Genomic DNA, 55739 nt, shown 5'->3' with positions numbered 1-55739 from the left:
GACATCGCTGTGTTTGAGCGCACTTTTGCTCTGGAGGACGAACGATGACTCGAAAGTTAAGCCTTTTGATTATTTTGATCGCGGCGGTGGGGTTGCAAGCCTGCGCTCCGGCCGATGTAGCCGGACTGGTGGCGACCGGCATTGCCGGCACACAACAGGCCGGCAGTCTGCTCACCGAGGCCGCGGTGGCCAACCAGCCGGCGGCGACCAACACGCCGGAAGCGGCTGCACCCACGCCTGAGCCGACCGCAGAAGCCACCCAGGTGGTGAACGTGCCACCGGCCGCCAGCAGCTCTGGAGCGATGGTGACGGTTTCGCGCGATACCAATTGCCGCTCAGGCCCAGGCAGCCAGTACACTTGGCGCGGCGTGTTCCGCGCCGGGCAGCAGACCGAAGTGCTCAAGGTCTACAGCGCCGGCCACTATGTCGTCGTGGTGGATCCTTCGGGCGAGGGCGAGTGCTGGCTGTGGCTTGGCTACGCCAGCCCCACCAGCTTTGAAGCGTACAACCTGCCTGAGGCTGTCAAGCCCCCGCTGCCGGTGGTCATTCAGCCTGGCCCCACCGCCACGCCAATCTACACCTGGGTGGGTGAGTGGAACGTGCGCGTGGTGGATATGGGCTCGGGCATGATCCGCAATGGCGTGATCTCGTTCCATCGTTCGGGCGAGGTCATCACCGGCACGGTCATCCTTGCGCCCGACAACATCACCTACGAGCTGGCCGGCTCCATGATGCCGGGCCACGTCAAGGTGGCTGGCGATTTTATCCAAGCGACCAATACAGGCGGCTGGGCGGCTACGATGAACAACAGCCTGGTGCAGTTCTCCGGCAATATCAATGGCGTCTTTGAGTTGTGCGGCTGGCGCAACAGCAGCCAGATGCCCAACACCTGCTACGCTCCATAAACGTACCCGATCCATTCGAGAGCAAAGCGGGCGGCCCATGGCCGCCCGCTTTTTTTGTGCGCTTGCAAATCAGGGCACGCCTGGCATGAATCTTGTATAGTTTTTCAGCAACTCTATGGATAAATGGAACGTGCTATGAAAAACTCACGCAATTACGCTTTGCTTTTGCTCGCCGCTGTCGTTTTGATGGCGGTGGCCGTGGCCTGTGTGCGCTCTGCGCCGCTGGCTTCGGATGAAGACCCCGGCCAGGCCACTGAGAAAGTGGCCCAGACGGCAGATGCCCAGATCCAGCAGACGCTGGATGCGCTGCTAGGCCAGGCCACGGTAGACAGCGCGCCGACCTCAACGCCGACCCCGTTGCCGACCGCCACCGAGCCGGCGGTGGAGCCGACCGCCACGCTGGAGGCTGCCCAGCTGACCGCCCTGGCGGCGGCGCTGACGCCGACTGCCACGCTGGCCGAGACGACCGAAGCCACGCCGACCGCCACCGGCACGGTAGCCAGCGCCACCGCGCCGTGCTATGCGGCACGCTACGTGTACGACGAGACCTATCCTGACGGCACGCGCGTCAACCCCGGCCAGGCGATGGCCAAGACCTGGCGCCTGCAGAACGTAGGCACCTGTGACTGGCGCGCCGGCCAATACGAGCTGTTCTTTGTAGGCGGCAACCGCATGAACGGCAGCTCGCCGCTCACCATTACGTACGGTGTTCCGGCAGGCGGCTATGCCAACTTCACCATCAACCTGGTGGCCCCGCCCACGCCGGGCACGCACCGCGGCGAATGGGTGTTGCGCTTTGACGGCACCCAGCAGGTGGGCGTTGGCCCTGACTACAACCTGCCGATCTGGATCGAAGTGATCGTGCGTGGCGAATAGGTCATTGCCCTAACCGTGATCAGCCTAACGAGGGCAGTACAAGCGTACTGCCCTCGTTTTTTTGGCCTTGCTTGCTCTAGGCTTGTTTTTACAGTAGAGTACGCCCATGCGTGGGCTTGTGTCTCTTGTGTTGCTGGCTGTGCTGCTTTCCGCGTGCACGTTCCCCATTGCGCCGCAATCCGTGGCGCAACCGGGCGGCCTGCCGGATGCGCCTGCCGAGCAGGCCCAGCCTACACCTGTACCCAGTTTTGATGAACTGCTGCGCATGGCACAGGATGCGGCCAACGCCGCCGATTGGGGCGCAGCGATCGCTTATTTAGATGCAGCGTTGGCGGTGCAGCCAGACAATGTTCAGGCCTATTGGCAGCGCGGCATGGCGCAGCATGCCGCCGGCAACCTGGACGCGGCCCTGGCCGACCTTGACCAGGCGCTAGCGCTGGACGCCAACCTGGCTTCCGGCTACCAGAGCCGCGGCCTGCTGCATGCCCAGCGCGGCGACGGGAGCGCGGCTTTGGCCGACTTGACGCATGCCATCGAGCTGCTGCCCACGTTTGCGCAGGCCTATCGCAACCGGGCCGAGCTGCAGCGTACGCTGGGCAACTACACCGCGGCCAGCTTTGACCTCCAGGTCTACCTGGGCCTGGTGCCCAACACGCCGGAGGCCGCCGCGCTGCAAGCCGAGATCGACGCCCTGCAGCAGCAGGCGGTGGCCCAGGCGGGCGAGCAGGGCCTGTTGTTCGTAGATGATTTCTCGAACCCGGCCAGCGGCTGGTACAGCAACGGCGGGCCGGACAGCTCGGGCAGTTATTGGGAGGGTGGCTACCTGCTAACGCAAACCCCGCCCAACTCCGTGGTGTGGGCGGTGCCCGGGCGCATCGTCACCGATACGCTAGTGCAGGTCACGGCCACCAAGCTGGGTGGGAACGACAACAACATTTTTGGCCTGTTGTGCCGGGTGCAGGGTACCGGGCAAACTGGCGACTTTTACGCGTTCCTCATCAGCAGTGACGGTTATTTCGGTATTGCTAAAAAGAGTGGAGAGACACTGGGCTTGATCGGGCAGGAGATGATGCTGCGGCATTCTGCCATTCGATTGGGAGGCGAGCCGAATGTGATCACGGCGGTGTGCTCCGGCAGTCGGCTGGCGTTGTATGTGAACGGGGAGTTCGTGGTGGAAGCTGCAGATGACCAGTACAGGAGCGGGCAGGTGGGCTTGCTGGCGGGCAGCCTGGACGAGGGTAGTACCCAGATCCTCTTCGATGACTTCACTGTGAGGGCTGAGCCGTAGGAATAAAAAAGCCCCGCCAGAGCGGGGCTTTTGCGTTGCTACTTAGTCTATGACTGCAACGTCTTGTGCCTGCGGGCCTTTGTCGCTGTCGCCAACCACAAACTCCACCCGCTGGCCCTCCTTCAGGGTACGGAAGCCTTCAGCCACAATGGCGCTGAAGTGGACGAAGATGTCTCCGCCCGAGTCGCGCTCCAGAAATCCGTACCCTTTCGCGCTGTTAAACCACTTGACCGTCCCCTTTTCCTTCTCTGCCATGCTAAAAAATCTCCTCTCCGATGTTGAAGCGGGGCCAGGCTCTCTCCCAGCCGTACAGGCCCAGGACAATTTCATGCTTGCGAAATTGTTTGGCTGGATTGTACTTATGCGTAGAATCATGTCAAGCATAGTTGTACACACAAAACAAACAGCTTAAAATCCTGCTGGGCTCAGTTTTAGCCCAAGAAAGCGTAGTACATGTCATTCCTGCGTAGGTTCTATGTACCTCTGTTGGTGCAGATCACGGTGCCATATCTGCTGCTGGCGCTTGCCGTTTCTGCTGGGGCAACCTATATCGCTTCCAATCTCATTTTGGAATCGGTTGAGGAGCGCTTTGCCAACCAGTTGATCGCCACGGGGGTGCAAGTGCAGGAGAGCCTGGTGCGAAAAGAGGCTGAAGTGTTGGTAAACCTGCGCTTGCTCAGCAACATTCAGGGAGTAGGCGAAGCTGTCCAGGCGCGCAGCGCAGGGGATCTGGAAGTTCAATTATTGCCAGTAGCGCTAAACAATGGAGTGGAGTATCTGGCTGTGTTGTCTTCCAGTGGGCAGGTGCTGCTTAGCATGGAAATGATCATGGGCGGCTATAACGCAGTTGAGCCGCCGGCGGGACTGGCGAACCAGTTATTAGTAAGGAATGTGCTGGCAGGGGTAGTGGATGACAGCGGCGATAAGTTCACTGCCGTTCTGGACTTCCCGGAGGGCCCCATATTGACTCTCAGCGGCCCTATAAACCAGCAGGGCGAGGTAGTTGGCGTGCTCTTAGTGGGAAGGCGCGTGGATAGCCTGGCAAATGCTCTGCGCGAGGAAAGCCTGGCGCAAGTGAGCTTTTACCGGACAGACGGCCAGGTACTGACAAGTACTCTGGCTGAGGCGCGCCCGCTGACCAACGTGCAGGCTGAAGTTGTGCTGAGCAACCAAGACAGCGGCAGCCTGATCCTGCCACTGGAAGACGCCAGCATCAGTTACAGCGAAATTCACACTGTGTGGGCAGTGCGAGGCCAGGCTGAAGGTATTGTTGGTGTTTCATTGGCGACCAACTTTCTGGTGCAGGCCACCCAGCTTACGCGCAATAACGCATTGTTGCTTACCACAGGCTCAGCCGTGCTGGTGATGTTGGTGGGTTTGTGGACCGCCGGGCGCATCACAGAGCCGATCAGCCGCCTAAAGGCCGCTGCCCAGCAGGCGGCTGCTGGTAATCTGCACGTCAGCGTGCCGGCCCAGGGCCGGGATGAGATCGGCGTGCTGGCAGAGTCCTTCAATCATATGCTGGGAAGCCTCAACGAATCCAAGCAGGAATTGCTTGAGGCTTACGAAAAGACGATCGAAGGCTGGGCGCGGGCGACCGACCTGCGCGACCACGAAACCGAAGGTCACAGCCGCCGCGTGGCCGAGCTGACCGTGGCGCTGGCTCGCAGCATGGGCATTGGTGAAGAGGCACTGGTGGATATCCGCCGCGGGGCGTTGCTGCATGATATTGGCAAGATCGCCGTGCCGGATTCAATCCTATTGAAGGCCGGCAGATTGACAAATGAACAATTGGCAGTCATGCGCAGGCACCCTGAACGTGCGCGTGAGTTTATTGAGCAAATTGGCTTCCTAAAGCCCGCGCTAACTATTCCATACTGCCATCACGAGCGCTGGGATGGTACCGGTTACCCAAGAGGGTTGAAAGGCACCCAGATACCGCTCGAGGCGCGTATCTTTGCAGTTGTTGATGTATGGGATGCGCTTATTTCAGACAGACCATATCGCAATGCCATGGCGCCGGAAAATGCAATGGCTTACATTGTTGAGCAATCAGGCCGCCACTTTGATCCAAGCGTGGTGGAGGCATTTCGTAAATTGATGAGCCGTTAGGGCGAGTTGCCCTGGCCCTTGCCTTGTCCGTTGCCCTGGCCTTGGCCATTGCCCTGCCCTTGGCCATTGCCCTGGCCTTGGCCGTTGCCCTGGCCGTTGCCCTGCCCTTGGCCATTGCCCTGGCCAGGAGATTCTGGCTCAACCATTGGCGGTACGTTTATCTCGGTAGGCACTGGCGTTGGCGCTGTTTTTGTAGCCGTGGGGGTAGCCTGCACAATTGGTTGAGCGGGTAAAGTGTCAACCTCCGGCTCGCTGGCATTGCTCAAATTGCCCAATGCGCCAGAGTTATTCGTATCCGCAGTGACGCCGCTATCGCGTAAAACTTCTTCAAGTAGTTCAGGGTCCACAGCGGGAAAGGCCATGTTGGCCTGATCCTGACCATAATCCGCCAGCGATGCGGAGCGCAGGACCACGGGGGCAAACTGGTCTATATCAAAAGACCCGGCGTTGGCAATGCTGTAATTGAGCCATAGCGAAAAGAGCACTACGATTGGCACCAACCAACGGATGCGCAGTTCAAGCAGCGGTGAAACCTTGACTTGCTTCATGGTGTTTATTTGTCCAAGCTAAGAATTCCGCGTGCGGTGTCAATCACATTCTGAAGCTGCTCAATAATACTATCCTTGCCAGTTTCTGACGAAGGGTTTTCACCAATTGAACCGGCTGGCGCCTCAGGTTTGCTTGGCGATACTGAGGGTATCGCTGGCACGACCAGTTGAATCTGCTCAACCGGCGTGGAAAGCGGAACCTGCACAGGGTTGGCGGTGATGAGCACATCCAGCGTGGGCAGGATGGTGAAGACTTCGTCCACCGTGGTGCCGGCCGCCTCAAGGGCGGATTGCACCAGGTCACGCTGGCCGTGCAAGGCCTGTTGGGCCGAAAGGGCACGGTCTGGCAGAGCTTCCAGGTCGTTGCGCAGCACGTCCAGTGCGCTGGCGTAGGCGCTCAGCGCGGCAGGCACGCGGGTTGGATCACCCTCCACGGCCAGCAGCTCTTCAAGGCGGCGCTGGGCGATCTGCAGGTCAGCCTGCACCGGGTTGCTGTGCAAGCTTCGCCACACCTGCTCACTATAAAGCTTCCAGGCGTGCAGGGTCTCGCCCGGCAGGGCGCTTTGCGCCATGACGGTGGTGGCGGTTGCCAGGGTCAGCACCACGGCCGCTAGGCTGCCAGCCAGCTTAAAAAGCAGGCTGCGGCCGCGGTTATGCGGCCGGGTAGCCATCTGGCCTTCCAGCTGGGCGCGACCGCGCGTTTTGAAGGCAGCCGGGGGCAAAGTTCCGCCAGCCTGGCTAATCTGCAGCGTTACCTTTAACAGGGGTTCCAGCTGTGTCCGGTGTTCCGGGTACAGCGCCAGGGCCTCTGTAAGGCTCTTGCCCTGCTGCACCAGTTCAATGGCGCCATCCAGGGCGCGTTCAAGATCGGTCACTAGTTCTCCATCAGTTTGGCCAGGGTTTGCAACCCCCGCATTTGCAAAGCCCGTACGGCCCCCTGACGCTTGCCTAAAATTTTTGCCACTTCTTCTGTATCAAGACCATGAACGAGCTTGAGGGTCAAGACGTTACGCTGGTCCTCGGTGAGATGGTGCATTAAGTTAAGAATATTCTCAGCTTCCAGTTTGAGCGCCACCCCGTCCGAAACGGAGTGGGCATTCTTATCGGTGACATTGATCGCCGCTTCCAGCGGGGCGACTTCCTTACGAGTGCGGTAATGGTCGATCACCGCATTGCGCGCAATGCGGAACAACCAGGCCCGGAAGGGTAGGCCGCGCTGCTGGTACTTGCCCAGTTTCTCCCATGCACGCAGAAAGACCCCGGAGGTGATGTCTTCCGCGGTCTGTTGGTCTTCGACGCGGATGTAGATAAAACGAAAGATGCTATCGACATAAGCGTCGTATAGCACCGCGAAGGCTTGCTGCCCACCGTTGATGGCTTCGCGAACGATTTGTTCTTCGCGAACCAGTTGCTTGCTATTTGCCAAAGACGAAACGTCCGTTCTGCCTTCGAGTATATCTCACGGGTGGATAAAACACGAAGGCGTAATACCCAGGCTGCGCGCTCGTTCTCCGAATAGTTCTGGAGGCAAACATGAAAACACCTGCAATGCGTTGGTTAAGCGTGTGCATGTTAATTCTGGTAGTGGCCAGCTTGCTGCTGGCGGGTTGCCAAGGTCAATTGGGGATTGACCTCTCGCTGGGCGAAGGGGAGGGCGGCAGTGGCGGCGACGCGGGGCAAGCCCTCAGCAATCCTGTTGTGTTGCTGGTACTGCTCGTAGTCGTGCTGGCGCTGGCGTTGGGCCGACGGTGATGATGAGCGAACTGCCACAGATGGTCTTGTTCCTGCTGGTGCTGGCGATTGCCGTGGGGGCGGGGGTTGCCATCTTAACGCGGCCACGTGCGTAGTCAGGCCAGCTGGGCGTCTACTGCTTCCATAAAGCTGCTGACGCGGTATGGCTTGTGCAGCAGGCCGCTGAAGCCGTTCTCGCCCAGGCTGGGCTGCAGCGCGGCGGCCGGGGTGGCCGTGCAGGCCAGCACCGGCGTGCGTTCCAGCCCGGCTACGGTGCGCAGACGGGTTAGAAAAGTCTGGGCGTTTATATCCGGCAGCCAGTAGTCATAGACGATCAGATCAGGTTTGTGCTCGATGGCCAGTTTGAGCCCTTCTTCGCCAGTGGGCGCGATATACACATCATGGCCATAGCGGCGCAATATCTGAGCGGCCAGCTCGGCGCTATCTGGCATATCCTCGATTACTAGGATTTTTGGCATCGCGATTGATTATTATCCGACCTAATAAAGCTGATAACTACTGCTATCGTAGCATGGGCTGCTTACTATGCCCCTAACAGTTTTGTCAGAGCTCGTGTGTTTTATGCCCTGTTTTGTGGGCTTTTGCCCCAAATGTCAGATGATTGACAGGCCAGATTTGCCCATGCTAGAATCCCGGCTAGTGCTAGCAGTTGTCAAACAGTTGGGCGTTCCACTGATAGACGAGCCATCGTCAGACCTCTAGCAACTTTGAGAAAGGAGGCTCCGGATCATGGCTGAACGCGTAACTGGCGAAGTCAAGTGGTTTAACGCCACCAAGGGTTTTGGCTTCATCAAACGTGATGATGGCGAAGATGTGTTTGTACACTTCAGCGCCATTGTCGGTGAGGGCTATCGCTCCTTGGAGGAAGGCCAGCGAGTTGAGTTCGTTGTTGTCCAGGGCCAAAAAGGCCCCCAGGCGCAAGACGTTACTCCTGTACTTTCCTAAGTTAGCACTGAGTTCTCGCAAGAATAAAGCGGCGCCGCAAGGCGCCGCTTTCAGTTTAAGGCGGGTTACGAATGCATCAAGCGTATCTGGCCGTCGTGCACCAGCTGCAGCCAGACGGTCACCAGCTGCGGGTCGAACTGGGTGCCGCTGTTCTGCTGCATGTAGCTGAGGGCCTCGTCCACTGACCAGGCGTGCCGGTAGGCCCGGCTGGAGGTGAGCGCGTCGAACACATCGCTGACCGCCATGATGCGGGCCAGCAGCGGGATCTGCTCACCGGGTAGCCGATCCGGGTAGCCAGTGCCATCCATGCGTTCGTGGTGCCAGCGCACGATGGCCAGCTCATCACCCATCAGGCCCAGGCCGGCGCACATCTCGTAGCCGGCCGTGGTGTGGGCCTCGATGGCCTTGCGCTCCTCGGGGGTCAGCGGGCCGGTCTTGTTGAGGATCTCGCGGGAAACTTGCAGCTTGCCCACGTCGTGCATCTCGCCGCCCTGCACCAGCGCGCGCAGTTGCTCCGGCCGCAGCGCCAGCGCCTGGCCCAGGCGCAATGCGCCGTGGGCCACGCGGTGCTGGTGGCCGGCGGTGTACGGGTCACGGATCTCGGTGGCGCGCACCAGGTTGCGCACCGGCTCGCCGATGCCAGCCTGGATCTGCTCTTCAGGATTGGCGCTGAACAGGCCTTGCAGTGCCAGCATGGGCGTACCCGGGCGGCGGTATTGGCGCGCCAGGCCAATGATGCACACCAGGACGCAGCCCAGCAGCAGGAAGTGATAGATCCACCAGCTCAGATAGAAAGTCTGCCCGGTGATGACGATGAGCTGCGAAACGGCGATCCAGCCGGCCGTGTATGTGACGGCCAGCTGGAAGGGGAAGCTTGTGTAACGGTATGAGCGCCAATAACGCCAGAAGGCTATGCTGGCCATGAATAAGGTCACTGCCGTGGCGAAGTAGCGCAAAGGGTTCTGGTTGACCGGGATCCAATTCACAATGTCTGGCTGGCGCAGGGCGTACAGGCCGAAAGCAAGCAAGGCAAGTACGTAAGCTGTAAGCAACAAACTTGGCCTGCGGCCAAGCAAGCTATTGATCCGGTGAGTGGTGGGCAAGGCTGAGATCAACAGCCAGAAGCTGGTTGTAAGTAGAGCCAGCTGCACGGCCACGCCAACCAGGGCGTTGGGGCCAAGCAGAAAGCCCGGCGTGGCGAGCCCATGGACACTGAACAGCCCTGCAAGCGAAATGAAGGCCAGCGAGACATAAAGCACCTGCAGGTTGCGCTGGCGGATGCCGATCACGCCAACTACGATGGCGATGAGTAGCGAGAACAGCGAGGTAGCGCTGACGATCTGAAAATGCTCTGCGGGGTGCTGCAGATGCAGATCGTGTTGCGGGATCAGATAACGGAGAATGATGTACAGCAGAAGAGGGAGGAAGATCCCTAGAAACGGATTGCGATAGGTCAGCAAACCCGAGAAGCGCCGCGATAAATTGCCCATGCGCTACCAGCACGGGATTATAGCAGTGTACTGCTGGCGTTTATACTGCATGAATGCATAGGCGCACCGCTCTTTTGCTGGCGCTGGTAGCCGGCCTGCTGGTGACGTGCCGGGCTATAACGCCAGAGCCGCCCGGCGCCACGCCTACCAGTACGCTGATGCTGGAGGCTTTTGTGCCATCGCTGGAGGAGGCGCCAGCCGAGACGGCGGCGCCCACCAGCCAGCCGCTGGCGACTGCGCCAGCGGTGGGCTTGCCCGCCGAACGCGATACCGACCAGCCGTACTCCACCCATGACCAGCCCGATGATGTAGACGGCTACCAGGTGCACTTTGTGTACGCGCTGCCCAGCGATGGGAAGGATGGCTTTTTGGATGTTAGCGGCGAGATCGAGCTGTCTGCCAGCGCCATGAACTATTGGCTGCACAACAAGACTGGCCAGCGTCTGCGCTACGACACGGCCAACGGCAAGCTGGATATTACGTTCATCCGCCTGCCGTATACGGCTGACGAGATCAGCCAGGAATATCGCAGCATCAACGGTCTGCTGGAGCACTGGCTCAAGATCACCGGCCGCGCCAAGGAGAACAAGCTGTACATTGTGTACTACGACGGTTTTGTGGTCACCAACGAAGGCTACTGTGGGCTGGCCCCGGTGCCGCCCAACGGCATCGGCCAGACGGCGGTATTGCTGCTGCGCGGCTACAACCCCACCCGGGATCTGACCTGCCCGCGCAATTTCACCCGCTCGGCGGATTACACCGGCTTCTTTGAAGCCACCATCCTGCACGAGCTGCTGCACATGCTGGGCATGGTGGGCGAGTGCGCCCCCAACTACAACGGGAACCACGTCAGCGACCACCCGCAGGACCTGATGTATCACCAGTACGACGGCACCTATTCGCCGCTGTTCATGTACCTGGACTACGGCAACGACGACTACTACAACCACGGTCGGGCAGACTGCCCCGACCTGGCGCGCTCCATCTTTTTGGAGCCGCTGCCGGATGGTGCCGAGCTGCCGCCGCGCTGGAGCGACACCATCCGCAATATTCCGCCTGACCCCATTGGGGGCATGCAGTGAAGCGTCCATCCACCACCTGGCTGCTGGTGCTTCCCGGCGTGCTGCTGAGCGTGTTCCTGGGCCTGCCGGTGGCGGCCATGCTGCTGGAAGGCCTGACGCCCGACCTGCTGACGCGGCTGAGCCAGGCGCAGGCCGTCTCGGCCCTGCGCCTGAGCCTGAGCACCAGCCTGGCCAGCACGCTGCTAGCGATCGTGCTGGGCGCGCCGCTGGCGTTCGCCCTGGCGCGCTGGCGCTTCCGCGGCAAGGCGCTGATCGAGCTCATCGTAGACCTGCCCATCGTGCTGCCGCCCTCGGTGGCAGGCTTGGCGCTGCTACTGGCGTTTGGCCGCCGCGGCCTGCTGGGCGGCAGCCTGGTGGCTTGGGGCGTCAGCCTGCCGTTCACCACGCTGGCGGTGGTGCTGGCCCAGCTGTTCGTAGCCGCTCCGCTGTTCGTGCGGGCGGCACGCCTGGGCTTTATTAATGTAGACAAGGAGCTCGAGGAATCAGCCGTTACCGAGGGCGCCAGCAACTGGCAGCTCTTTCGCTATGTCATGGTGCCCACCGCTGGCACCAGCCTGATCAGCGGTGGGCTGCTGTGTCTGGCGCGGGCGCTGGGCGAGTTCGGCGCCACCCTGCTGTTCGCCGGCAATCTCATGGGGCGCACGCAGACTATGCCGCTGGCTATTTACATCGGCCTGGAGAGCGACCGCGGCGTCGCCATCGCCCTCTCGCTGATCCTGCTGGGCGTATCGGCCGTGCTGTTGGCCTTGCTGCGCAGCCTGGAGCAGAACTGGAGGCCCGGCTAATGGCCCGTGGCCGCTACCTGGGGCGGATCGAGCTGCGCAAGCTGCCCGCCGAGCTGGCCAAGCGCTATTTGCTGGAGTGGCACCCGCGCCGCCTGGCGCTGGAATCGGGCAGCTTCCCCCCGCTGACCTCGCAGGCTCTTTTCGGCAACGAGCTGCCGCTGGAGGTCGAGATTGGGGCCGGTACGGGCGAATTCGCCCTGAGCCTGGCCGCCGCCGACCCGGCTGCCAATGTGCTCGCTATCGAAATTTCCAACCGTTCGGCCCACTGGGCGGCCTGGCTGGCCGCCGAGGCGGGGCTGCCCAACCTGAAGGTGCTGCGGGCCGATTTCAAACTGCTGGGGCCAATGCTGCCGCCAGGGGGCTGGCGGAGGGCCTACTTGCACTTCCCTGACCCGCAACACAAGCCTGCCGATGCCAAGCGCATCATTTTCAACGAGGTTTTTTTGGACGCCATGGCCCGCACCCTGGAGCCGGGCGGCCAGTTGAGCGTAGTGAGCGATGCGCCGGCTTTCTTTACGCAAATGCTGGAGCTGGCCGAAGGGGATGCCCACTTTGCCAAGGCTCATCCTGAGCGCTACCTGGAAGGCTTTGAGCCGCGGGTCAAATCACGCTTTCAGCTGATATGGGAGCGCAAAGCCCGCACACCCCGCCAATTCGTACTTACCCGCCTGTGAGCGGGAAAACAAAAAACGGCCCGCAGGCCGTTTTTTGTTGTTACAGAGTACCGGGCGCTAGGCGGCCGGTTGGGTCTTCTTGAGTACCGGCAGGCCGGTCTTCATCTCGGCTACTTCGTAGCCGGAGGGCAGCATGTCCACCGAACCCTCTTTGACTTCCTTCGAGAAGAAGTACAGGGTGGTGGTGCCTCCGCTCTTGTTGGGCCTGGAGCGAGAGTGCAGGTAGTAGGTGGTGCCTTTGGAATTGGTGAAAGAATATGCCATAGTCCTCTCCTTTATGAGGTCTCGAATTTGCTGCCGGTTGGATTTATCCGAAGCTACTTAAGTTTAACATTCGGGCTCTAGAGGTGCAATGGAAAAAAGCCCCTAAAAATTAGCACAAATGTTTGACTTTTGAAGGCTTGTGTGGTCGCCTTCGGCGTGGCCTTTAGGTAGCTTGGCCTTACTCCTCAACCTCTTCAGGCGTCAGCAGCTCCTCCAGCTTGGCGACGAAGGGATCGTGCTGGCCGCTTTCCAGCCCTTCACGGGGGACATACAGCATCTGGTCGCTGAAGGTAAGCAGCCAGGTGCTATCGCCCCGGTACTGGATGGACTGGATGTGCTCCACCGGCACCACGACCTTCTCGTCGTTCTGCTCGATGTGCAGCTTTTTGCCCCTGATCTGCAGGGTAGTGAGCGGAGCATCCGGCCCGAAGAGCTTCTCCTTGCGCAGCGAGACCAGGTAGACGTTGAACAGCGGCCCTACGGTGTAGGCCAGGCCGCGCCAGAAGACGTACAGGCCCAGCAGCACGGCGGGCAGGCGCAGCCACCAGGCCTCGGTGCGGTCAAAGGTGAGCACAATAATGAGAGAGCCGAGCAGCATGACCAGCGGCCCGCCGGCTACCCGGCGCAGGGTCTGCACCCCGCCGCTGTAGTAGGTGGCCAGGTAATTGTCTGAGAACTGCTCAAAGGTGGGGCGGTAGCTTACTTTCATGGCTGCTCCGGGGGCTCAGGGATGCGCACGCCCAACACCTCGCCGCGGGCGGTCTCCACGCCGCCGGCCAGCAGGCTGCAGCGCACGAAGGTTTTGCGGCCTTCCACGCGCTCCACCCGGGCGCGCAGCTCCAGCGGCTGGCCGTTGAGCGGGGTGGGCTTCAGGTAATCCACCTTGAGGGAACCAGTGACGTAGGTGATGAGCGGCTGGGTACCGATCACGCGCCCTTCAGTGCGGTGGGCGTGGGCCATGCACAGGCCGATGCAGTGGCAATCCACCAGGGTGGCGATGATGCCGCCGTTGAGCACACCCTTGTGCCCGCTGAAGTGCTCGGCGGGGGTGTAGTGGGCTACGGCTTCCTCGCCGTCCCAGTAGCTTTTGATGTGCAGCCCGTGGTGGTTGTTGCGTCCGCAGCCCCAGCAGTCGGCGCGGGCGTCAAGGTATTGGTCCTGAAAGGCAATCGACATGCCCCAAGTTTAACCGCTGGGAGCGATAGTTTCCGCAGGCTTGTTTTAAAACTCACTCAGCAATTGCCCTTCGCTGCGCTCAGGGCGACACGAATTTGCCTAGCGGAAGATGACTTCGCTGGCCTGTACGGGCTGGTTGCGTTCTTTGATATGCACTTCGCCCAGGTCTTGGAGTTTGTATTGGCCGCGAATGGCCTCGGCGGTCTCGGGGCCAACCACGATGCCGTTGGGCTGGGCCAGTTTCTGCAGCCCGGCGGCAATGTTGACCGCATCGCCCAGCACGGTCAGCTCCACGCGCTCCTTGGTGCTGACGTAGCCGGCCACGGCGTTGCCGGTGTTGATGCCAGCCCGCACCTGGATGGGGCGCTCAGCGCTCTGGTAGCGTACGGTGGCCAGGTGCAGCACCTCCAGCGCGGCGGCAACCGCGTCTGCTTCAGGGTTGCCCTTGCCGCTCATGCCGAACACGGCCATTACGCCATCGCCCAAGTACTTATCCAGCAGGCCGCCGTGCTGGAAGACGATGTCGGTCACGTCTTGATAATAGCGTTCGAGCAGCTCCCCGAATTTCTTGGCGCCCATCTGCTCAGCCAGGCCGTTGGAGCCGGCAATATCCACGAACAGCACGGTCAGGCGCTGCTCGGTGAGCTGCGGCAGGTTGCCGCTGCTCAGGTAGTTGCGCAGCAGCAACTCGGCCTCCACCGGGGCCACGAAGCGCTGCAACAGCTGGCGGATGCGCTGCTCCTCGCGCACGCGCTCCATCAGAGTGACGCGCTCGATGGTGAGGGCGGCCAGGTGGCCGACCGCCACGGCCAGCTGCATGTCGCGCTGGCCGAAGTAGCGCGTGTCTTTGCGGTTCTTGACGATGTAAATGAGGGCAATGGTCTTGTCGTTGCTGATGACCGGCACGCACAGCACGGTATGGATGTTGAGCTGGCGGGCGGTGTTCTCCATCAGGCTGCGGGTCTGCGGCTCCTTGCTGGGCAGCAACACCGCGCTGCGCTGCTGGATGGCGGTCTGGGCGATGGTGCGCGGGAAGCCCAACTCCTCCAGGCGTGGGAAGTCTTTGGCGACAATGACCTGGCACTGGTCGGCGCCCAGGGTCACCTGCAGCAGGCGGCTGACCTCTTTCAGGGCTACCTCAACATCAAGGATGTTGTTGAGCTGCTGGATGACCTCGTACAGCAGCACGGCGTGATTGTCGAAGGATTCGAGCAGCAGCTCGCGGCTGAAGGGTTGCAGGCCGCGGGCGGCCAGCTCCTCTTCTGCGCTGAGGGCTTGCTGGGTGACGAGGATCTCGTACAGGCCGATGCGCACCACATCATTGGCGCTGAGCTTGAAGTCAAAATTCTCAGTGATGCGGCGGCGGTTGATGTAAGTGCCGTTGCGGCTGCCCTGGTCACGGATGGTGATGGTGTTGGTTTCGCTGTCCAGGTGGATCTGGGCGTGCTGGCGCGAGGCGGCCTCGTCGCCGATCAGGATGTCGTTATCCTGGCGGCGACCGATGGTGTTCGAGCCTGGCTTGAGGATGTATTCGGTGGGTTTGCTGTCCGGCGAGCGGACGGTGAGAGTCCACATAGGCGAATGTAACGTCATTCTAAGACGTTCAACCACACTGTGCAAGCTACGTATGCAGCAAAGCTGCGTACGTAGCTTGCACAGTGTGTGCGCATATAATCACTTTTTATGCATAGCGTACCCGCTTCATTGTTAAGCCTTGCGGTCTTTGCGCTCGCCGCCTGCAGCCTGGCGCCCAGCCCGCCGACGGTTACGCCCACACTGACCGCCAGCGCCACCCCGCGGCCGAGCGCCACGCCCACGCCAACCCGCACGCTGCTGCCCAGCCCCACGTCGCCCTCGGCCGAGATGTGCAAGCGGCCCTCGTTCGTGCATTTGGGGTTTGGCTTCCCGCGCTCGGAGCACCGCCTGCCCTCGCTGGGCAAGGTCAACGCCATCGTGCTGTTCGCCGATTTCAGCGATGCGCCGGCCACCAGCAGCCCGCAAGACGTGTTTGCGATGATCTCGCCCATGGCCGAAGAGTTCTTCGTTCAGCAATCCTACGGGCGCTTTGAACTGGAGCTGGAGCCCTACTTCACCTGGCTGCGCCTCAGCCAGCTCTCGGCCCATTATGGCGATAGCCTTACCGAATACTACAGGCATCTGGCCTTTTTGCAGGAGGCGGTGGACCTGGCGGACCCGCAGGTGGATTTCTCGCAGACCGATATGGTGGTGCTGGTCAACAACCCGGACGCGTATGAAATTGTGTATGGGCCAACCTACACCGGCTTTCTGGATTCAGGCCTGACCGCGGACGGCAACATCATCCCCAACGGCATGACCTCCGGCCGCGACCTGCTGCATTGGGGCTACCTGTGGCTCAACCATGAGACGGGCCACAGCCTGGGCCTGCCTGACCTGTACGCCTATGGCTTGGTGGAGGACATCTTTCCGTATACCGGCGGCTACAGCGTAATGGGCAACATCTACGGCCACACGCCGGAGTTGACCGCCATTGAGCGCTGGGTGCTGGGCTGGCTGGATGACGAACAGGTATATTGCCTGCCGGCGGGCCAGGAAGTGGAGCTGGAGCTCAGCGCCATTGAGCAGCCTGGCGGGCTCAAGGCGCTGGTCACGCCGCTGGATGCCAGCCGCCTGCTGGTGGTCGAGTCACGTCGGGCGCTGGGCTATGACCAATACATGCCCGAGCCCGGCGCACTGGTGTACATCATTGATCCCAACGTGCCCAGCGGCTACGGCCCCATGCTGGTGGTGCCTGAGCTGGAAGATGACTACGCCTTCGCCAAGTCCACACTGCGCCTGGGCGAAGCAGTGACGGTGGAAGGTATCACCATCCGTGTGCTAGGCAGTGGGCCAGATTACGACCGCATCGAACTGCGCATCACCCCTTAGCCGGCTGCGCGGTTGCGCTGAGTTGGTACTCCATGATCGTCTCGACCTTTACCAGGCGCCCCTGATGGCCGCCGCAGGCCAGCAGCCATTTGCGCTCCAGCTGGCTGGTCTCGATGCGGGTGGTGGTGCAGCCGCAGGCGTAGTGCTCCACGCGCGTGACCTCAACGTCCACGCGTCCCTTGGATGTGTGCGCTTTCTTTTTGGCCCCCATAGTGTCCCCCTGTGAGTCTGATCTCGTCGCTGCGGCCAAGCGCCCACCGGCCTATCTCGGTGAGCGGCTCGTAATCCTGCGGGTGCATGGCCGCCAGAATGTCAGCCGCAAACTCGCCGCGCCAATCGTGTTTGGATGCCTGGGCCAGGCGCATCATCATCAGCGTATCGGGCAGGTACATGCGGTCCTGCCAGTTCTTGATGCTCTGGTAGCTGATGCGGCGGCCGATGGGCAGCAGCGCCTCGCTGAGCGCGTTGGCAAACTCGCGCAGGGTGGCGGGCTTGCGCTGGCTGCCCGCCAGCATGCGGTACTGCTGCACGATGAGGGCAACGGCGGTCTTGCTGCGATGGGCGGTTTTGAGTATGGCGGCTGACATAGAACTATTGTTCTAATATCATAATTAGTCCGCACCGTTTTTTCAAGAGATTGGGGGTAGTGTCAAGCCACTGGACAAGCGGAGCGCAATCTGGCGCACAGCTATAATGCGCCTTGCTATGCAATGGCTGACGCGTTATCAAAAGTGGTTCTTGCTGGGCATCCTAACCCTGGTGTTTGTGGCAGTGCGCCTGCCGGGGCTGGGGCGCTTCGTCACTACTGACGAGGCACTGTGGTTCCTGCGCTCGGCCAATTTTTACCTGGCGGTGGAGCGCGGCGAGTGGGCCGACACCTTCCAGTCAGAACACCCAGGCGTCGTTACCCTGTGGGCAGGCGCCAGCACCTTTATGCGCTACGCGCCGGATCTGCCAGAGCAGATTGAACAAGGCGAGATCCATGACACCACGTTGCTCCAGCTCTTGGAGAACCGCGGCCTGAACCCGGCAAATGTGCTCTCCACGGCGCGGCTGGCTCTGGTGGCGTTGCATACCGCCGCGTTTGCGCTGCTGGGCCTGTTCGCTTTCCGCCAATTGGGCGCGGGGCCGGCCATCGTGGGCCTGTTGCTGCTGGCCGGTGCACCGTTTGTGGCCGCACACCAGCGCCTGCTGCATCTGGATGGCTTGCTGGCCAGCCTGATGCTGCTGGCAGTGCTGGCGTATTGGGATCATTGGCATACGCGCCAACCTATTAGCCTGCTGGCCTCGGCGCTGGCGGCCGGGTTGGCGCTGCTCACCAAAACCCCGGCCTGGTTCTTGTTCCCGTTTATTTTGCTGCTCACACTGTGGCAGTTGCGCGGCGAGCGCACGGGGCGCGGTTGGCTGGCCGGGCTGGGCGTGGCCGCGGGCTGGGCGGCGCTGGCGTTAGTGGTTCTTACGGCGGCTTTCCCGGCGATGTGGGTGGCCCCGCTGGATACGGTGGTGCGCATGCTTGGCTATGCACTAGGCACGGCGCAGGGCGAATTCAGCGGGCCGGTGTTCTTCAATGGGCAGGTCTTTCCGGATGGCGACCTGGGCGCGGCGGGTTTGTACTTTTATCCGCTGGCTTACGTATGGCGCAGCACGCCGCTGACCCTGCTGGGCCTCGGGCTAGCCTTGTGGCGGCTGAGAAACGCGCCGGCGACGCTGCGCATGCTGCTGGCCTTTGCGCTGGCGTTCATGCTCTTTATGGGCTTGGCTGATAAACAGTTCGACCGTTACCTGCTGCCCGCCATGCCAGCCTTGCTGCTGGCGGCGGGCTGGGGTTGGTGGGCGGCGCTGGCCGCGTGGCCGCACAAACGCCAAAGGGCCGCGCTGGCTGCGGTGGTGGCGCTGCAGTTGGTGAGCGCGGCATCCAGCTTCCCGTATTACTTGAGCTACTACAACTCACTGCTGCGCGTGATTACGTCGGTGGAGCGCCAGATGATGATTGGCTGGGGCGAGGGGCTGGACCAGGCGGCTGGCTACCTGAATTCACAGCAGGGCAGCGTGGCCAGCTGGTACAGCAATAGCTTCAATCTGATGTTTCCGCGTGAAGCCGATGATATTCCGATCGCTCTGGAACTAAGCCCGGCGCAGATGGATGCTGTGCTGGCTCACGACTATCTTGTGATCTATGTGCACCAGTGGCAGCGCGGCACGCCGCAAAATTTGCTGGATGCGCTGGCCGGCTTAGAGCCGGTGTATGCGGTTGTGGTGGATGGAATCGAGTACGTGCAGATCTATCAGCCCTGATCAGTCACGGCTGTTCCACAGCGGCTCGCTGACGCCGCGTTGCAAATTCTCATAGCGGGCCATTACGAATAGCGCGTCGGAGAGGCGGTTCACATAGGTGACCGATTCCGGGCGCACGCTGTCTTCGCGTGCCAGGGTGACCAGGCGGCGCTCGGCCCGGCGGCATACGGCGCGGGCCACCTGCAAGGTGGCCGCACCCAGGCTGCCGCCGGGCAGGATGAAGTTCTCCAGCGGGCCGAGCTCGGTGTTCAATTCATCAATAAACTTCTCCAGCGCATCAATGTGGCGTTGCTCGATGCGCGGCACTTTGAACTCTTCGGCTTCCTCCGGCGGGAAGGACAGATCGCTACCCAGATGAAAGAGCTGGTTCTGGATGGGGGGCAGGGCGATGGCCAACTTCTCGCACAGTCCCTGCGCCAGCGCCAGGCCGATCAGCGAATTCAGCTCGTCCACCGCGCCGTAAGCGCGCACGCGCGGGTGGTCCTTGGGCACGCGCTGCTTGCTGCCCAGGGCGGTGGTGCCGTCGTCGCCGGTCTTGGTATAGATCTTGGTCAGGCGTGGCATGCGGTGATTATAGCTGGCGGCTCTGCTCTGTTATCATGCCCTCATGCGTGCGGATATCCCCGCTTTTGCCATTCTTAGCCGCTGGGTGCTTTTGCTGGCCCTGGCGATCCAGCTCTCGATTAACGGGGCGGGCGTCATCACCATCCCCTTGCTGGTGGCGGCGCTGGGCGTGTGGAACCTGTGGCTCTCGCTACGCTGGCTGCGCGGCCAGGCTTGGCCGCGCCAGGACCTGATCGAAGTCATCGTAGATTTCCTGTTCGCGGTGGCGCAGTTCTATTTCAGCCGCACGGTGCTCGGTCCGCTGGTCTGGCTCGGCTTGTTCCCGGTCGTACGCGCCGCCTGGTCGTTCGGCTTGGGCGGCGGCCTGGCCGCGGGCGTACTGACCGCGGCCAGCTTTGCGGCCCTGGCGGCCATTGATGTGCCGCTGGCGCAGGTTCCGTTGCTGATGTTGCTGCCGACGCTGGCGTTTCTGCTGGTGGGCAGCGTGCTGGGCTTCTGGGGACGCCAGGTGCACTTTGGCCTGCGTGAGCAACAGCAGATGGGCGACTACCAAGGGCTGGAGACTGCCCGGCGGGACCGCGAGCGCGCCCAGACCCTGTTTGCCATCACCCAAAAAGTGAACTCCAGCCTGGTGTTCGAGCAGGTGCTGGAGAACGCGCTGGATGTTGGCTCGAACGCGTTTGTTGATCCGCACGAGAACGTGACGCGCACACTCGGCGCAGTGCTGCTGTTCGACGAAGGCGGGCTGCGCGTTGCCGCCGCCCGCCACCTGACCGCACAGGACCTGGGGCGGGTTCTGCCCGGGCAGCAAGGCGCCCTGGCGCACTTGCTGCAGCAGGGCGAGCCTCAGCAGGTGCCACTGCCCGCCAAGGATGAGGAGTTCAAGCTGCTGGCCGGCCTGCACAACTCGCAGAGTCTGTATGCGCTGCCGCTGGTCTCCGGTCTCGACCTGTTTGGCGTGCTGTTCTTCGCCCACCCTGAGGCTAATTTCTTCACGCCCGAGCGTTGCGAACTGGCTGGCGTCATCGCCCGCCAGTTGATGGGTGCCTTGCAAAACGCTCAACTCTACGAAGCGCTCACCGAAGAAAAAGAGCGCATCGCCCACATTCAAGACCAGGCGCGCCAGCAGTTGGCGCGCAACCTGCATGACGGGCCAACCCAGAATGTGGCCGCCATCGCCATGCGCATCAACCTGGCGCGCCGCCTGCTGGCCAAGGATGCCGCCGCGGCCAGCGAAGAACTCTACAAAGTGGAAGACCTTTCGCGCCGCACCACAAAAGAAATGCGCTTCATGCTATTCACTCTGCGCCCGCAGGCGCTGGAGGCCAGCGGCCTATGCGTGGCGTTGGAAGACCTTGTTAAACATGCGCAGGATACCTATGGCTACACTGTTCAACTGCAAGCCGACCCGGAGGCCGAGGCGCGCATGGACCGCGGCAAGCAGGGCGTCGTATTCTCCATCGCTTCCGAGGCGCTGGAGAATGCCCACCGCTATGCCCAGGCGGCCAACGTGGTGGTGCGCCTGAGCAAGCAGGATGGCAACATCAGCCTGCTGGAAGTGCAAGACGATGGCGCGCCGCGCTCGGCCCAGCCGGACAAGCTGGATATTCTGCAGGATCGCACCAACCTGATCAGTGGCATCCTGCGTATGGATAATGCCGGCGGCAAAGGCACACGCCTGAGTGTGTGGGTGCCGCTTACCGAGCAGGCCGCCGACCGCCTGCGCCGCGGTGAACTATGAACGAGGCCCCGCCTGGCGTGTTGCCGCCGCGGGTCATGCGCTATATGGGCGCCAGCTGGCTGATCCTGTTCCTGGTCTGGCTCCCGTTTGAAGACATCGGTATCGTGTTCCCGCTGGTGCTGGCGTTGGATCTGTGTGTGTGGCTGGCGCTGCGACTCTGGCCGTTTTGGTCTACACTGGGCGACGTGCTAATCGCTGCGCTGGCCGCGGGGGCCGGGCTGGCGGCTGTGCCGGTTTTGACCCTGGGCCTGATGATCTTCAAGGGCGGGCTGCATGGGCATGGCTTTCCGGATTTTGCGCTGAGCCAGTTTGCGTACGTGCTGCTGGCAGTGCCAGTCTGTGCAATAGTGGGCGCGGTGTTGGGGGCGGTTACGTACTTTATTCGCCAACGTTGATGGTCTAGGGTGGGCTGAAGGGGCAGCAGACCACATCTCGCGAGGAGCAATGCCGAGAAGCGGGGGGCTGTATTATGCAGCCACAGCGCAACAGGCCGCCAGCCTGCCGGTGCTGATATTGATCCATGGTGCCGGTGGCAGCAATGCCAACTGGCCCTATCAACTCCGCCGCTTACCGGGGTGGAACGTACTGGCGCCTGATCTGCCCGGCCACGGCAGTTCGCTCACTGACCCCAAGCCTGATCTTCAAGAATATGCCAAAAGCTTATGGAGCTGGCTGGACGGCCTCGATATCAGCACGGCCGTTTTATGCGGGCATTCGATGGGGGCGGCGATCGCCCTGCTGATGGCGCAGGCCAACCCGCAGCGGGTGCGCGGTTTGCTGCTGCTGGGCGCGGCCGCCCGCTTCCAGGTGAATGCGCAGTTGCTGGAGAAGCTCTACGCACCCGCCCGCCTGACTGATGGCGTGCGCAGCATTGTGCAGTGGTCGTTTGGGCGGACCGCACACCCCGCCCTGCGCACAGCCTACACCCGCCAATTGCTCGAGAACCCGGAGGGATTGCTGTACGCTGATTTCAAGGCGTGCAGCCAGTTTGACTTCAGCGCCCGGGCCGCTGGCCTCAAAACGCCCGCTCTGGTGCTGAGCGGGGCAGAGGACCAAATGGTGGCCGAGAGCAGCTCGCTGGCCCTGGCGCGGGCGCTGCCCCTAGCGCGCCATCTCAGCCTGCCCCGCGCCGGCCATATGCTGATGATGGAGCAGCCCGCAGAGGTGAGCGCCGCCCTGGATGCGGCTTTGCAGATCTGGAAATGATATTAAAATCCAGCCAGCAATGATCGAACGGTTTCAACGCTGGTTGGCCTCCCCTGAGATGGGCACATCTGAGCTCAATCGCCGTGCCCGCCTTCTGCACGGCATTTTGTTAGTACTCATCCCGGCCACACTCGGCTTCCTTTTTGTTTTCATAATCCTCACTCCCACCAATCAAACCGGGATCCTGGCTGCGGGGGGTGTGCTGATCGCTGAGCTGCTCACCCTGTGGCTTTTGCAGCGCGGCCGCCTGACTGCCGCCGGGATGAGCATGCTGCTGGCCTTCTGGGTGCTGCTGGCGGTTTCCATGTATTACGGCGCCGGTATCTACAGCGTCTCTGCATTTGGGCAGATGCTGGTGGTACTGATGGCAGGGCTGCTGGTCAGCGGTTCGTTCGCCTCCGGCCTGGCTTTGTTCACCATCATGTACAACTACCTGCTCTTCCGCAACCACCTGGCCAATCCGGAGATGGAAGCGACGGTGCTGACCCCGCTGGCCTATTGGCTGGCGCAATCGCTGTTCTTCCTCATCGCCGTGGGGCTGACCCAGGTCTATGTACGTCGCCTGCGCACCGCTTTCAGCGAGGCACAGGCCAAAGAAGATTCGCTGGTGGAAAGCGTGGCCGATCTGCGTGCCGCCCAGGCCAGCCAGGCCACACAAGAGGCCAACCTGCGCCGGCGCGGCGCCATCCTGGCCGCGGTGTCCGTGGCCGCTGAGCGCTTGTTCCGCGGGCGCTCGTTTGCAGACAACATCAATCAAGTGGCGAAGGAGCTGGGCCACGCCACCGGTGTGGACCGCGTGCGTATCTTTGAGAATGCCAGTGCGCCGGGTAGTGACCTCATGTCGCATGAGATGCACACCTGGATGGCTGAGGGCGTGGGTGGCTATCTGGAACTGGGCCGCTTCAAGAGCATGCACTTCCGCGAAGCCGGCCTAATGCGCTGGGTAGACCTGCTTTCCAACAATCAGGTCATCAGCGCCAATGTGCAAGACCTGCCAGATGTGGAGCGCCGCCGTCTGCAGTCACAGGGACTTAAATCCATCCTGGTCGTGCCTATTTTTGTAGGCGACGAATGGTGGGGCTTCATTGGCTTCGATGAGATCAAGGCAGAGCGTGAATGGTCTTCTGAAGAAGAAGATGCGTTGCGCGGCGCGGCAGGCATCCTGGGTGGCGCCATCCAGCGCCAGCGGGTGGAGCGCGCCCTGCATCGCAGCCAGCAGCACTACCTCGCCATCCTGCAGGATCAGACCGACATGATCTGCCGCTACACGCCGTATGGCCAGATCACTTTTGCCAACGAGGCCTACTTGCGCTTCTTCGGCCTGTCAGGCGATCTGAGCAAACTCCAGGTATGGGAGCAAATGCCGTCCGAAGAGGCGGCGCGCCAGCTGCGCGCCAAGATCGAAGCCATCACCCTGGAGCGGCCCTTCTCCTCCAGCCGTAACCAGAATCCGCGCGCTGATGGCACGCTGCGCTGGGTGGAGTGGACCGACCGTGGCATTTTTGATGAAAACGGCGTGCTGGTTGAAGTGCAAGCTGCGGGGCGGGATGTTGACAATGAAATGCAGCTGCGCGAGGAGCTGGAACGCAGCCTGCGTGCCTCGGAAGCACAGGCCATGACCGATGAACTGACCGGGCTGCTCAACCGCCGGGCCATCACCGAACGGGCCGAGCTGGAGTGGAAACGCGCCCAGCAGGACCATACGCCGCTCAGCCTGGTGCTGCTGGATGTGGATCATTTGAAAGAGATCAACGATACGCACGGTCACCTGGCCGGCGATGAGGCATTGCGTACGCTAGGCAACCTGCTCAAGACTAGCATGCGGCGCAATGACTGGGCCGGGCGCTGGGGCGGGGATGAGTTCCTGCTGCTGTTGCCTGGCGCAGACAAAAACACTGCCAGGCAAGTGGCTGAACGTCTGCGTGAGCGCATCAACCGCAGCCATGTGCGCCTTGAAAATGGCATCCAAGAGGCCCTGCGGGTGAGCCTGGGCGTAGTGTTCAACCAGAGCGGTATTCACTCGCTGGATGGCTTGTTCGCCGAGGCCGACCGGGCTTTGTACGGCGCAAAACAGGCTGGCCGCAACCAGGTGATCGTGGCTGAAGACAATGCGGCCTGACTTTTCAGTTATATTTCCTGCGGTCGTTCTTTGACATGCAATTTACTCAAAGCCTTAGGAATTTACTGCACCTCAGCCGCGCCGGAGACATCTCAGAAGAACTGCGTGCCCGCTATTTTGGCCTGGTCTTCTGGACCACCTGCATCCTGATCCCGCTGGGCTGGGGCCTCAGCGGCCGCATCCTGGAGGCCACGCCGTTCGTGCGCGCCCTTCAGATTTTCAGCCTAATCTTCATGATCGTGGTGTGGTTGCTTTGGCGGCGCGGCCAGGTAATCCTTGCCACCAGCCTGGTGGTGTGGGTCTTCTGGAGTCTCGCCACCGGCGTGGTGCTGATCGAGGCCAATACCAACAATATCTGGCTGGTGCCCCAGTTCCTGCTGATCGTGCTCACCCGTCTGCTGCTCAGCGGCCGAGTAGCCATGTTCATGGCCTTGATGACGCTGATCATTGATATTCTCATTTTCGCGCTCTCGCTGCACCGTTACCTGCCTCCGGATATCTCGCACATGGCGCAGGAAGCTGAGTGGACTCCGCTGGTCATCAGCTTTCTTTCGTTGATCTTTATCTTTCTTCTAGGCGATCTGGTGCTGCGTGACAGCCTTGCCGAGTCGCGCCGCAATGAAGGCCGCTACCGATCGCTGTTCACAAGCACTAATGACGCCATATTTTTGATTTCTCCCAACCTGCGCTACCTGGAAGTTAATGAGCAGGCTGCATCGATGCTTGGTTTTTCCGTAAACGAGTTGGTGGGCAAGCCCATTGCAGAAATCATTGCGCCTACTGAGCTGGTGGCAATGAGGGCAAACTTTGCTCGGCTGGAGCGCGAAGATATGATCCCTCTGTTTGAACGCACGATGATCCGCAAAGACGGCAGCCGAATTGTGACCGAAATCAATGTCACCCTTGTGCGGAATGAAAAAGGTGAGCCTCAGTATGTGCAAAGCGTGGTGCGTGACATCACCGAGCGCAAGCGCCTGGAGGACCAGTTGCGCTTTTCGCTGGAGGAGATGCAGACGCTTGCCATGCAAGACCCGCTTACCGGGCTGCTCAACCGCCGCGCCGTCACTGAGCACGCCGAAGCCGAATGGTTCCGCGCCCAGCGCGAGAATCGGCCGCTCTGCCTGGTGCTGATCGATCTGGATAATCTCAAGCTCATCAACGACACCCAAGGCCACGCCGTGGGCGACAAAGTCATCCTGGAGCTGGCGCGCTGCATCAAGACCCAGAAGCGCCGCTACGACTGGAGCGGGCGCTGGGGCGGCGACGAGTTCCTGCTGGTACTGCCGGGCACCACGCTGAGCGAGGCGGGCGATGTGGCCGAGCGTATCCGCAACCAGTACACCAGCAGCCCGCTGGTGCTTGAAGCTGGCGAGGACGCTTCGCTGAGTATTGGGGTGGCCTGCTACTCCGGCCGCCGGGGCGATGTGACAGACCTGACCCGGCTGCTCAACCAGGCGGATGAGGCCCTGTACACTGCCAAGCAGTCAGGCAAGAACCAGGTAAGGCAGTACCGGGACCCGTAAGCAAAAGAGGCCGTGCAATTGCACCGTTTCCTCCGTGTGGTTAATACCTTCCTTAGCCACGCCGTGCGCCGCCGGTGCTATAGTTAGGTTGCCTTTGGAGGCTGAATTTGAAGAACCGTGTACTTGTTTTAGCGACTTTTGTACTTATTGCTCTGGCGGCCTGCAGTCCGCAGCCAGAAACAAAAGCCGAGCCCACCCGTGTGCCTTTCCTGATGGCGGGCGGCTATTTTCTCAACGCTCCACAGGATTTTCTGCTTTCGCCAGAGCAAACCGGCGGCGCCTACGCGCCGATGAGCGCAGGCACCGAGTCGCCCAACAGCCGCATTCTGGAGCTGCGCACTGATGGGGCGGAGTATATTGCCGCCACCGGCCGTCTGGTGGGATGGCAGCGCCAGATGGACCGGCGATCGGGTGGCGGGCCGTTGTACCTGGTCAATGTGGTCAACATCTATGAAACTTCCGACGGCCCGCTGACCGTGCTGAGCCGCGAGTGGCACGCCGATGTGTGGAGCCGCCTGGACAGCGGTGAACTGACCCTGCTGCCTGACCTTGAGGGCGTGGACGCCGAGCATCTGGTCTGGCAGGACGCGGCCGGCGGCATCGGTGTAGAGATCGCGTATCGCAATCTCTACATCCTGCTCACCGGCCCCACAGAAAACGGGGCCGACCAGTACGGCTTCTTCGCTGAGTTGGTGCCGGCGTATCTGCAGTGGATCCGGGCGGGCGAACCCGCACAATAAAAAAAGCCCGCTGAAAGCGGGCTTTTTATTTCTAGCGCCGAGCGCTCTTGCGCTTGGCCTTGGTTGCAGTCTTTTTCTTAGCCGCAGCCTTCTTCTTGGCCCTGCTCTTGGGGGCGGGCGCCGTGCCGTTGTTAGTCACACGGATCACCGCCCAACTCAGTGCAAAGAACACCACCAGGATGGCAACACAGTACAACGCCACGATCCCGTAGCCGCCCACATTGGCAGGGTTCAGGAACGGGTAGGGATACCAGTTCACGGCTGCGCCGCGGGTCAGGGTGTAGGCCAGGTAGGCCAGCGGGAACAGCATCCAGCCGCGCCACGCGTTGCTGGCCAGCTTGTTGGCCGGCGGGGCCACGAACCAGTCAATGACGGCTACGACCGGGTTCACATAGTGCAGCAGGGTGTTGATCCAAGGTTGTAGCGAGCCTAGGTCAATGTTCCTCAGCAGGATGCCATACACAATACCCACCACGGCAATGTAGACCACGGAAGCGCCCCGCGTCGAATCCTGGGCGCGGGTAGGGGTTTGCTTCCGCCACAGCATCAGGCCGCCGGCGATGAAGATCACCGCCAGGAACAAGTTGCTGAGGTTGGTGAAGTAGCTGAAGAAGTTGACCGGGTCAAAACCCAGGCTGACATGAATGCCCAACTGCACGCCAATGGCGTAGAAGGTGAGCAGACCAAAGAAGAGACGTACTACGATAAGTGCTTTGCGCTTGTCCATAGCTGGATTGTAAAACACCCCCAAATTGCCGCGCAATAGGATTATTGTTCCAATCGCATGATGACTTCGTCCACATCTGCTTTACGGATGTCGGAGAAGGCGCGCTCTTCGCCCACCAAGCGGAAGCCGCACTTCTCCAGCACGCGAACCGAGCCAATGTTGTCCTTGACCGCCCGCGCCCCGAGCGGGCGCTCGCGGTACTCGTGCAGGAACAGACGCAGCGCCTGGGTGGCAATGCCGCGGCCCCAGTGCTCCCGACCGATCCAGTAGGCCAGCTCGTTCTCGTCAAACATCACGAACTTCATAATGTTGCCCACCACCTCGCCATCGGCGAGGATGGTGCGGGCAATCCCATCCGGGTTGGCCAACAGCCGCTCCCAGCGGGCTGCGTGGGCGTCCTCGTCCAGCGCCTCGATGGGGCCGAAGGCCGCCATGTGGCGCGAAACCTCGTCGGCCTGGTGGATCAGAAAGGCAGCGTAGTCGGCCGGCTCAACCGGGCGGATGGTGATCAGCATATTCACATAATAGCACGTTTGGTCTATTTATTTGGCGGGTTCCTGCCAATAAAAAACCCGCCTAGCGGCGGGTTTTTGTTTTAGCGGTCTTCTTGGTAGCCTTTTTGGTGGCTTTCTTTGCGGCCTTTTTGACCGGCTTGCTAGCCGAGCGCTTGGCGGTCACTGGCCCAGCAGGTGTGCGCGTGAGCTTCAGCACGATCCAGCTGAAGAACAGGAACAGCGCGGTAATGGCCACACTATAGATCGCCACGCCGCCGTAGCCGCCTTGTTCGATCGGATTGAGGAAACCATACGGGTACCAGCCGGCCAGCGGGCCGCGCAGCAGCGTGTAGGCCAGGTAACCCAGGGGGAAGATCAGCCAATACCACCAGGCGCCCTTGGGCAGCTTGTGCTGCGGCGGCATGATCAGCCAGTCCACCAGAGCCATGATGGGGTTGATGTAGTGCACCACCAGGTTGCTCCACGAGTACAGCGACTCAATGCTGCTGCGCAGCATGACCTCGTAGACCAGGCCCACCACCAGGATGAAGACCACCGAGCCGCCGCGCAGGATCTCCTGCTTGACGCTGGGTTGGCGGCCCTGGATCAGGGTCCAGGCGCCGCTGAAATACACGAACACCAGAATGATGTTGGTGAGGTTGGTGAAGTAGCTGAAGAAATTGGCGGGGCTGCCGCCGCTGCCCAGGTTGAACTGCCTGATCAGCGCCGCCACCGTAGCTACTCCCAAAATAAGACGTAATGCGATGATGAGTTTGCGTTTATCCATGGCGGCCATTGTAGATGAAAATCTGGATACGGCAATCACTTTGTTTATCTTCGTCCCAGGCTCATGAACGGGCTGCGCGGCTTGCTCGCTTCGCGGGGCATGGCCCGCGGCGGGATGTAGCCGTTGCCCACGTGCAGCATCCACGCCACCGCGTCCAGCGTGTCGTCGTGCTCACCGTCCGGCCAGCGCAGCCACTCCTCACGGAAGGCGCGCAGGAATGGCGTCTCCACATCCGCCACCCGAGCCCGCCCGCTCTCGAACAGCGGCGCCATGCCGGCCTCAAAGCGGCGGCCCTTGGTTTTGCCGCCCGAATGCAGCCGCATCAGCGGCAGCCGGGTGGTGCGCAGCATCAGGTGATAGAACTCCTCCCCTTTGCCCACTGCCTCCACGCCGATCATGTGGGTGGAGGGATAGCGCTCGGCCAGAGTGTGCAGCTGGTGCTCGGCCTCGCCCTGGCTGATACGGGCGCGGTAACCGTCCACCAGCACGATGCCGCCGCCTGGCAGCACGCGGCCGATGGCCACGGCGAAGTAGTCACGCTGGCGGCCGCTCAGCGCATCCGCCGTGCTGGCATAGTCCACGCCCATGACCACCGGCCATTTGACATCAATCTTCTCGTGGGGATAGTGCTGAAGCCATTCCGGCCGCAGGTGGATACCCTCGGCGGCCTTGAGGTCTAGCAGGTACATGCGCGCAAACTCGGCCTCGCCGGTAAGCTGGCGAAGCTTGTGGATGCTTGCCGCCGGAAACTTGCCCGCCCACTGCGCGCGGCCGCGCCGCAGGATGGGCGTGCTGGCGGTTTTGAAGCGGCGGGTGGCCGCCAGGTAGGCCAGCGCATCGTTGCTGCGCCACGGCGTGCCCACCACTAGCTGCCAGGTATGCGGCGTCACCGTGGGTAGGATGGTGCCGGTGAGGATCTTGATAACGGTCTGCAGCTCGCGCGCCGAACGAGTGTTGCTCTCGTCGTGAATATCGTCGATCAGCAGCAGGCCAGTCGGGTGCTTGCCGATGATGCCGCGGGATTTGTAGCCCAGGCCCAGCAGGGTGGGGTCTTTGCCTTTCTCCTGTGCGCAGACGGCACGCCAGGCGGCGTAGTCTCCGCTAGTGTCCTTGACCTCGTAGCCCGCCGCACCCCAGCTCACCTTGCGATCAGGCTCCAGATGGCCGAAGGCGGCTTTCCAGCCGGCGTTGTGCTGGATCAGTTCGGCCACCTGGGCGGCGGTGTCTTTGGCCGCCTGGTTGCCGGCCTGAATGATGAGATGGCTCTTGTGCGGCTGCTGGCCGATTCGGAAGGCGGTGAAGGCGATGCTGAGCGTGGTGGTCTTGCTGGAGCCGCGGAAAGCCATCACCACCAGGCCTTTGCCCCTGGCGCGGGCGGCATACAACGGGCGGATCCAATCGCGCAGGGCGTGGGCCGGCAGTTTGCGCTGGTATAGCATTTGATAGAAGCGCGCAAAACCTTCTGCGCTGTCGAGCAGTGGTGTATCCAAAGTTCCCCCTTTGAACACAAATGTGTTGCCTACTATGTACCTGCATTTCGCTGGGTTGAACGAAAGTGCCAATACCTTTCAAGCTAGTTGACAAACAAAAAGAGCTGGCCAGGCCAGCTCTTTTTGTTTGTCATTCGGTACTCAGTTGTCAATTTTCCAGACCCAAACATTACTGAATGTGCATTTGGTTTGCCCCGATTCTTGCCAGGCAAAGAGAGCCAGCTTTCCCTGGGTGAGCGCCTCGGGGGCGCGGCCAGAACCCAGGCGCATCCCGTTAACGTACACTGTAAATTCTGGTCCGTTGGCAACAATCACATAATGGTTAGTGCTGCCATTGCCTTGCCGGATTGCATTATTGGGACGCAGCTCACCAGAGATCCAGCCATAGTGCCGGTTGAATTTGACATACTCGAGCCCCCATGAAGGCAGGCCAGAAAAGCGCCAGGTCTCTAGACGAATTTGCTCAGCTTCGGTAACTTGATTGCCTGTTCGCATGATTGCGCCGCATCCGGCCAGGCCGGTAGTGCTCTCCCAGGCTACGTCAAAGGCCAGAATAAAATCGCGATAGCGATTGTTCCAATCAAGCTGCTGCCAGGTCATTACATAATTTTCACCTGATAGCTGAAGCGGAATTGCATTAGTGAACTCCCACGCCAGGTTCCCCAAATCTTCCGTGAAGCCGGCAAGCTCAAGATCTTCTGCAATCACTTCGCTGGGAATGTGTGCGCCCTCACTGGAATTGGCAGGTGAGTCTTCTGGCGGCACGCGCACGTAGAAATCGTCAAAAACGAACTCGCCGTTTTCTTCTGAACCCGAATAAATGAATAAACCACCTTTGCCGAGCCGAAACTCGGAGTCATAGGCCATGGTTATCAACTGCTCGTTGATAAAGAAGGCCAATACCTCGCCAATACAGTCCAGGGTTAGGTGTACGTTGCCCAAACCGCTGGTAGGCAGCTGCACTTCCCCTGCTGCCAGTTGGACCCAGTTGCGCGCCCGCAGCTTGTAAATGGTGTAGATGCCGGCGCCATTGATCGTGGCAGCATAAAAGTCAGAATCGCTCAGGTAGCGACACATTAGGCCAATTTCGCTGGTTTCACCACCCACCAGCAATTGCGCGTCAACCTCCACGCGCATATCTTCCACGCGGTCGCCAGCCTCCAGCCAGTAAACAACACCCGGTGCACTAGTGGTCAGCCTGAAGCCGGAAAGGTGCAAGTCGCCACTCACCGTGTTGCTGCGCGGAACTACCCAGGCTGAATCCATTTGCGAGAAGTCGTCGTAAAACAGCACGTCTATTTGTTCGGTCGGTGTAGCTGTAGGAACGCGGGTGGGGATAGGGGTTGAGCTCGGGGTTGGGGTGACAGTTTCTGTAGGCTGAGACTGTGCCACAGCACACGCAATTTGCAGAGAAGCCAGGCTTAGAAGTGCAAATAGGATTTTGATCTTGGTTGGCATGGTTTGCTATCCCTCCTTGATAAGAATTGTAATGCAGAACGCCGCTAGTCAGTTGAGGCGAGCTTCTGCTATAATCTTTGTGTTCGCAGGCCCTGCCATAGGCGGGGTCTTTTTAATGGGAAGACTAGTTATGCAAACACCTCGTACTGATCTTAGAAATATCGCCATCATTGCCCACGTAGACCACGGCAAGACCACCTTGGTAGATGGCTTGCTGCGCCAGGCGCGTGTGTTCCGTGACAACCAGCAGGTGGCTGAGCGCGTCATGGACTCCAATGACCTGGAGCGTGAGCGCGGCATTACCATCCTGGCCAAGAACACCGCCATCCAGATCACTGACCCTGCCACCGGCGCGCCGGTCAAGATCAACATTGTGGATACGCCCGGCCACGCCGATTTTGGCGGTGAGGTGGAGCGCGTGATGAACATGGTGGATGGCGTGCTGCTACTGGTGGACGCGGCCGAAGGCCCGCGCCCGCAGACCCGCTTTGTGCTCAAGAAAGCGCTGCAAATGGGCCTGCGCGCCATCGTTGTGATCAACAAGGTGGACCGCCGCGGCGCGGACGTGACCCGCACCCTCAACGAGACCTTTGACCTGTTCGTAGACCTGGGCGCCACCGATGAGCAAGCCGACTTCCCGGTGGTGTACGCCATTGGCACCGAGCAGCGTGCCGGCCTGACCCCGGAGCTCGGCCCTGATCTGCAGCCTCTGTTCGAAGTCATCCTCAAAGAAGTGCCACCCCCGATGGTGGACGCGGATGCGCCGCTGCAAATGCTGGTGACCACGCTAGACTATGACAATTACCGTGGCCAGACCGCCATTGGCCGCATCTTCGCCGGCCGTATGCAGGTCAACCAGCCGGTGGCCCGCCTGACCCTGGACGGCAAGAACCTGCCTGAAGTTCTGCGCTACCTGTATTTGCAGGATGGTTTGCAGCGCGTGGAGGTCCAAGAAGCCAGCGCCGGCGACATTGTCGCCGTGGCTGGCCTGGAAGGCATCGCCATTGGCGAGACCCTGGCCGACCGCGAGCACCCGGTGGCCCTGCCCGGGATTACCGTGGAGGAGCCGACCGTGCGTATGTCCTTCGGCGTCAACACCTCGCCGTTCGCCGGGCGCGAGGGCAAGTGGGGCACCAGCCGCAAGCTACGCGAGCGCCTATACAACGAGCTGCGCAGCAATCTCTCGCTGCGCGTCGAGGATACCGACAGCGCCGATACCTTCATCGTCTCCGGCCGCGGTGAGCTGCACCTCGCCATTCTGATCGAAACCATGCGCCGTGAAGGCTACGAGTTCCATGTAGCCCGCCCCGAAGTCATCATGAAGAAAGACGGCGAGGGCAACCAGCTTGAGCCGTATGAAGAAGTGCACATCGAAACCAGCCCGGAGACCGCCGGGGTTGTGGTGGAGATGATGGGCAAGCGCCGCGGTGAAATGCAGCAAATGATTGAAGGCCCCGGTGGCAGCATGCTGTCTACGTTTGTTGTGCCCACCCGCGGGCTGCTCGGCTTCCGCCAGCAGTTCCTCACGGCTACCCGCGGCCGCGGCATCATGAATACGATCTTTGCCGGCTACCGCCCGATGGCGGGCGCCATAACCTCACGGGCGCGTGGCTCACTGGTGGCCTATGAGGCTGGCACCGCGTTGACCTACGGCCTGCGTGCCGCAGAGGAGCGCGGCATCCTCTTCATTAGCGCAGGAACCGAGGTCTACGCAGGCATGGTGGTGGGCGAACAAGCTCGCACCGGCGATATTGAGGTCAATGTCTGCAAGGGTAAGAAGCTCACCAGCATGCGCGAAAATACCAAAGGCGAGATTGAGCAGCGCCTCAGCCCGCCGCGCGTGATGAGCCTGGACGAGTGCATTGAGCAGCTGGCCGACGATGAATTGCTGGAAGTCACGCCAGAGAGTCTGCGCATCCGCAAGAAGATCCTGGATATGCATGTACGCGGTCGTGAGGCCAAGCGCGCCAAGCTGGCGCTCGACTGAGAAAATAAAAGACCGTGCAGCGCACGGTCTTTTTATTTTTGTTTGTTTCCATCTGCTCCAGCCGTTTCTGTGCGGTAATGTCCAGCGAGAGGATCATGGCCCCATCCGGCCAGGGCAGGATGTTGAGATCGAACCATCCCTCGCTGCCGTCTGGATAGGTGAATGGTTGAGCATGCGCTGCGGCATGCCGCTTTCCATCACTTCTTTGAGTTTGGCAAAAACCTCAGTGTCTTCAATGCCTGGGTAGGCTTCCATCATGGTCTTGCCCAGCAGGTTATCCCAGGTTTGCTTGCCGTGTTCAAGCAGGACTTCATTCATGAACAGATACTTGAAATCCCGGCCAATGATCTGACAGCCTTCCAGCAGGCGATTAAGGAAGGCGTAATCCTCAAGGGTAACTTTATTCTTATCCATCGCAAATCTCCCAGTGTGTAATGCATCGTTATTATTGCACGTTTGAACCGCTAGATAAAACACTGTCTTATAATCTGCCCACAAGGAGATTCTTAGCCATGATGCCGATTGGTGACGACAACAGTGGCCGCCGCAGCACCCCGGTGGTGACCTATGCCTTGATTGCGCTCAATATTCTCGTCTTTCTGCTCGAGCTGACCCTGGGGGATGCCTTCATCGTCGAATGGTCGTTCGTGCCGGCCCGCTTTGTGCAGAACCCCATCCTCGAATCTACTACGATCTTCAGCGCTATGTTCATGCACGCCGGCCTTGTGCACCTGGGCGGCAACCTGCTCTATCTATGGATCTTTGGCGACAATGTCGAGGATAATTTTGGCCATTTCAAGTTTCTGGTCTTCTACATCCTCAGCGGTATCGGCGCCACCTTCCTGCAGTTCATCTTCAATCCTGATTCCAACATCCCCAACCTGGGCGCCTCGGGCGCCATTGCCGGCGTGCTGGGCGCCTACTTGATCATGTTCCCCGGCCGCCGCATCAACGTGCTGGTGGGGCGCTTCATCACTCAGATGAATGCGCTGATCGTGATCGGCTTCTGGTTCGTACTGCAGCTGTTCAGCGGCCTGGGCTCGCTGGACCCCAGCGCCGCCGATGTGGGCGGCGTGGCCTACATGGCCCACATCGGCGGCTTCATCGCTGGCTTCGTGCTCTCGTTCATCTTCCGTGACAGCAGCCGCCTGCGGCAGCTGCCCCCGCCTAGATAGCGGCTCTATAAGGACCGCAGAATTCCTGAAAAGACGAATGCTATAATCAAAGCGTGAAGAAAAAAGAGACAAAGATCCAAGAAGTTAAACATGCATATACGCCTGCTACTCAGAAGCAGCCGTCTATGCGCGCCGAGGTACGGAAGGCTTTTGAAAAAGTGTTTGAGCGCAACAAAAAGGCCTGGCAGGAATTAGCAAAGCGCTAGTCTTCCTCACTTTTAAAGATATCGTCTCTATAAATGAGGCAGTTATCCAAAGGAGCGAAGGTCTATTTGCTCCGCCTGAAAATCTCCTAAATCAAAACAGTCTCTTATGGGTTCTGGAGGCAGTTCAAAGCCAGACCATCTTTGGTGCCGACCCGTATGCCTCTCTGAGTGATAAGGCTTCATTGATTGCCTGGACAATTATCAATGACCATGTTTTTAATGACGGCAACAAACGCACGGGTATGGTATCCATGGCAATATTTCTAGAGCTTAACGGGATGAGTTTTGCGGCTTCTGACGATGAGATAGTTACAATGGCATTGAAGGTAGCAAATCATCGGGAGCAAGGCATAACGAGGGAAGCGCTTGCTGCCTGGATTGCTGAGCACACTACCACCACCTAGCAATCACCATTCTGGTTTAAAACACCTTGACAACCAGTCAATACAAAAGGATCAAAACGGACACAACGTTTTCCGCTCTTTTACGCGTCTGTGTTTACCTGTGGAGAGCTTTTCCTTGACAAACAGCCAAAGTATGCACGCGTTCTCAGGCTCTTGCATACACTAGGTTTAAAAGGGGGAACTATGCAAGAACTATCGCACTTTCAATCGATCGCCACCCACATGATTGCCGCCGACCGCGAGCGCGACCAGATGCTGCGCGCCATGGACGCCATGTGGCACAACCGCTGGCAGCTGCCGCCGGCCCTGCACGCTGTGGGCTGGATCCACAAAGTGGTCAGTACCGACCCGCACGATGCCGTGCGGGCCGGTACACGGGTGCTCAGCTCGGTGGCGCCGCGCATCACCGCCCAGCCGCTGGGCTACGCCAGCGGCGGCGGCGATGCCGCCCGCCAGCAGGCTGAGCGCATCGAGCGCGCCCTGGCTTGGCACTTCCGCAATGCCAGCCGGCGCCGCCGCGCCAGCGTGCTGCGAGACGTGGTGCTGAGCGCCTTGCTTTATGACGAGGTGGTGGCCCAGGTGGTCTACCTACCGGCCCAGCAGGACGCCGCTCGCCAACTGGGCCTGGCCGCCAGCGGGCCGGCCCAGCGCTTCGGGCCGTTTGCCATCATCGTGCGCAATCCGCAGCAGGTGCACGTGCGCTACTCGGACTGGGCGCCGGAGGCAGTTCTGCTCAAGCAGGTCATGCCGCTGAGTGAGGCGGCCGCCTTCTGGGGCAGCGCCTTTAACGAGAAGCTGCCCAAGCCGCGCCGCGGCCGCGGCGCTCGCCGTGCGCCGGAGCTGAACTACTGCACCATCTTCGACTATATGGATGGCGAGCAGCGCGCCGTGTGGGCCGTGCTGCAGGAGGACGGCGCCATGCTGGCCGAGCCGACCGGCAGCGAGCAGGCCGCCGCGGTGGAAATTGTGCGCGAGCAGCACGGCTTGGGCTTTCTGCCCTGGGCTGCCAAGGTAGGCGGCACCACTCTGCACAGCGGCGGCGCTCAGCGCATCCCGCTGCTGGCCTCGGTCTTCCAGTCCGGCCAGTGGGATACCCAGAACATTGTCGAAACCTTGCTGGCCTCCGAGGTCATCGCCTACGCCGCCGCCCCGCGCCTCAAGGTGGAAGGCCCCACCGCAGAAGTGGATGTGGACTATGGCGAGCCGGGCCGCGTGGTGCATGTGCCGCCCGGCCACCAGCTCAACCCGCTGAGCGCCCCCGGGCTGGATGAGAGCCTGGCGCGTATCGCCGAGCGGGTCAGCGAGCGCATGGGCAAGAGCACGGTGCCGCGCGTGCTGCAATCCGCCGATTTTCCCGGCGGCACCGCTTTTGCCACACTCAACCTGGCCACCCAAAGTGGCATCAAGAGTCTGACTCCGTACAAGGAGCTGGCCGAGGAAGCCCTCTCGGAGGTCTTTCAACTGATGCTGCACTGGGTGCAGCACAGCGGCCAGGCGCTGGATGCGTATGTGAGCAAGCGCGGCCGTAGCGAGACGGTGCGCCTTGACCCGGCCGAGGGTGACCTGACTGAAGTGCTGATCGACGTGGAACTGACCGCCGATGTGCCCACCGACCGCATGGCGCGCATCAACGCCGCCAGCATGGCGGTGCGCGATCTCGGCTACAGCCGCGAGCGCGCCCTGGAGCAGATCGGTGAGACGGATGCCAAAGAGGTGATGGCCCAGGCCGAGCAGGAGCAGCTGGCCGCCGCCCGCCTGGAGGCCCGCAAACGCCAGCTCATCGCCGACGCAGTCGCCGAGCAGCCACCCAGCACGCAGGGCTTTGACCCGGCGGCGGGCGGCCTGCCGCCGGTGATTGCCAACCCGGATGCAGTGGCGAGTGCCAATACGGAGTAGCTTTGGCGTGCATCCGAGCGCAGTGAGGATGCTCGAGAATTCTCGCTGTTGATGTTCTGCCCTAAAGGATTCCTCTCTCGCTGCGCTCGCTCGGAATGACAGTACTCTGTGCATCCCGAGCGAAGCGAGGGATCCTTGCACAGCGAGAACCAGAATCCCGCGCTGGAACGCTCCTTGGATGCATGGTCGCGCGCGTAGGGGCGTACGCTGTATACAGCGTACGCCCCTACAAAAGCCAATGTTGACGTCATGCGAGCAGGGTCGCAATGACCGCGCCCCAAAAAGGCCAGGCTATGAACTTGAAAGTATTAACCAATTCGTCGGAAAGTTAAAAGTGCAAACTTTACCTATAAAAGTTTTAACCTACCCGCTAAAAGTTTTAACTTACTCGCTACTTCATACCTTGGCGGGCTCCAATGGTCCAGGCGGAGGGGTGTTGTTCGAAGCCAATGTGCGGGTAATACTCCCGTGCGGCGGGGGCCGCCAGCAGGATGATCTTGGCATCCGGCCCCAGGGCCGCCTGCGTCTCACGGATCAGCTGCTTGCCCAACCCGCCGCGCTGGTGGCTGGCGCTCACCGCCAAGTCAGACAAGTAGCAGCAATACACCCAATCGGTCACCGAGCGAGAAATCCCCACCAGCTGCTCCCCATCCCAGGCGCTCACCACCAGGTTGGAATTCGCCAGCATTTCGCGCATGCGCTCCCTGTCGTCCACTGGGCGGCGCTCGCCCAGCGTGCTGCTACGGTACACCGCAATCGCAGCGTCCAGGTCCAGCGGAACATTGATCTTGTAGTGGATCTCCATCATGGGTCGCTTTCTGCCGGGCAAGATGGGACAAAGCGCCAGCCAACTAAGGATAATCGCACCTATAGGCATTTCAAGCCATCTCCTACAGTATTCAGAATGTTCTGCTACCCAAGGAGAGAAATGCTTAGAAAACATGTTCCTACTATTCTTCTTGTTTCCCTGTTGGCGCTGCTGCTCAGCGGCTGCTACTCGATAGAGCGGGAGCAAACCTTTATCCACGCCACCCTCAGCGCCATGCAAGACCAGATGGGCGGCGACCATGCCATGGGTGAGATGCACAGCACTCCCGTGCCGCAGGCTGAGACGCCCGATGGCCCCGCAGATGTCTCGTATACCTTGACCACCGGTGTCAGCGGCCACAACCTGGTCTTCATCGGGGTGGGCGGCGAGATCGATGGCGTGCCCAACCCCACGCTGACGGCCCAACCAGGCGACATTGTGGAAATCACCCTGGTGAATGCCGAAGCTGTGCAGCACAACCTGCAGATCGATGAGTTCGGCGTGGATACCGGTTTCCTCGATTCGCAAGGCCAACAGCAAACCATCAAATTCGTCGTTGAGAACGAGGGCAGTTTTACCTACTATTGCATCGTGCCCGGGCACCGGGCGGCTGGCATGCAAGGCACTCTGCAAGTGGGCAGCGGCGAAAGCGCCGCGGCCGCCTCGGTGGTCAAGAACCCGGCGGACCTGCCTGCCGCGGTGGGCGCACGCGGCCCACAACTGGTGCAGGCCGAGCTGGTGGCTCAGGAGGTGGTGGGCCAACTGGCTGACGGCGCAACCTATCCCTACTTCACTTTCAACGGCACGGTGCCCGGCCCCTTCATCCGCGCCCGCGTGGGTGACACGGTGGAGATCACCCTGCGCAATGAGACCAGCAGCGCCTTCGTGCACTCAGTGGATCTGCACGCGGCCACCGGCCCCGGCGGCGGCGGTGAGGTAACCCAGGTGCAACCCGGCGAGACCAAGAGCTTTACATTCACTGCGCTCAACCCCGGCATCTACGTCTATCACTGCGCCACGCCCAGCGTGCCGCACCACATTGCCAGCGGCATGTACGGCCTGATCCTGATCGAGCCGGCTGGCGGCCTGCCGCCGGTGGACCGCGAGTTCTACGTGATGCAGGGCGAGATCTACACCGAGGAAGCATTCGGCGCCCAGGGTCAGCTGACCTTCAGCCATGACAAGATGGCCAACGAAGATCCGGAATACTTTGTGTTCAACGGCGCGGTGGGTGCGCTGGGGCTGGCCGGTGAGGCCAACATGCTGCAAGCCAACGTGGGCGACAGCGTGCGCATCTTTGTCGGCGTGGGCGGGCCTAACTTCACATCCTCATTCCACGTCATCGGCGAGATCTTTGACCGGGCGTATGCTTTCGGTTCGCTGACGGCTGCCCCGCTCACTGATGTGCAAACCATCAGCGTGCCGCCGGGCGGGGCGGTGATGGTGGAGTTCGATGTTGAGTACCCCGGCCACTATGTGCTGGTGGATCACGCCCTCAGCCGCCTGGAGCGCGGCTTGGTGGGCATGCTGCATGTGAGCGGCGCGGCCAACCCGAACATCTTCAAAGAAGGCCCTGCCAATCCTTAAACGCATACGCAGAAATAAAAAAGAGCGCAGCAAAAGCTGCGCTCTTTTTTTTGTCTGCTCGCTATTGGCTTGAGCGATTGTTGCGAAAGGATATGGCCATGGAAACAAAAAACAGCAGGATGGCGATGCCGTTCAGCATGCCGCCCCAGCGGCGGACGCCTGGCTCCTGCAGCAGGTTGCCAATGATGCGCACGATGAGCGAAGTGTGCAGCAGGCTGAGCGGCGCATACAGAATGGGGTGGTATACCACCGTGCGGGCCAGCACGGCCGGCAGAATGATGGGGCCGTGCGCGAACACCATCGAGAGCACGAAGCCCACAAACAGACCGTGCCAATACGCATCGTAGATGAGCCCAGCCACTTGCGGGCCGTGCAGCAAGCCTAGTATCGCGCTGGCGCCCATCCATATGTATCCCAGACCCAGCGCGCAGGCGATGTAGCGCGGCAAGCCCTTGCTGCGCAGTGTTACGCGCACCACATCGTGGCGCAGCAGCCAGGCGCTGAGCGCCAATAGGCCAAGGTTGAATGCCCCCGCGCCAGCCTCAAAGGCAAATGCGATAATGGCTGCGCCGGCCAGCAGCGCCGCAACCGCCAGCATGAAGGCGGCTTGCGCGCCGCGGCTTGGCCGCAGCAGGCGGCCCAGCTCCAGGCGCTCGCCGGCGATGGTGAGCACCAGATAGGCGGCCCACCAATACACCACCACGGCCATGGGCTGGCCGAGCACCCACAGCAGGTTGCCCACCAGCCAGCTGCTGGCGCCCAGCGCCATCACAACGGTGTAGTTGGCCGGCGCCTGACGGACAATGAGCCAGCCCACCAGCGCAAAGCTGAGGCTGGCGGCCAGGAACAGCAGGCCACCCGGCAGCGAGTGGCCCAGTGCCAGCAGCAAACCGCCCAGCGCGCTGAGCGCCGGGCCGATGTACATCCAGCGGCGGCCCAGCGCCACCGCGCGCTCCAGCGCGATCAGTGTGCCGAAGAAGCCGCATATCATCAGCGGGCCGTGGGCCACTGGCAGCTGGCTGGGCAGGCTGGGCAGCGCCCAGCCAATGCGCGCCAGCCCGGCCAATACGGCCAACACCAGGATAGCCACGCTGGCGAAGAGCAGCGGGAGACGGAATTTGAGATGAGAAGCTTTCATTACTTTTAGTGTACTGCTGTCCCGAAGCCTTGCTGCAGCCTGAATAGGCGACTCAATTCTTTAAGCTTTGAGCATTGATTTTTGGGGGCAACCTAATAAAATATGCAAAATGACGGTGGATGGAGACTGTACTGTCCCAACTGCTCCGGGGGAGCCAAAGTAGCAAAACTGTACTGGTGAAACACGGCCCAAGTACAGTTTTTTTGTTTAACAGTGTTTAAAGGAGAAAGATAGAGAATGTTGAACAAAATCAAGAATGTTGCATTGGTGCTGCTTGCAACGGCCATGTTGGCTGCCTGCGGTGGCGGCGCGGCTGAACCGAACACCCAACTGGTGGTGCTGGAATGGTCTGGCTATGAGGAGCCCAGCTACTGGGAGCCATTTGCCCTGCAGCATCCTGACATTGAGCCGGAGTACAGCTTCTTCGGTGAGGATGCCGAAGCCTACTCCAAGGCTCAAAGCGGCTTCGCTTTCGATGTAGTGCATCCGTGTGGCAGTTGGTGGGGCCTGTACGTTGAGGCCGGCCTGGTGATGCCGCTGGACACCTCGCGCCTCAGCAACTTTGACCAGCTGTTCCCTGAGTTGACCCAGCACGGCGTCTTCAACGGCCAACAATACTTCATCCCGTGGGACTGGGCGTACGAGTCCATCACCGTGCGCACGGACCTGGTGGACGAAGTACCCGACTCCTGGGCTGACCTGTGGGACCCGCAGTACGCCGGCAAGGTAGCCATCTTCGACTCGGGCGAGTCCACCTTCCTCACCGCGGCCTACGCTTTGGGGTACGACCCGTACAACACCACCCCTGAGCAGCAGGAGGAGATCAAGCAGCACCTGATCGCCCTGAAGCCTAACCTACTTACGTACTGGGTGGACTACACCGAGATTAACCAGCTGCTGGCCTCCGGCGATGTGGCCGTGGGCGCCAACACCTGGAACGATGCCTGGGCCACGCTGAATGATGAAGGCTACGAGGTGGAGTATGTCAACCCCACTGAGGGCCGCATCAGCTACGCCTGCGGTTTCGGCATCTCGGCCAAATCCACCAATGTCGACCTGGCCTACGACTACATCAACGCCTTGATCGATGCGCAGTCCAACGCCAACATGGCCAATGACTTCTACTACGGCGCGGCCAACATGGACTCCGTGCCGCTGCTCGACCCCAACCTGGTGGCCGTCTTCCAGTACGACGATCCGGCCATCCTGGCGCAAAGCAACTTCCAGCACCCTCTCACGCAAGAACAGCGTGAGATGATGACCACGATCTGGAACGAGGTCAAAGCCCAACAATAGCAGCACCGGCTCTCAGCCGGTGATGCTGCGGGGGCAGGGCGGGCCATTGGCCCGCCCTGTTCCCCGCTCAGGACATGTTTAGTGGAAAACAAGCGCCGCCTCTTTGCACTCATTACGCCGCCATCGGTGTTTTTGCTGTTTTTCTTTCTAATCCCGCTGGTCATCATGGCGTTGTACACCATGAAATCCAGCACCTTTGGCCCGCTGTTCCCGCTCTCATTCGAAGCGTTCACGACATTTTTTTCCAACCCGGCCTATTTTGTACTGTTGTTGAACTCCAGCCAGCTGGCGTTGCTGACAGCAGTGTTATCTATCTTGCTGGCCTATCCTGTTGCATACTATCTGGTCTTTTACACTGGCTCTCGCCGTGTGATCCTGCTGACCATGCTCATTCTGCCGGCCTGGATCAGCTACTTGCTGCGCGTGCTGGCCTGGAAGGTCATCCTCGGTTCTGAGGGCTTGCTAAACCAGCTGCTCATCAGTGCTGGGCTGATCGAGAATGGTGCGCCGATCCTGCTGTTCAGCCAGGCGGCGGTGCTCATCACCCTGGTGTATGTGTGGATCCCGTTCGCGGCGCTGCCGATCTTCGCTGCCATGGAGCGGATCGACCCGCGCCTGCACGAAGCCGCCGCTGACCTTGGCGCCCCGCCTAGCGTCACCTTTTGGCGGGTCACGTTCCCGCTGACGATGCCGGGCGTGGCTTCGGCTTTCTTCTTTGTCTTCATTCCCACCCTGGGTGAATGGGTGACCCCCAACCTGGTGGGCGGCGTGAGCGGCATCATGTACGGCAACCTGATCCAGGACCAGTTTGGGCGCGCCCTCAACTGGCCGCTGGGCGCGCTGATGAGCATGGTGCTGCTGGTGCTGGTGGGCGTGTTCAGCTACGTTTTCAATCGCTTCATCCCGATCACTGAAGTGCCTGTTTCTTCCTAGGTTGAAGGGTGAGGGCACGCTGATGCGACAGACGGGAAAGTGGTTGGGGCTGGGGTATTACCTGCTGTTGCTGCTGTTCTTGCAGCTGCCCATTCTGTTGCTGATCGTTTTCTCTTTCAATGATTCAGTGCTGCTGGTGTTCCCGCTGCGCGGTTTTACGCTGCAGTGGTATCGCGAGCTGTTGCAGGCCACCGAGCTGATCAATGCGGCCAAGAACAGCCTGCTGATCGGTTTGGTGTCTTCGGTTGTCGCCACGGTGCTGGGCGGCGCGGCGGCGATCGCCATCGCGCGCTACAACTTCCCGGGCCGCGATTTCTTTTTGAACATCGCCACGCTGCCGCTGGTCATCCCGTATGTGGTGCTGGCGGTGGCGCTGCTGATCCTGTTCCAGGCGCTCAAGATCGAGCTGAGCCTGTGGACGATCATGATCGGCCATACGATCATCAATATGCCATATGTGATGCTGATCGTGGCGGCGCGCCTCTCGGGCTTTGCCAATAATCTGGAAGAAGCCGCCATGGATCTGGGCGCAACCTACTGGGGCACGCTGATGCGCGTGACCCTGCCCATCTCAATGCCGGCGTTGGTGGCGGCGTTCCTGTCTTCGTTCACCATGTCGTTCGACGAATTCTCGCTGGCCTTCTTCCTGGCCGGTACGCAGAACACCCTGCCGGTGTATTTGTATTCGCAGCTGCGCTTCCCCAGCCGCTTGCCGCTGGCGGTGACCACCGCGGCGGTGGTGATCATGGTGTCGGTGGTGATTCTTCTATTTTCTGAATGGTTGCGGCGGGTCGGCACAAATCGAAATGGAAAGACTGGATGACCCAGATGAGTTCGACAATAAGCTCTATGGGCATAACCCGCCGCGTGGGAGAACGGGCATTGATTCGTACTGCAGAATTGGCTTGGTTTACCCGTTCTCCATTGCGCCAGCTGGGTGAAGAGCTGGGGCGGATGACATGAACAAGATGGCCAAGGTAAAGTAATGGCACGCGAAAATCGAAAACTGGAAATGTCTATGAAACCATTGGCAGTTGAACTCAAGAACGTCAGCAAGGTCTTCTCCGGCGTTGGGCGCGGAGAGAGCTTGATGCACGCTGTGAAAGGCGTTGACCTGCAGATCAAGCAGGGTGAGTTCTTCACCATGCTTGGCCCCAGCGGTTGCGGCAAGACCACGACCTTGCGCATGATCGCCGGCTTTGAGTTCCCCACCAGTGGCGATATTTTTCTGAATGGCGAGCTTTCCAATGATGTTCCACCCTATAAGCGGGCGGTCAACACCGTGTTCCAAAGCTATGCGCTCTTTCCCCATCTCACCGTGGCGCAGAACGTGGGTTTTGGCCTGGCGGTCAAGCGGGTGCCCAAAGGCGAGCGCGAGGTGCGTGTGCGCGAGGCATTGGAGCTGGTGAAGCTGGGCCAGCTCGGCGAGCGCAAGCCGAACCAACTCTCCGGTGGGCAGCAGCAGCGCGTAGCGCTGGCGCGTGCCCTAGTGAACCGGCCGGCGGTGCTGCTGCTGGACGAGCCACTGGGCGCGTTGGACCTCAAGCTGCGTGAAACCATGCAGCACGAGCTCAAAGATTTACAAAAGCGGGTTGGTATTACGTTCATCTACGTTACACATGACCAGGAAGAAGCGCTGACGATGAGCGACCGCATCGCGGTGATGAGCGAGGGCCACGTGCAGCAGGTGGGCACGCCGGAGCAGATCTACAACTTCCCGGCCAACCACTTTGTGGCTGATTTCATTGGCGATACAAATTTTCTGGAAGGCAAAGTGGTCTCGCTGCATGAGGACCGCACCGTGATCAAAGTGGGGCGCGAGGATGTAACCGCCGCCCGCGCTAACTTTCCGCTGATGCCCGGCGAGAAGGTCACCATGGTCATCCGCCCGGAGAAGCTGGCGGTGGCCCGCGAACTGGCGCCGGCGTTGGCGCCTGGCGCCGAGGCGCCGCCCCCGGCGGCTCCGGTGAGCCCGGCCAAGCCGCAACCGCCACGCGTGAACGCGGTGATCAACGCCCGCGTGCTCGACTCGGTGTTTGTGGGCACGGACACACGTGTCAACGTCACGCTCAAGGGCGGCACCGAGATCACCGTACTGGTACGCAACCTTGAGGACGACGAAGACTTCAAGAAGGGCGAGAAGGTCGTGGTGACGTACGACGCGTCCGACTCGCGTTTGCTGCCCGCGGCCCAGCTGGGCACGACGGATGAGACCTATAGCGGCAATGGCGAGGCCGCCAACGGCGCGGCTGCGCCGGCGGCTAAATAACCTCCCGGATGCAAATCAATAAAAAAAGCCGGCCCATGGACCGGCTTTTTTTTATTCGAGGACTGTCTTGACCTGCAGCCTGTCTTTTACGAAAACTGGCGGGAAGTAAGCAAAATAGATGAGCGCCAGGGCAGCAATGCCCACCATACGGATCGTGATCGGCCACCAGGGCAATTCGCCGGTACGCAGACCGAATGGGAACAGCATCAGTGGCACAATGTAAGACAGGCCGAAGAGCATGAAAATGCCAAGAGACACCAGGCCGGCGCGGTATTTTGCACTGTTCTCATTGACGCGGCGATAGAGCAAGAACATGCCAATGCTGGCGATTACAGGCGGCAGACCAAGCAAGAGGATGAAGGCCACCGCGTAAATGAAAGCAGGTGCACCTTGGGGCGGGTTGTTGTATTGCATCGCAACTTGAAACCCGTCCATCGCAACGCCGGCAGGGCTGAATACATAGATCGATACAAACACGAAGAGCGCAAAAGCAACATAGAAGCTGCCAACCAATCGGGAGCGGTTGTTGCCAGTGTAAACGTAAAGTAGATAGGTTAGAAGACCCCACAATGCGGATGCTGCCGCCAAAGTGGCGGTGACGCTGAACAGAATGAAAAGCGGCAAATATTGAATGCCAGTGTTGAATGCAAGCACGGATAACGCGTTAATCGTGCTATTGATACCCATACCCATCCACCAGGTGCGGAATGCTTTCCAGGCTCGCTGGTCTTCATGATCTGGGAATGATTTCTGGCCGAGGCGCAGGCCGATAAAGCTGTACAGAATAGCTTGCAGCACAAAAATGCCCAAGGGGACAAGATAATTCATAACAGACGCGTGGCGCGGGCCGTGAGAGACTCGCGCACTCCTTTGGATGCTGGTTTCCTTTTGAGTTGTAAATCCCGCCGTGCAGGTTTGGCCGGGCGGGCTTTTGCTTTCGCAGGTTTGGTTCGCATAGCAATCCTGTCAAGCATGATAGATGAAATTCCAGATGCCACTCCAAACCTTGCAACTTTGAAAGGTTGTCTAATGGCTTGATTTCCCCGTCCAAATGTACCTGCGGGCATAGGGGTTGTGCTATCAATGCGGCGAAAGGGGGGATGCATGGACGGGGGAGAGAGTTTGCCCGAAGAGGGTGGAGTTGAGTTGGCCAAACCTGCCAGCTTGGGCGCCAGCAAGAAACAGCAACGCATTGCCGATCTTGTGAAAGAGCAGGTGCTTGGCGCGCTCAGGCTGGAGCTTGAGCAGGCCCTTGAGGCGCGCCTCGAGCAGGTGGCTGCCCAGCCCGGCGCTGCGCCCAGTGCGCAGCCAGGGGTGAGCCGCGCCAGCCGGGTGATCCCGCCCGGCGGCGCCAGTGCGCCGACGCAGGATCTGCGCGCCGAGTATCAGCGGCGGCTGCGGGCTTTGCGCCCAGGGGACCTGGGCGCAGTGTTGGAGCTCAAGCGCGAATTCCGTAACCGCGGACTGGAGGTGTATTAGAGACAAGCATGAGGTCAGAAGGATGAAGAGCGAGCTAATTTAGATCAGGGGGAAGAATGGCAATTTACGATGGAATGAAGACAACCTATTCGGATGCGGCTGCCCAGGCGCGGGCGATCAGCGATGTGGTGCAACTGATCGATCCCCGGGATACGCCCCTGCTGGCACGCCTAGGGTTGGATGGCGCCCGCGAGAAGTTCAAGATCCGCATGAACGGGCACAAAGTGGAGCTGTTGGAAGATGAGCTGGATCCGCTGGTGACGGCGGCCAACAACGGTGAGACGATCGGCGCGGCTGACACCAGCTTCGTAGTGGCGGACGCCTCGGTGTTCCAGGATGGGCATGTCATCCTGATCGACGCGGAGTACATGGTGGTCAAGAGCGTTGACCTGACCACCAACACCGTCACCGTGTATAGCCGTGCCTATGGCGGCACCAATGCCACCCACGCTGCCACCGCCGCCATCCACATCACTGCCATGGCGCGTCTCGAGGGCGATGATGCCGACTATGGCCCGCTGGTGGCGTTGAACGTGCCGTTCAACTACACCAGCATCTTCCAAAAGGCTGTGCAGGTCAGCGGCACCCAGCAGGCCATCAGCCAACATGGGATTGAGGACGAGTTCCAATACCAGGCGAATAAGGCGGTGCCGCACCTGCTGCGCCTGGTGGAAGGCGCAGCCTTCCACGGCGTGCGGGCGGCAGGCTCCGCCAGCTCGCCGCGCTCGATGGGCGGGCTGGGCGCCTTCATCACCAACAACGTGGTGGACGCCGGCGGCGCCATCGCCAAGGCGGATGTTGACGGGCTGATGGAAGAGATCATCATGGATGGCGGTAAGCCAGACTTGCTGGTGATGAACCCGCGGGTGGCCAACGATCTGCGCAACCTGCTCGACAACAGCAGCTTTGTGCGCATCAACCAGGATGAGAACAAACTGGGCCTGGGAGCGATCGAGCGCGTGGTGACGCAGTACGGCGAACTGGAACTGGTGATGGATCGCTGGTGCCCGGTGCATACGGCCTATGTGCTGGAGAGCGGCAAGGTGGGCTTCTATACGCTGCGCGGCTTTGAGGCCAAGGAACTGGCCCGCTCTGGCGACAGTCTGAAAGGCGAGGTGGTGGGCGAACTGAGCCTGCTGGTGGCCAACAACAAGGCGCACGGCAAGATCACGGGCATCACTACCTAAGACGATTTCCGGCACAGACTGCCCGGCGCAAGTCGGGCAATCTTTTGCCGCGCTGCGTTAGCAGCGCACAGGCCCAGGCGAGGGGGAGCCTGGGCCTGTTTTTGTTGGCTGGTATACAATTAAAGATGGGAGGAGAGCCAGACTGTGGAGGATTACATATGATTGAATGCACTCAGCCTGACCCACTTCCCTTGATATACAAGTGAGTCTATTGTTCTGAGGAACTTATGATAGAACGAATTGAAAGCTTCATAGACTTTTTGGCCTCTTCTATGTTCAGCTATTGGCCAGTTTCCTTGCTGGTGTCCTTCATTCCGATTTTTCTTGGAATTGTTGTGTTTCGTATGCCCAAGAAACGTAGCTTATGGATAAAGCACATTAAGAGAACTTGGATATGGATTTTCATATCGTCCCTGCCGTCCGGTATAGTTTCGGGCCTGATCTTTGTTAAGTTATTGGAAGTTGATGCCTTTGTAAAGTTGCAGGTTCTTCTTTGCGGCTTCTTCTTTTCACCTGTTCTCATGACCGTTGGATATATTGCGTCACTCTTGGGGCAGAAGTCCTATCTTGATAGGAGAGATGAGTAAAGAATCTGGCCGCCGCCGGGCATCGCCGGGCAGCGCGTGGCGCTGAGTGGGCCGGATGGATTGCAGTTCTTGCTGACCGACCACTTGGGCTCGGTGAGTGCGGTGTTGGATGGAGCAGGGAACCTGCTGGGGCAGCAGCGCTATACGCCGTTTGGCGAAGCGCGCTTCGAGGAGATGCTGGGCACGACCGACTTTGGTTACACTGGCCAGCGCTTGCTGGCAGGCACGGGCCTGATGGACTACAACGCGCGCTTCTACGCGCCCGGTCTGGGCCGCTGGACGCAGCCGGACAGTATTGTGCCAAGAGCGGGCAATCCGCAGGCGTTGAGTCGGTTTACTTATACGTTAAATAATCCTATCAACTTAGCTGACCCAAGTGGGCATATCCCCGCAGTTTGGAATGCGCCATGTATCGATGGTCTTTTTTGTGGAAGGAATTACGGAGCCAGCATTAGCAGGGCTAATCTCAATCCAAAAGCAATAGAAAACACAAAAAGTGCAAGCCAAGCTGAAAAGCGTCAAGGCACTACTAGCCCTATTAAGAAAGCTTCAAGTGAAAGGGAGAATTCTGTTGGTGCGCCGTTTACGTGTACAACCATTGTGATAAATCAATGTAACTTCCTAATGTATCCTGATGGAGATACTTCACCAAATGGAACCCCGAATAAGGAGCTGGCTAGAGCGTTAGGTAATTTAGGGGCAGTTGCGGATTTGATAGAATTCGCACTTGCATTTTCAGTTTTTGCTTCTCCACCATCTCATGGCGCCGCAGCAGCAATGGCCGTTATTGATGGGATTATTACTACAGGGAGCTGTATTGCTGCTGGCGAGTGTTACTTTGGAAGCCCAGGAGGAAATCTTCCAAATGTGCTTGTTGTAAATCAAGATGTTGTGGTTACTGCCGCTGAAATTGGCGCTGGATTAATTCCTGGAGTTGATATTTTAACATCCTTGGCTTCTGTCCCATATGATTCTCTTAGGGCTGAGGGAGTGCTGCCAAATTACATCAGTGTTGGCTATTCTCCCGCAGGACCATATGGAATACCTCAGTCTCTTTTAGGTACTTTTTATTTTTTTCTCTACCCCTGAACTAATTGAGAATAAAGAAGGACATGATGAGTTATTTCTTAGCAATTTTTGAATGGTTTTACAATAATCTTCTTGGCGGACTTTTCATTTCCTCAATTCTGCCTTTCGCTTTTTACTTCTACTTTTTAGCGACAACTGAGGTTGAGGAATACATACGGAAATTTAAACAACTTAGCCCTATTTTTCTAGCACTTTTTGTTCCCTTGGGCTTTAATATCGCAGCTTGGTTCTTTTTTCCTCCGTTAGAAGCTGGTGAAATTACAGTTCTGGAAGCGATTGCTGTGGCATTTACATTCTCTGTCGCTACCCCAGTTTGCATTACTCTCGTGCTATTTCTGAGTTTAGTTACTACCCCCAAGCTGAGGACCTAGTCAACCCGGCGTCTCCCTTGACACACGCCCCCAAATCCGCGCTTCCCGCAGCCTGCGTGCTATGAATGCCGCAGGCTGCGCTGTCTATGGCGGCCAGGCGTGCTTGGAGTGAGGCACGCTGGCTGCCTTTAGCGTAGAATGAGGCATGGGTGGAAAGATAGTTCTGAGCTATACCAGCGCCAACCCCACGCCATGAGTCTGCCGTAGGAGTAATCTTGAGCAAGACGCCGATTGATGTAATTGCGGTTTTTTCGTTTTCCGTGCTGTTTATGAGTTATATAACTTTTGTTGCCTGGTTTAATAGCTGTAGGGTCAGACGTGCATGAAATAGCAGAAGGCATAGAGATAACCGGTATGTCTGGTCCTTACTGGTCGCCAATTCCGATTCCTAATCCATGAGACTTGTTATGAATAAAGAACAATTGCTCGTAGTTTTCGCTATTGGTTTTTCACTCTGGGGTATCTATCTAATTGCCCTTTCGTTCTTGATTCTCAAAAAGAAGAAGACTATGGATCCCTTATTTTCTATTCTCTGGAGTCTATGGACTTCACTATAGAATTGGAAATTTCTGGTTAGAACAGATAGGCAATTTGGGTAACCCTAAGTTTTATAGATCAATGGCGTTTATTTACCTCTATTTTGGCGGTTGCCTGATCGCAATCACTTTCGTTATCCTTAAGAGTATGTGACGAAGTGCGCGATGACGCCGGGGATGCAGAGGCGGTCAATCTTGCCCCTGCGGAGAACTATGGACGCTGAAAAAAACAGAATGATCTTTCTAGCACTGATAGTAGTCTTAAATGGAATCTGGGAGTTGCGTCGCATATGGCGTTACTTTCGAGATGGCACTAAAGATCCGCATTGGTTCTATAGGAATAAAGCGAAGCAGATTGAGCGTTATGAAGGTAAAAAGGCTTCGCAGAAATATATAGGAGAAATTTTAAAAAACTGGAACAAGGAGCATTTGATTTACAGTATTTTCATCGCTTCCTGTACTTTGATTGGGTTGATGATGCTGGTATCAACACTATGACTGGTGACTAGAGATTCCTACCCAAGGACACCTGTAGTTCGGCTAATCGCTTGCACTACTAGGGTGCAGCCCCCCACGCCGTGACCCGCGTGGAGCGCGGCGAGGAGGAGGACACCTATACCTACGATGCTAACGGCAACATGCTGCAGCGCGTAGAAGACGAGGTGACCTGGACCCAGATCTACAATGCTGAAAATCGCCTGACTTCCGTCAGCGACGGCGAGGAGACCTGGAGCTTTACCTATGATGGCGACGGCCGCCGCGTGCGCCAGGTTGGCCCAGATGGCGAGGTGACCCTGTACCTTGGCGGCGGCGCCTATGAAGTGCGCGATGCCGCTGGCGATACCGAGGTGGTCAAATATTACGGCATCGCTGGCCAGCGCGTGGCGCTGAGTGGGCCGGATGGGCTGCAGTTCTTGCTGAGCGACCACTTGGGCTCGGTGAGCGCGGTGTTGGACGCTGCAGGGAACCTGCTGGGGCAACAGCGCTACACGCCGTTTGGCGAAGCGCGTTTCGAGGCGATGCTAGGCACGACCGACTTTGGCTACACTGGCCAGCGGCTTCTGGTTGGCACAGGACTGATGGACTACAACGCGCGCTTCTACGCGCCGGGTTTAGGGCGTTGGACACAGCCCGATAGCATTGTGCCTGGGGCTGGGAATCCGCAGAACATCAATCGTTTTAGCTATGTAATGAACAATCCGATTAACTTGGCTGATCCAAGCGGTCACTGTGCTTCTGGAAAGATTTTGGATGGTCAATGCCTTAGTCAAACCGCACCGAGTCTGGGATATAGACCGCAGAATGCAGGATTGTGCTTTGGAAAGCCGTGTTTGACCAAGGCTCAAAATTTGCGCCAAGAGCTTGATAACTTTGTGGCACCCGTAAGGTCAACACATGATGAACTAATTGTTGTTCCTGGGCTTTTTTCCTTAACTCCACAAGAGTACCAGCTCGTATCTGATGAGAATGGATTTCCAGATTTAATTTTAATGGGAAGAATGCAGCTAATTAGGAATGATGCCTTTTCAGCCACCAGTAAGTTATTTCCCGGCTCGCCTCTAGAGAATAGTCCTGCCGATGCTTTTAGGCACGCTTACTGGAATGCTCTAATGACTAGAGAATTCGGAGAGGAATTTGCCAGGGATTTTGCAACTGCACATGAAACCCACCCGGACTCTGTTCGAGAAGCAGCATTTATGGATTTGCATAACAATCAGGTTGGCAGAGAAATTGCATTGACCAACCCTGAGAGTAGCAATGCCCAATTGCAAACTCTTGTATATGAAGCTCTTCGGTCCGGTTTATTGTATGTTTGGGATAAGAATGACATTTACTTCAGCGATGCATGCCCACTGTGCACTTTTCCGTAAGAGAGGCAATATGAAGAAAATCATCGCTATGTTTTGTTGCTTTGTTGCTGTTGTAGCTCTGGTTTTTCTGTCTTTCAGAGTCAGCGAAAAACGTGGGCTAATTTATGGGGATTTCTTAGCACAGCAAGTAAGTAGTTACAAGAGTGGTCACCTTGAGTATATCGATTTCGCATTGATAAATAGTGAGCCTTGGGATAGGGTTTTTGTTTTTACGCCCTATACTCCCCCAGAGGTGGTAAATAGCGTTGTTTGCGGAATTTGGCCTGGGGCATGGTTGACTAATATTCAACATAGTGACTATGCTACATTGCTACTATTTGTTAAAGATTGTCGAGTTGTTCAGCATGTGATGTTTCGTAACCGATTTGCAATATTCTCCTCAGTTTATAGAGAAGAGGGCTACGCTCCTGGCGAGGCTAAATTTTTGCTGAGAGAGAATAATTATGCAGTGTGGCTCTTTGGCAATGACGAATAATGCTGCTGGTGAAGTAACTTCGAGAAGCCTGAGCTCACCGGCAGCGCATGGAACAACACGCGTTTTGGCGTACTGGCCTTCCGCGTGGCTGGCACGCTGGATGGCGCCGGCACCGTGCACATGAATGCGCTTGGTTATAGCGGCGGCAGCGGCGGATGGCTCGCTTCCGGGCAAGGGGAACATAGAGATGGATACCAGGGCCAGAGCTACCCAGGCTATGGCACTTCCTCTGCTTCTGCCAATGGAGGCGGCGGGGGTGGCACAAATGCAAACCGCGGTGCGGGTGGCGGCTATGCCACTAGCGGCGCGAATGGAGTAGGCACAACGGGCGGGCAAACGTATGGCGACCAGCAGCTGAGCCGGCTGTGGATGGGCAGTGGCGGCGGGGGCAGCGACCACCCCTGCAATATCTGCTACGGCCCCAATGGTGGGGCGGGCGGTGGAGCGGTTTACATCTATGCCCAGACGATTGATTATGACGGCGCGTTGAGCGCCAACGGCGGCAATGGCGCGTGCTACACACCCACCAACAACTACAGCAGTGGTGGTGGCAGTGGTGGCACCGTTCGGCTTCAAGGCGCAAACATAACTTTGAACGGCAACCTGACTGCCACGAAGGGCAGTGGCTGTATCACGGGAGACGGCGGCGTGGGGCGGATCGCCATTTTTTACAGCGGCACGCTTGGCACCAGTAGCGTAAGCCCGGCGGCGTATGTGGGCAGCCAGGGAACGCCCGAGCCCACCGCCACCCCTGGGCCGATAGGGCGGTGGGGCAATGGCGCCGACGGCAATCTAATAGTTGATGCCACCTTTAATATTCATACACAGAACAGCGGTGAGCGGGTGTGTGGCCAGGGTAGCGATGCGGTTGTGTATTCAGTGACGGCACTAACTGAAACCACGGCCACGCTGAGCCAGGCCCCCGGCGCGGGCTGTCTGGCCGTTGGCGACGAAGTAGTGTTGATAAATATGCAGGGCAATAATACAAATTACACCAATGTGGGCATACCTCAGTCTCTTTTAGGTACTTTTTATTTTTTTCTCTACCCCTGAACTAATTGAGAATAAAGAAGGACATGATGAGTTATTTCTTAGCAATTTTTGAATGGTTTTACAATAATCTTCTTGGCGGACTTTTCATTTCCTCAATTCTGCCTTTCGCTTTTTACTTCTACTTTTTAGCAACAACTGAGGTTGAGGAATACATACGGAAATTTAAACAACTTAGCCCTATTTTTCTAGCACTTTTTGTTCCCTTGGGCTTTAATATCGCAGCTTGGTTCTTTTTTCCTCCGTTAGAAGCTGGTGAAATTACAGTTCTGGAAGCGATTGCTGAGGCATTTACATTCTCTGTCGCTACCCCAGTTTGCATTACTCTCGTGCTATTTCTGGGTTTAGTTACTACCCCCAAGCTGAGGACCTAGTCAACCCGGCGTCTCCCTTGACACACGCCCCCAAATCCGTACAAACCGCAGCCTGCGTGCTATGAATGCCGCAGGCTGCGCTGTTTAAACCGCGCAGCAATCACAAGGGGGATGTATGTCGTACACGTTGAGTGAGTTGCTTCAAGACGCCTATATGGAGTTGGGCCAGCTGCGCCGCGGCCAAGCCACCGGCGGCAGCGCCAGCACGCTGGTGGATGCCGCCGAACTGGCCGGCCAGCACCGCGAGGATGACTGGAAGGGCGGGGCCGTCTTCCTGGCGGCGGGTGGCGGGCCGCCGGCGGGCGAATTCGCCCGCGTGGCTGGCTTCGTGGCCAGCAGCGGCACGCTGGCCCTGGCGGCAAGCTTCAGCGAGCCGGTGGAGGCGGGCATGGCCTATGCACTCGCCTCGGCGCAGTATCCGCTGCCCACCATGATCGAGCTGGCCAACAGCGCCCTACGCGGTCTGGGCGATGTGCCCCAGGTGGACGATGATGTGCTGGCCGCCAATGCCCATGTGCTGCACTGGCCGCGCCGCCGCCCGCTGCGCATTGACCATCTTGCTATCCCGGGCGTCAGCGCCGGCGACCCGTGGCGCACCCTGCACGATTGGGACTACGTGCCCGCCAAGCCGGGCACTCCCGCCGCGCCTGGCCTGGTGCTGTTCGCCGATCCGCTGCCTGCCGGGCGCCCGCTGCGCGTCTGGTATCTGGCCGCCCACCCGCGCCTGGCGGCCTATGATGATGTGCTGGCCGAAGCCATCGCGCCCGAGCTGGCGGTGGCGGCCGTGGCCGAGCGCGCCCTGCGCTGGCAGTGCGCCCGCAAGGGCGGCGACGGCCAGCTGGCCGCGCTGTGGCAGGAAGCGGCCGAGGAGCTGCAGGCGGCTCGCCGCCACTTCCCCATCTGGCGGCCGCAGCGCCCGGCCCGCCTGCTGCGCCTGCGGGGGCAGGCGTGAGCCGGGTCCGTGTGTACCCCGGTGCCAGCAATCCAAGTCACGAGCTCAGCCTGAGCGATGGCGTGCTTACCTGGGGGCTGCGACTGGAGGGTGGCGCCGAGGGCATCAAGGAGAGCGTGCT

The 55739-nt window shown here is 59.6% G+C and carries 60 protein-coding genes (1 of these 60 running past the window's edge); 38 read left to right on the top strand and 22 right to left on the bottom strand.

The window, feature by feature from the left end:
• Positions 1-44: 44 nt before the first annotated feature.
• The 3 genes from KIT08_03015 (at position 45) to KIT08_03005 (ending at position 3069) form a co-directional block, all read left to right on the top strand.
• A complete protein-coding gene (locus KIT08_03015; protein ID UYN90217.1) occupies positions 45-905 on the top strand; it encodes a hypothetical protein in 861 nt (286 codons plus the stop codon).
• A gap of 135 nt (positions 906-1040) precedes the next feature.
• The gene (locus tag KIT08_03010; GenBank protein ID UYN90216.1) at positions 1041-1781 is read left to right on the top strand and encodes a hypothetical protein; all 741 of its coding nucleotides are present in this window, start codon (positions 1041-1043) and stop codon (positions 1779-1781) included.
• A 106-nt stretch (positions 1782-1887) separates the two neighbouring features.
• Positions 1888-3069, top strand: coding sequence for a hypothetical protein (locus KIT08_03005; protein UYN90215.1), 1182 nt, complete (start codon positions 1888-1890; stop codon positions 3067-3069).
• A 42-nt stretch (positions 3070-3111) separates the two neighbouring features.
• Here the strand turns inward: KIT08_03005 and KIT08_03000 are convergent, their stop codons facing one another.
• A complete protein-coding gene (locus KIT08_03000; protein UYN90214.1) occupies positions 3112-3324 on the bottom strand; it encodes a cold-shock protein in 213 nt (70 codons plus the stop codon).
• A gap of 198 nt (positions 3325-3522) precedes the next feature.
• On the opposite strand from KIT08_03000, the gene KIT08_02995 reads away from it, so the two are divergent.
• The gene (locus tag KIT08_02995; GenBank protein ID UYN90213.1) at positions 3523-5181 is read left to right on the top strand and encodes a HAMP domain-containing protein; all 1659 of its coding nucleotides are present in this window, start codon (positions 3523-3525) and stop codon (positions 5179-5181) included.
• Here the strand turns inward: KIT08_02995 and KIT08_02990 are convergent.
• From KIT08_02990 to KIT08_02980, 3 genes are read right to left on the bottom strand one after another with little or no spacing between them, the layout of a single operon-like run.
• A complete protein-coding gene (locus tag KIT08_02990) occupies positions 5178-5729 on the bottom strand; it encodes a hypothetical protein (protein UYN90212.1) in 552 nt (183 codons plus the stop codon). The genes KIT08_02995 and KIT08_02990 overlap by 4 nt on opposite strands.
• 5 nt (positions 5730-5734) lie before the next feature.
• Positions 5735-6604 (bottom strand): hypothetical protein, encoded by an 870-nt coding sequence (locus KIT08_02985; protein UYN90211.1) that lies wholly within the window; start codon positions 6602-6604, stop codon positions 5735-5737.
• Positions 6604-7155, bottom strand: coding sequence for a sigma-70 family RNA polymerase sigma factor (locus tag KIT08_02980; GenBank protein ID UYN90210.1), 552 nt, complete (start codon positions 7153-7155; stop codon positions 6604-6606). Before KIT08_02980 ends, KIT08_02985 begins: the two co-directional genes overlap by 1 nt.
• Before the next feature lie 107 nt (positions 7156-7262).
• Here KIT08_02980 and KIT08_02975 point away from each other — a divergent pair, with 107 nt between their 5' ends.
• Positions 7263-7481, top strand: a complete 219-nt coding sequence (locus tag KIT08_02975) for a hypothetical protein (protein ID UYN90209.1) — start codon at positions 7263-7265, stop codon at positions 7479-7481.
• Positions 7482-7576: 95 nt separating this feature from the next.
• Here KIT08_02975 and KIT08_02970 read toward each other — a convergent pair whose 3' ends face one another.
• The gene (locus KIT08_02970) at positions 7577-7939 is read right to left on the bottom strand and encodes a response regulator (protein UYN90208.1); all 363 of its coding nucleotides are present in this window, start codon (positions 7937-7939) and stop codon (positions 7577-7579) included.
• A gap of 271 nt (positions 7940-8210) precedes the next feature.
• Here KIT08_02970 and KIT08_02965 point away from each other — a divergent pair, with 271 nt between their 5' ends.
• Positions 8211-8426 (top strand): cold-shock protein, encoded by a 216-nt coding sequence (locus KIT08_02965; GenBank protein UYN90207.1) that lies wholly within the window; start codon positions 8211-8213, stop codon positions 8424-8426.
• Between the two features lie 65 nt (positions 8427-8491).
• Here the strand turns inward: KIT08_02965 and KIT08_02960 are convergent, their stop codons facing one another.
• A complete protein-coding gene (locus tag KIT08_02960) occupies positions 8492-9916 on the bottom strand; it encodes an HD-GYP domain-containing protein (GenBank protein UYN90206.1) in 1425 nt (474 codons plus the stop codon).
• 53 nt (positions 9917-9969) lie between these two features.
• Here KIT08_02960 and KIT08_02955 point away from each other — a divergent pair, with 53 nt between their 5' ends.
• Genes KIT08_02955 through KIT08_02945 form a run of 3 tightly spaced genes read left to right on the top strand, consistent with a single transcriptional unit; the run spans position 9970 to position 12457 of the window.
• The gene (locus tag KIT08_02955) at positions 9970-10998 is read left to right on the top strand and encodes a hypothetical protein (protein ID UYN90205.1); all 1029 of its coding nucleotides are present in this window, start codon (positions 9970-9972) and stop codon (positions 10996-10998) included.
• Complete coding sequence (locus tag KIT08_02950) at positions 10995-11783, top strand: ABC transporter permease (GenBank protein UYN90204.1); 789 nt, start codon at positions 10995-10997, stop codon at positions 11781-11783. Before KIT08_02955 ends, KIT08_02950 begins: the two co-directional genes overlap by 4 nt.
• Positions 11783-12457, top strand: a complete 675-nt coding sequence (locus KIT08_02945) for a hypothetical protein (protein ID UYN90203.1) — start codon at positions 11783-11785, stop codon at positions 12455-12457. The genes KIT08_02950 and KIT08_02945 overlap by 1 nt, the downstream gene beginning before the upstream one ends.
• A 57-nt stretch (positions 12458-12514) precedes the next feature.
• Here KIT08_02945 and KIT08_02940 read toward each other — a convergent pair whose 3' ends face one another.
• The 4 genes from KIT08_02940 to KIT08_02925 all read right to left on the bottom strand — a co-directional run bounded on the left by KIT08_02940 (position 12515) and on the right by KIT08_02925 (position 15472).
• Entirely contained in the window at positions 12515-12721 is a 207-nt protein-coding gene (locus KIT08_02940; protein UYN90202.1) for a hypothetical protein, read from the bottom strand.
• Between the two features lie 178 nt (positions 12722-12899).
• Positions 12900-13430, bottom strand: a complete 531-nt coding sequence (locus tag KIT08_02935) for a hypothetical protein (protein UYN90201.1) — start codon at positions 13428-13430, stop codon at positions 12900-12902.
• Complete coding sequence (locus KIT08_02930) at positions 13427-13897, bottom strand: PaaI family thioesterase (GenBank protein UYN90200.1); 471 nt, start codon at positions 13895-13897, stop codon at positions 13427-13429. The genes KIT08_02935 and KIT08_02930 overlap by 4 nt, the downstream gene beginning before the upstream one ends.
• Positions 13898-13996: 99 nt before the next feature.
• Positions 13997-15472 (bottom strand): FHA domain-containing protein, encoded by a 1476-nt coding sequence (locus KIT08_02925; protein ID UYN90199.1) that lies wholly within the window; start codon positions 15470-15472, stop codon positions 13997-13999.
• Positions 15473-15580: 108 nt separating this feature from the next.
• On the opposite strand from KIT08_02925, the gene KIT08_02920 reads away from it, so the two are divergent.
• Complete coding sequence (locus tag KIT08_02920; protein UYN90198.1) at positions 15581-16804, top strand: hypothetical protein; 1224 nt, start codon at positions 15581-15583, stop codon at positions 16802-16804.
• Here KIT08_02920 and KIT08_02915 read toward each other — a convergent pair.
• Positions 16794-16976 (bottom strand): hypothetical protein, encoded by a 183-nt coding sequence (locus KIT08_02915; GenBank protein UYN90197.1) that lies wholly within the window; start codon positions 16974-16976, stop codon positions 16794-16796. The two genes, KIT08_02920 and KIT08_02915, sit on opposite strands and share 11 nt — an antisense overlap.
• On the bottom strand, positions 16966-17391 hold the full coding sequence (locus KIT08_02910) for a hypothetical protein (protein UYN90196.1): 426 nt from the start codon (positions 17389-17391) through the stop codon (positions 16966-16968). Before KIT08_02910 ends, KIT08_02915 begins: the two co-directional genes overlap by 11 nt.
• A gap of 118 nt (positions 17392-17509) precedes the next feature.
• Between KIT08_02910 and KIT08_02905 the strand changes: the two genes are divergently transcribed.
• Positions 17510-19099: a hypothetical protein gene (locus KIT08_02905; protein ID UYN90195.1), complete on the top strand. Its 1590-nt coding sequence runs from the start codon at positions 17510-17512 to the stop codon at positions 19097-19099.
• On the opposite strand, the gene KIT08_02900 is transcribed toward KIT08_02905, so the two are convergent.
• Positions 19100-19663 (bottom strand): cob(I)yrinic acid a,c-diamide adenosyltransferase, encoded by a 564-nt coding sequence (locus KIT08_02900; protein UYN90194.1) that lies wholly within the window; start codon positions 19661-19663, stop codon positions 19100-19102.
• 43 nt (positions 19664-19706) lie between these two features.
• Here KIT08_02900 and KIT08_02895 point away from each other — a divergent pair, with 43 nt between their 5' ends.
• The 6 genes from KIT08_02895 (at position 19707) to KIT08_02870 (ending at position 26992) form a co-directional block, all read left to right on the top strand.
• Positions 19707-21404, top strand: coding sequence for a GAF domain-containing protein (locus KIT08_02895; GenBank protein ID UYN90193.1), 1698 nt, complete (start codon positions 19707-19709; stop codon positions 21402-21404).
• Positions 21401-21799, top strand: a complete 399-nt coding sequence (locus tag KIT08_02890; GenBank protein UYN90192.1) for a hypothetical protein — start codon at positions 21401-21403, stop codon at positions 21797-21799. Before KIT08_02895 ends, KIT08_02890 begins: the two co-directional genes overlap by 4 nt.
• Before the next feature lie 49 nt (positions 21800-21848).
• Positions 21849-22610 carry an alpha/beta fold hydrolase gene (locus KIT08_02885; protein ID UYN90191.1) on the top strand — a complete coding sequence of 254 codons (762 nt, stop codon included), beginning with the start codon at positions 21849-21851 and terminating at the stop codon, positions 22608-22610.
• A gap of 19 nt (positions 22611-22629) precedes the next feature.
• A complete protein-coding gene (locus KIT08_02880; protein UYN90190.1) occupies positions 22630-24729 on the top strand; it encodes a diguanylate cyclase in 2100 nt (699 codons plus the stop codon).
• 35 nt (positions 24730-24764) lie between these two features.
• Positions 24765-26252, top strand: coding sequence for a diguanylate cyclase (locus KIT08_02875; GenBank protein ID UYN90189.1), 1488 nt, complete (start codon positions 24765-24767; stop codon positions 26250-26252).
• 107 nt (positions 26253-26359) lie between these two features.
• Positions 26360-26992 (top strand): hypothetical protein, encoded by a 633-nt coding sequence (locus KIT08_02870; protein ID UYN90188.1) that lies wholly within the window; start codon positions 26360-26362, stop codon positions 26990-26992.
• A gap of 31 nt (positions 26993-27023) precedes the next feature.
• Here the strand turns inward: KIT08_02870 and KIT08_02865 are convergent, their stop codons facing one another.
• The 5 genes from KIT08_02865 to KIT08_02845 form a co-directional block, all read right to left on the bottom strand.
• Positions 27024-27719, bottom strand: a complete 696-nt coding sequence (locus KIT08_02865) for a Pr6Pr family membrane protein (GenBank protein UYN90187.1) — start codon at positions 27717-27719, stop codon at positions 27024-27026.
• A 41-nt stretch (positions 27720-27760) separates the two neighbouring features.
• Positions 27761-28234, bottom strand: coding sequence for a GNAT family N-acetyltransferase (locus KIT08_02860; protein ID UYN90186.1), 474 nt, complete (start codon positions 28232-28234; stop codon positions 27761-27763).
• Between the two features lie 61 nt (positions 28235-28295).
• A complete protein-coding gene (locus KIT08_02855; GenBank protein ID UYN90185.1) occupies positions 28296-29000 on the bottom strand; it encodes a Pr6Pr family membrane protein in 705 nt (234 codons plus the stop codon).
• Between the two features lie 44 nt (positions 29001-29044).
• A complete protein-coding gene (locus KIT08_02850) occupies positions 29045-30490 on the bottom strand; it encodes a hypothetical protein (protein ID UYN90184.1) in 1446 nt (481 codons plus the stop codon).
• A gap of 141 nt (positions 30491-30631) precedes the next feature.
• Entirely contained in the window at positions 30632-31948 is a 1317-nt protein-coding gene (locus KIT08_02845; GenBank protein UYN90183.1) for a hypothetical protein, read from the bottom strand.
• A gap of 130 nt (positions 31949-32078) precedes the next feature.
• On the opposite strand from KIT08_02845, the gene typA reads away from it, so the two are divergent.
• Entirely contained in the window at positions 32079-33935 is a 1857-nt protein-coding gene (typA, locus tag KIT08_02840) for a translational GTPase TypA (protein UYN90182.1), read from the top strand.
• 93 nt (positions 33936-34028) lie between these two features.
• Here the strand turns inward: typA and KIT08_02835 are convergent, their stop codons facing one another.
• Positions 34029-34349, bottom strand: a complete 321-nt coding sequence (locus tag KIT08_02835; protein UYN90181.1) for a PAS domain-containing protein — start codon at positions 34347-34349, stop codon at positions 34029-34031.
• A gap of 98 nt (positions 34350-34447) precedes the next feature.
• Between KIT08_02835 and KIT08_02830 the strand changes: the two genes are divergently transcribed.
• The 4 genes from KIT08_02830 to KIT08_02815 all read left to right on the top strand — a co-directional run bounded on the left by KIT08_02830 (position 34448) and on the right by KIT08_02815 (position 37616).
• Complete coding sequence (locus KIT08_02830) at positions 34448-35110, top strand: rhomboid family intramembrane serine protease (GenBank protein UYN90180.1); 663 nt, start codon at positions 34448-34450, stop codon at positions 35108-35110.
• Between the two features lie 53 nt (positions 35111-35163).
• Positions 35164-35316, top strand: a complete 153-nt coding sequence (locus KIT08_02825) for a hypothetical protein (GenBank protein ID UYN90179.1) — start codon at positions 35164-35166, stop codon at positions 35314-35316.
• Positions 35292-35720 (top strand): type II toxin-antitoxin system death-on-curing family toxin, encoded by a 429-nt coding sequence (locus KIT08_02820; GenBank protein UYN90777.1) that lies wholly within the window; start codon positions 35292-35294, stop codon positions 35718-35720. The genes KIT08_02825 and KIT08_02820 overlap by 25 nt, the downstream gene beginning before the upstream one ends.
• A gap of 183 nt (positions 35721-35903) precedes the next feature.
• Positions 35904-37616, top strand: a complete 1713-nt coding sequence (locus tag KIT08_02815) for a hypothetical protein (GenBank protein ID UYN90178.1) — start codon at positions 35904-35906, stop codon at positions 37614-37616.
• A 391-nt stretch (positions 37617-38007) separates the two neighbouring features.
• Here the strand turns inward: KIT08_02815 and KIT08_02810 are convergent, their stop codons facing one another.
• Positions 38008-38424: a GNAT family N-acetyltransferase gene (locus KIT08_02810; GenBank protein ID UYN90177.1), complete on the bottom strand. Its 417-nt coding sequence runs from the start codon at positions 38422-38424 to the stop codon at positions 38008-38010.
• 120 nt (positions 38425-38544) lie between these two features.
• On the opposite strand from KIT08_02810, the gene nirK reads away from it, so the two are divergent.
• A complete protein-coding gene (gene nirK / locus KIT08_02805; protein UYN90176.1) occupies positions 38545-40011 on the top strand; it encodes a nitrite reductase, copper-containing in 1467 nt (488 codons plus the stop codon).
• A 61-nt stretch (positions 40012-40072) separates the two neighbouring features.
• Here nirK and KIT08_02800 read toward each other — a convergent pair whose 3' ends face one another.
• Positions 40073-41149, bottom strand: coding sequence for a hypothetical protein (locus KIT08_02800; GenBank protein ID UYN90175.1), 1077 nt, complete (start codon positions 41147-41149; stop codon positions 40073-40075).
• Positions 41150-41386: 237 nt separating this feature from the next.
• Between KIT08_02800 and KIT08_02795 the strand changes: the two genes are divergently transcribed.
• The 4 genes from KIT08_02795 to KIT08_02780 all read left to right on the top strand — a co-directional run bounded on the left by KIT08_02795 (position 41387) and on the right by KIT08_02780 (position 45647).
• Positions 41387-42445: an extracellular solute-binding protein gene (locus KIT08_02795; protein UYN90174.1), complete on the top strand. Its 1059-nt coding sequence runs from the start codon at positions 41387-41389 to the stop codon at positions 42443-42445.
• Between the two features lie 81 nt (positions 42446-42526).
• The gene (locus KIT08_02790; protein ID UYN90173.1) at positions 42527-43378 is read left to right on the top strand and encodes an ABC transporter permease; all 852 of its coding nucleotides are present in this window, start codon (positions 42527-42529) and stop codon (positions 43376-43378) included.
• A 22-nt stretch (positions 43379-43400) separates the two neighbouring features.
• Positions 43401-44201: an ABC transporter permease gene (locus tag KIT08_02785; protein ID UYN90172.1), complete on the top strand. Its 801-nt coding sequence runs from the start codon at positions 43401-43403 to the stop codon at positions 44199-44201.
• A 267-nt stretch (positions 44202-44468) separates the two neighbouring features.
• Positions 44469-45647, top strand: coding sequence for an ABC transporter ATP-binding protein (locus KIT08_02780; protein ID UYN90776.1), 1179 nt, complete (start codon positions 44469-44471; stop codon positions 45645-45647).
• Between the two features lie 51 nt (positions 45648-45698).
• On the opposite strand, the gene KIT08_02775 is transcribed toward KIT08_02780, so the two are convergent.
• Entirely contained in the window at positions 45699-46475 is a 777-nt protein-coding gene (locus KIT08_02775) for a hypothetical protein (protein UYN90171.1), read from the bottom strand.
• Between the two features lie 276 nt (positions 46476-46751).
• On the opposite strand from KIT08_02775, the gene KIT08_02770 reads away from it, so the two are divergent.
• From KIT08_02770 to KIT08_02720, 11 genes are all read left to right on the top strand, one after another.
• A complete protein-coding gene (locus tag KIT08_02770) occupies positions 46752-47126 on the top strand; it encodes a hypothetical protein (protein ID UYN90170.1) in 375 nt (124 codons plus the stop codon).
• A gap of 56 nt (positions 47127-47182) precedes the next feature.
• Positions 47183-48313 carry a DUF5309 family protein gene (locus KIT08_02765; GenBank protein UYN90169.1) on the top strand — a complete coding sequence of 377 codons (1131 nt, stop codon included), beginning with the start codon at positions 47183-47185 and terminating at the stop codon, positions 48311-48313.
• Between the two features lie 656 nt (positions 48314-48969).
• Complete coding sequence (locus KIT08_02760) at positions 48970-49989, top strand: RHS repeat-associated core domain-containing protein (GenBank protein ID UYN90168.1); 1020 nt, start codon at positions 48970-48972, stop codon at positions 49987-49989.
• 26 nt (positions 49990-50015) lie between these two features.
• The gene (locus KIT08_02755; protein UYN90167.1) at positions 50016-50360 is read left to right on the top strand and encodes a hypothetical protein; all 345 of its coding nucleotides are present in this window, start codon (positions 50016-50018) and stop codon (positions 50358-50360) included.
• 749 nt (positions 50361-51109) lie between these two features.
• On the top strand, positions 51110-51394 hold the full coding sequence (locus tag KIT08_02750) for a hypothetical protein (protein ID UYN90166.1): 285 nt from the start codon (positions 51110-51112) through the stop codon (positions 51392-51394).
• 80 nt (positions 51395-51474) lie between these two features.
• Positions 51475-52767 carry a hypothetical protein gene (locus tag KIT08_02745; protein UYN90165.1) on the top strand — a complete coding sequence of 431 codons (1293 nt, stop codon included), beginning with the start codon at positions 51475-51477 and terminating at the stop codon, positions 52765-52767.
• Between the two features lie 10 nt (positions 52768-52777).
• Positions 52778-53242, top strand: a complete 465-nt coding sequence (locus tag KIT08_02740; GenBank protein UYN90164.1) for a hypothetical protein — start codon at positions 52778-52780, stop codon at positions 53240-53242.
• An 84-nt stretch (positions 53243-53326) separates the two neighbouring features.
• Positions 53327-54295 carry a hypothetical protein gene (locus KIT08_02735; protein ID UYN90163.1) on the top strand — a complete coding sequence of 323 codons (969 nt, stop codon included), beginning with the start codon at positions 53327-53329 and terminating at the stop codon, positions 54293-54295.
• 26 nt (positions 54296-54321) lie between these two features.
• The gene (locus KIT08_02730) at positions 54322-54666 is read left to right on the top strand and encodes a hypothetical protein (GenBank protein ID UYN90162.1); all 345 of its coding nucleotides are present in this window, start codon (positions 54322-54324) and stop codon (positions 54664-54666) included.
• A 115-nt stretch (positions 54667-54781) separates the two neighbouring features.
• Entirely contained in the window at positions 54782-55618 is an 837-nt protein-coding gene (locus tag KIT08_02725; GenBank protein UYN90161.1) for a hypothetical protein, read from the top strand.
• Positions 55615-55739 carry the 5' end (the start) of a hypothetical protein gene (locus KIT08_02720; GenBank protein ID UYN90160.1) on the top strand. The gene runs 2425 nt beyond the window's last position, so only the first 125 of its 2550 coding nucleotides appear in the window; it begins with the start codon at positions 55615-55617; the stop codon falls past the right edge of the window. The genes KIT08_02725 and KIT08_02720 overlap by 4 nt, the downstream gene beginning before the upstream one ends.

The organism is Anaerolineales bacterium (genome assembly GCA_025808555.1).
In the GTDB taxonomy this organism is placed as follows: domain Bacteria; phylum Chloroflexota; class Anaerolineae; order Anaerolineales; family UBA11579; genus JAMCZK01.
Note: the sequence above shows the minus strand (reverse complement) of the source record. Positions and strands in the feature narration are given on the sequence as shown.

Excerpts from the sequence above, each read along its gene's own strand:
- KIT08_03015 (UYN90217.1), top strand. The coding sequence starts at position 45 with ATGACTCGAAAGTTAAGCCTTTTGATTATTTTGATCGCGGCGGTGGGG.
- KIT08_03010 (UYN90216.1), top strand. The coding sequence starts at position 1,041 with ATGAAAAACTCACGCAATTACGCTTTGCTTTTGCTCGCCGCTGTCGTT.
- KIT08_03005 (UYN90215.1), top strand. The coding sequence starts at position 1,888 with ATGCGTGGGCTTGTGTCTCTTGTGTTGCTGGCTGTGCTGCTTTCCGCG.
- KIT08_03000 (UYN90214.1), bottom strand. The coding sequence starts at position 3,324 with ATGGCAGAGAAGGAAAAGGGGACGGTCAAGTGGTTTAACAGCGCGAAA.
- KIT08_02995 (UYN90213.1), top strand. The coding sequence starts at position 3,523 with ATGTCATTCCTGCGTAGGTTCTATGTACCTCTGTTGGTGCAGATCACG.
- KIT08_02990 (UYN90212.1), bottom strand. The coding sequence starts at position 5,729 with ATGAAGCAAGTCAAGGTTTCACCGCTGCTTGAACTGCGCATCCGTTGG.
- KIT08_02975 (UYN90209.1), top strand. The coding sequence starts at position 7,263 with ATGAAAACACCTGCAATGCGTTGGTTAAGCGTGTGCATGTTAATTCTG.
- KIT08_02970 (UYN90208.1), bottom strand. The coding sequence starts at position 7,939 with ATGCCAAAAATCCTAGTAATCGAGGATATGCCAGATAGCGCCGAGCTG.
- KIT08_02965 (UYN90207.1), top strand. The coding sequence starts at position 8,211 with ATGGCTGAACGCGTAACTGGCGAAGTCAAGTGGTTTAACGCCACCAAG.
- KIT08_02960 (UYN90206.1), bottom strand. The coding sequence starts at position 9,916 with ATGGGCAATTTATCGCGGCGCTTCTCGGGTTTGCTGACCTATCGCAAT.
- KIT08_02955 (UYN90205.1), top strand. The coding sequence starts at position 9,970 with ATGCATAGGCGCACCGCTCTTTTGCTGGCGCTGGTAGCCGGCCTGCTG.
- KIT08_02945 (UYN90203.1), top strand. The coding sequence starts at position 11,783 with ATGGCCCGTGGCCGCTACCTGGGGCGGATCGAGCTGCGCAAGCTGCCC.
- KIT08_02940 (UYN90202.1), bottom strand. The coding sequence starts at position 12,721 with ATGGCATATTCTTTCACCAATTCCAAAGGCACCACCTACTACCTGCAC.
- KIT08_02935 (UYN90201.1), bottom strand. The coding sequence starts at position 13,430 with ATGAAAGTAAGCTACCGCCCCACCTTTGAGCAGTTCTCAGACAATTAC.
- KIT08_02930 (UYN90200.1), bottom strand. The coding sequence starts at position 13,897 with ATGTCGATTGCCTTTCAGGACCAATACCTTGACGCCCGCGCCGACTGC.
- KIT08_02925 (UYN90199.1), bottom strand. The coding sequence starts at position 15,472 with ATGTGGACTCTCACCGTCCGCTCGCCGGACAGCAAACCCACCGAATAC.
- KIT08_02920 (UYN90198.1), top strand. The coding sequence starts at position 15,581 with ATGCATAGCGTACCCGCTTCATTGTTAAGCCTTGCGGTCTTTGCGCTC.
- KIT08_02910 (UYN90196.1), bottom strand. The coding sequence starts at position 17,391 with ATGTCAGCCGCCATACTCAAAACCGCCCATCGCAGCAAGACCGCCGTT.
- KIT08_02905 (UYN90195.1), top strand. The coding sequence starts at position 17,510 with ATGCAATGGCTGACGCGTTATCAAAAGTGGTTCTTGCTGGGCATCCTA.
- KIT08_02900 (UYN90194.1), bottom strand. The coding sequence starts at position 19,663 with ATGCCACGCCTGACCAAGATCTATACCAAGACCGGCGACGACGGCACC.
- KIT08_02895 (UYN90193.1), top strand. The coding sequence starts at position 19,707 with ATGCGTGCGGATATCCCCGCTTTTGCCATTCTTAGCCGCTGGGTGCTT.
- KIT08_02890 (UYN90192.1), top strand. The coding sequence starts at position 21,401 with ATGAACGAGGCCCCGCCTGGCGTGTTGCCGCCGCGGGTCATGCGCTAT.
- KIT08_02885 (UYN90191.1), top strand. The coding sequence starts at position 21,849 with ATGCCGAGAAGCGGGGGGCTGTATTATGCAGCCACAGCGCAACAGGCC.
- KIT08_02880 (UYN90190.1), top strand. The coding sequence starts at position 22,630 with ATGATCGAACGGTTTCAACGCTGGTTGGCCTCCCCTGAGATGGGCACA.
- KIT08_02875 (UYN90189.1), top strand. The coding sequence starts at position 24,765 with ATGCAATTTACTCAAAGCCTTAGGAATTTACTGCACCTCAGCCGCGCC.
- KIT08_02865 (UYN90187.1), bottom strand. The coding sequence starts at position 27,719 with ATGGACAAGCGCAAAGCACTTATCGTAGTACGTCTCTTCTTTGGTCTG.
- KIT08_02860 (UYN90186.1), bottom strand. The coding sequence starts at position 28,234 with ATGCTGATCACCATCCGCCCGGTTGAGCCGGCCGACTACGCTGCCTTT.
- KIT08_02855 (UYN90185.1), bottom strand. The coding sequence starts at position 29,000 with ATGGATAAACGCAAACTCATCATCGCATTACGTCTTATTTTGGGAGTA.
- KIT08_02845 (UYN90183.1), bottom strand. The coding sequence starts at position 31,948 with ATGCCAACCAAGATCAAAATCCTATTTGCACTTCTAAGCCTGGCTTCT.
- typA (UYN90182.1), top strand. The coding sequence starts at position 32,079 with ATGCAAACACCTCGTACTGATCTTAGAAATATCGCCATCATTGCCCAC.
- KIT08_02835 (UYN90181.1), bottom strand. The coding sequence starts at position 34,349 with ATGGATAAGAATAAAGTTACCCTTGAGGATTACGCCTTCCTTAATCGC.
- KIT08_02830 (UYN90180.1), top strand. The coding sequence starts at position 34,448 with ATGATGCCGATTGGTGACGACAACAGTGGCCGCCGCAGCACCCCGGTG.
- KIT08_02815 (UYN90178.1), top strand. The coding sequence starts at position 35,904 with ATGCAAGAACTATCGCACTTTCAATCGATCGCCACCCACATGATTGCC.
- KIT08_02810 (UYN90177.1), bottom strand. The coding sequence starts at position 38,424 with ATGATGGAGATCCACTACAAGATCAATGTTCCGCTGGACCTGGACGCT.
- nirK (UYN90176.1), top strand. The coding sequence starts at position 38,545 with ATGCTTAGAAAACATGTTCCTACTATTCTTCTTGTTTCCCTGTTGGCG.
- KIT08_02800 (UYN90175.1), bottom strand. The coding sequence starts at position 41,149 with ATGAAAGCTTCTCATCTCAAATTCCGTCTCCCGCTGCTCTTCGCCAGC.
- KIT08_02795 (UYN90174.1), top strand. The coding sequence starts at position 41,387 with ATGTTGAACAAAATCAAGAATGTTGCATTGGTGCTGCTTGCAACGGCC.
- KIT08_02785 (UYN90172.1), top strand. The coding sequence starts at position 43,401 with ATGCGACAGACGGGAAAGTGGTTGGGGCTGGGGTATTACCTGCTGTTG.
- KIT08_02780 (UYN90776.1), top strand. The coding sequence starts at position 44,469 with ATGCACGCTGTGAAAGGCGTTGACCTGCAGATCAAGCAGGGTGAGTTC.
- KIT08_02775 (UYN90171.1), bottom strand. The coding sequence starts at position 46,475 with ATGAATTATCTTGTCCCCTTGGGCATTTTTGTGCTGCAAGCTATTCTG.
- KIT08_02770 (UYN90170.1), top strand. The coding sequence starts at position 46,752 with ATGGACGGGGGAGAGAGTTTGCCCGAAGAGGGTGGAGTTGAGTTGGCC.
- KIT08_02765 (UYN90169.1), top strand. The coding sequence starts at position 47,183 with ATGGCAATTTACGATGGAATGAAGACAACCTATTCGGATGCGGCTGCC.
- KIT08_02755 (UYN90167.1), top strand. The coding sequence starts at position 50,016 with ATGAGTTATTTCTTAGCAATTTTTGAATGGTTTTACAATAATCTTCTT.
- KIT08_02750 (UYN90166.1), top strand. The coding sequence starts at position 51,110 with ATGGACGCTGAAAAAAACAGAATGATCTTTCTAGCACTGATAGTAGTC.
- KIT08_02740 (UYN90164.1), top strand. The coding sequence starts at position 52,778 with ATGAAGAAAATCATCGCTATGTTTTGTTGCTTTGTTGCTGTTGTAGCT.
- KIT08_02730 (UYN90162.1), top strand. The coding sequence starts at position 54,322 with ATGAGTTATTTCTTAGCAATTTTTGAATGGTTTTACAATAATCTTCTT.
- KIT08_02725 (UYN90161.1), top strand. The coding sequence starts at position 54,782 with ATGTCGTACACGTTGAGTGAGTTGCTTCAAGACGCCTATATGGAGTTG.